We start from the raw sequence: 57,671 nt of genomic DNA, 5'->3' as shown, positions 1-57,671 counted from the left end.
GTGGTGGGCAAGGACACCGGCCTTGGCGCCGCCTGCCCGGCACTGCAGCTGACCTTCTGGCCGGACAAAGCCTCGCTTGCAAAAGCGGTGATCGCCAAAGCCAAAGCGAATCGTCAGCAGCGCTTCTTTTTCCACGGGCAGTTTAATACCGGCCTGTGGCTGGCATTGCTGAACGGCGGGATCAAGCCCGCGCAGTTTTACTGGCATATCTGGGGCGCGGATCTGTATGAAGTCTCCCGGGGCTGGAAATTCCGTCTCTTCTACCCGCTGCGGCGCATGGCGCAGGGCCGGGTGGGTTGTATTTTTGCCACCCGCGGCGATCTGAACTACTTCGCGAAACAGCATCCGAACGTGCGCGGCGAGCTGCTCTATTTCCCGACCCGCATGGACCCGGCGCTGAACGGTTTAGCCAGTGACGTGAAACGCGAGGGCAAGCTGACGATTCTGGTGGGCAACTCCGGGGATCGCAGCAACGAGCACGTTGCGGCTCTGAAGGCGGTACATCAGCAATTTGGCGATACGGTCAACGTGATCGTGCCGATGGGCTATCCTGCTAATAATGCGGCGTACATCGATGAAGTCCGTCAGAGCGGGCTGGCGCTGTTCAGCCCTGACAACCTGCAGATCCTCAGCGATAAGCTGGCCTTTGACGACTACCTGGCGCTGCTGCGCCAGTGCGATCTGGGCTATTTCATCTTTGCGCGCCAGCAGGGGATTGGCACGCTGTGTCTGCTGATCCAGGCGGGCGTACCCTGCGTGCTTAATCGCGAAAACCCGTTCTGGCAGGATATGGCTGAGCAGCACATTCCGGTGCTGTTCACCACGGATGACCTGAGCGAAGAAGTGGTGCGTGAAGCTCAGCGACAGCTGGCGCAGGTGGATAAAAACGCCATCGACTTCTTCAGCCCGAACTACCTCACGCCGTGGCATCAGGCGCTGCGGATCGCCTCAGGAGAGAATGCATGAGCCAGTTGCAATTTAGCGGCCTGCTGGTCATCTGGCTTCTGAGCACCTTGTTTATCGCCACCCTGACGTGGTTCGAGTTCCGCCGGGTGCGCTTCAACTTTAACGTCTTCTTCTCGCTGCTGTTTCTGTTGACCTTTTACTTCGGCTTCCCGCTGACCAGCATTCTGGTCTTCCGCTTCGATGTGGCCGTTGTCCCGCCGGAGATCCTGATGCAGGCGCTGCTGTCGGCCACCTGCTTCTATGGGGTCTATTACGTCGCCTATAAGACGCGGCTAAAACCGGCCAGCAGCAACGTATCGCGACGACCACTGTTCACGATGAATCGGGTCGAGACGCACCTGACCTGGATGATGCTGATGGGGATTGCGCTTGTCACCGTCGGTATCTTCTTCATGCACAACGGCTTTTTGCTGTTTAAGCTGCACTCTTACAGCCAGATCTTCTCCAGCGAAGTCTCCGGCGTGGCGCTCAAGCGCTTCTTCTATTTCTTCATTCCGGCGATGCTGGTGGTCTATTTTCTGCGTCAGGATGCCCGGGCGTGGCTGTTCTTCCTGGTCAGCACCGTGGCGTTTGGCCTGCTGACCTACATGATTGTCGGCGGCACGCGCGCGAACATCATTATCGCCTTCGCCATCTTCCTGTTTATCGGCATCATTCGCGGCTGGATCTCGCTGTGGATGCTGGCTGCGGCGGGCGTGATGGGGATCGTGGGGATGTTCTGGCTGGCGCTGAAGCGGTATGGCATGGACGTCAGCGGCGACGAGGCGTTTTACACCTTCCTCTACCTCACCCGCGACACCTTCTCGCCGTGGGAAAACCTGGCCCTGCTGCTGCAGAACTACGACAAAATCGATTTCCAGGGGCTGGCGCCCATTGTCCGCGATTTTTATGTCTTTATCCCCACCTGGCTGTGGCCGGACAGGCCCGGCGTGGTGCTGAACACCGCGAACTACTTTACCTGGGAAGTGCTGAACAACCACTCCGGGCTGGCGATTTCACCGACGCTGATCGGCTCGCTGGTGGTAATGGGCGGCGGCTGGTTTATCCTGCCGGGCGCCATTGCCGTGGGGCTGATTATCAAGTGGTTCGACTGGCTCTATACCCTGGGCAATCAGGAGACCAACCGCTACAAGGCAGCAATTTTGCATAGTTTCTGTTTCGGTGCCATTTTCAATATGATCGTGCTGGCGCGAGAAGGACTGGATTCGTTCGTCTCCCGCGTGGTCTTTTTCATGGTGGTTTTTGGCGCCTGTCTGCTGCTGGCGAAGCTGCTGTACTGGCTGCTCGACAGCGCCGGGTTAGTGCATAAGCGCGAACCGGCTGGCGGCAGGGCGCTTTCGCGAGTCTGAGTAAGGATAATAATGACTGACAATACCTCTGCACCGCAGTATGACCTGCGGGGGCTGAAGCTGATCGGCTGGCGTGATATGCAGCATGCGCTGGACTATCTGTGCGCCGGGGATGGGATCAAAACCGGCACGCTGGTGGCCATCAATGCAGAAAAAATGCTTACCATTGAGGATAACGCCCAGGTGCGGGATCTCATCGAAGCGGCCGAGTTTAAATACGCTGACGGGATCAGCGTGGTTCGCTCCGTGCGTAAGAAATACCCGTCTGCCAATATCTCCCGCGTGGCAGGTGCCGATCTCTGGGAAGCGCTGATGGCGCGGGCGGGGGCAGACGGTACGCCGGTGTTTCTCGTTGGCGGCAAGCCTGAGGTGCTGGCGCAAACCGAGCAGAAGCTGCGTGCGCAGTGGCAGGTGAATATTGTTGGTAGCCAGGACGGTTATTTCAGCGCGGACGATCAGCAGGCGCTGTTTGCCCGCATTCGTGACAGCGGAGCGAAGATTATCACCGTCGCCATGGGGTCTCCGCGCCAGGAGATCCTGATGCGCGACTGCCGCCTGGTCTACCCGGACGCGCTCTATATGGGCGTGGGCGGCACCTATGATGTCTTTACCGGCCATGTGAAGCGTGCGCCAAAAGTGTGGCAGAACCTGGGGCTGGAGTGGCTGTATCGTTTGTTATCCCAGCCCAGCCGCATCACCCGCCAGCTACGTCTGCTGCGTTATCTCGGCTGGCACTACTCAGGACGGCTTTAATATCTTATTAGCAGCGCGATATGCTGTTCGCGCTGCAACTCACCTGCAAACATGCTGCTTTTATGTGCAATACATTCATTTTTTTAACGCATCGTTTGCCATTTCACAAAATTTAAGAAACCATTCCCCCCCGTCACTACCGTACCAGGCTGTTTTTGCATCAACCGTTAACATAAACGGTCCATTACGCACAGCCTGTGATAGCGCATCTGTACCTATAACAATAACCGGCTAAGGCCGGGAGAGTCGCAAGCACAACCGAGGATTTATGGCAGAGAAAAAACTGGAGCTTCAGCGTGGGCTGGAAGCTCGTCATATTGAACTTATCGCCCTTGGCGGGACGATTGGCGTGGGCCTGTTTATGGGCTCCGCCAGTACCCTGAAATGGGCCGGACCGTCGGTCCTGCTGGCGTATATCATCGCCGGGCTGTTCGTCTTCTTTATCATGCGCTCCATGGGCGAGATGTTGTTCCTTGAACCGGTCGCCGGTTCGTTTGCCGTCTATGCGCACCGCTACATGAGCCCGTTTTTTGGCTATCTCACGGCGTGGTCGTACTGGTTTATGTGGATGGCGGTGGGGATATCGGAGATCACCGCCATTGGGGTCTACGTGCAGTTCTGGTTCCCGGAGATGGCGCAATGGATACCCGCGCTGATCGCCGTGGGGCTGGTGGCGCTGGCGAACCTGGCCGCCGTGCGTCTGTACGGTGAGATCGAGTTCTGGTTCGCGATGATCAAAGTCACCACCATTATCGTGATGATTGTCATCGGCGTGGGGGTGATTTTCTTCGGTTTGGGTAACGGCGGCCAGGCGATTGGCTTTAGTAATCTGACTGAACACGGCGGCTTCTTTGCCGGCGGCTGGAAAGGCTTCCTGACCGCGCTCTGTATCGTGGTGGCGTCCTATCAGGGCGTTGAGCTGATTGGGATTACCGCCGGTGAAGCGAAAAATCCGCAGGTGACCCTGCGCAGCGCGGTAGGCAAGGTGCTGTGGCGTATCCTGATCTTCTACGTGGGCGCGATTTTCGTCATCGTTACTATCTTCCCGTGGAATGAGATTGGCAGTAACGGTAGCCCGTTCGTGCTGACCTTTGCCAAAATCGGCATTACCGCGGCGGCGGCGATTATCAACTTTGTGGTGCTGACGGCGGCGCTGTCCGGCTGTAACAGCGGCATGTACAGCTGCGGACGTATGCTCTACGCCCTGGCGAAAAATCGCCAGCTTCCGGCGGCGGTGGGCAAAGTCTCCGCGCGGGCGTGCCGGTGGCGGGTGTAGCCATCTCTATTGTCATCCTGCTGGTGGGGTCATGCCTGAACTACATCATCCCGAACCCGCAGCGTGTCTTTGTTTACGTGTACAGCGCCAGCGTTCTGCCGGGCATGGTACCGTGGTTTGTGATCCTGATAAGCCAGCTGCGTTTTCGCCAGGCACACAAAAAAGCGATTGCCAGCCATCCGTTCCGCTCCATTCTGTTCCCGTGGGCGAACTACTTAACGATGGCGTTCCTGATCTGCGTGCTGATCGGCATGTACTTCAACCAAGACACCCGCATGTCGCTGTATGTCGGGATGATCTTCCTGGCGGCCGTGAGTGCGGGATATAAGCTTTTTGGCCTGGGTCGCCACATAGATCGGACAAAAACGCAGTAATATGCGGCAAAATGCGCAAAGTCTAAGCAAACGCGCATTTATTTTTAAAAAAGCACTAGACAGCAGACCGAGACCTCCGTAATATCCAGCCCCGCAACGGCGCTAAGCGCCCGTAGCTCAGCTGGATAGAGCGCTGCCCTCCGGAGGCAGAGGTCTCAGGTTCGAATCCTGTCGGGCGCACCATTTACCCGGTGCTCGAGCTGCGGTGGTCTGTGAAGTAGGCAGAACCGCGTGAAAGAATACAGTGGTGGCTATAGCTCAGTTGGTAGAGCCCTGGATTGTGATTCCAGTTGTCGTGGGTTCGAATCCCATTAGCCACCCCATTATTTAAAGAGTTGTGAATTGCGAAGGTGGCGGAATTGGTAGACGCGCTAGCTTCAGGTGTTAGTGTCCTTAGGATGTGGGGGTTCGAGTCCCCCCCCTCGCACCACGACTTTTAATGAATTGAACTAAAAATTCAAAAAAGCAGTATTTCGGCGAGTAGCGCAGCTTGGTAGCGCAACTGGTTTGGGACCAGTGGGTCGGAGGTTCGAATCCTCTCTCGCCGACCAATTTTGAACCCCGCTTCGGCGGGGTTTTTTGTTTTCTGTCATTCCTGCCACTGTTGTTTATTGCCGACAGCGATATGCTGGCCTGTCGTGAATAAGTGACACTTAACCATTTGAAATATATAAATATATTAATTTTGCGTTATGGGCGTCTCTCCCAGGAGACAGTTTCCCCCATTTGTCGAAGCATTCTGCTGCCTGTTTACCGCCTTACAGGGATAATTTCCTTTTATCTTAAAAAGTTGGGATACATACAACTTCGGGATGCAACTTTGGCACGTTGCGTGCAATAATATACGTGTAGATGCTCATTCCATCTCTTATGTTCGCCTTAGCGCCTCATAAACTCCGGAATGACGCAGAGCCATTTACGGTGCTTATCGTCCACTGACAGATGTCGCTTCGGCCTCATCAAACACCATGGGCACAACGTTGAGTGAAGCACCACAAGTTGTCAAACAGACCTGTTTAACGCCTGCTTTTAGCAGGCGTTTTTTTATGCCTTATCTGCGGTATCGCATCATGATCCCCACCACAATCAGCAAGGCACCGCCTGAAACGCCGTACAGCGCTTCTACCGGTCCCAGCGCGTCAGCCGCCACGGCGGTAACGCAGGTAAAGAGGGCAGCGCTGATGGTTTGCCATCGCCATGCCTTACCGCTGGCAGCAGAGACTTGCGCTGCCTGAAAGCTACTTAATACGCTGTAGGTTCCGGCCGCAAAGACGATATTAGAGGCCAGATGGGCGATAAATACGACCCCCAGCGCCTGCATCCCGGGCAACAGCGGGATCGCGCCATAAGAGAGTAAAAACAGCCCCAGGCAGGCCAGCAGACGGCGGTTTTGTCCGGCGTAGCGGGCCAGACTTTCTCTTTTGAGCAGCAGCGGGCCGCACAGTTGCCCCATGCTGCGGGCAAACAGCAGAGGCAGAGCCAGACCGGTGGCATCATCCGGTTCAATGTGCTGCGCCAGGGCAGGCAACAGCGCCATGGCAGGCGATCCCACTGCGGCGAGTGCCGGGAGCAATAACAGGCTGCGCTTTTGCTGCGAAACCAGCGTCTGCCAGCGTACCGCCACCGGTTTTTCTGCTTCGGCTGCGTGCTCGGGTGCCAGAGAGGGTAACGCCTTGCCCGTGAGTACTAACATCAGCAGCGAGCCGGCAAAGGTGAGCGCGTCGATCCCCACCAAAGCCAGCGCAGGCAGATGGTGAAACAGCACGATGCCCAGCCCCGTCCCGACCAATACCTGAGAAGCAAAAATCATATTCTCCAGACAGGTGGCCGCAGGCAGTTCGGCTTCTGACAGGCCGCGTCTGAACAGCAGGGTCAGGGCTGGCCAGGTCATGCCCATCAGAAAGGCCTCGGTAGACTGTACCGCCAGCAGCGCCGTAACGCTGTGATACTGAATACCCAGCAGAGGGAACAGCAGGGCGAGCAGACCCAGCCCCTCCGTCAGCAGCAGCAGGTGGACAGGGGAATAGCGCATACAGAGCTTTTCCCCGACGAGGCTGCCGAGAAACCCCGGCAGGGTGGCAAACAGGTATGCCATTGTCAGTAAGGATGCGGGTGCCTGCCAGTCAAGCAGCAGGCCAAAGACCATCACCTGGGTTAAGCCATTGCCCAGCGAGGTGAAGAGAAAAGCGCAGGCCAGCAGGCGCAGCCAGCGATGGCAGCGCAGCGCGTGAAAAAGCGCATACAGAAGCGTGTTCATGAAACGATCCTTTCAAAAACGATATAGTCCACACCGTAAAAGGCGTGTGCAGAAAATTGTTTAATGAAAGGAGTTCGTTACATTGGCGGAGTCGGTCTCTGAAGATGATGCAAAGAATGTAGCAAATAAAAAAGGAGGCCGTCAGGCCTCCTGTTAAATTATTGTTGCGGAGGATTATTCTGTAGCGTCAGCAGCAGGCCATCGCGTCGCATCGCGGCGGCCTCTTCCGGCAGATGCAGCTTATCCAGCGTATCCGCCAGCCAGGCGTAATCGAAGGCATCCGGGCGCTGTTTTAACGCGGCGCGGAAGGCGAGGCTGGCCTCTTTCCACTCGCCATGTCTTGCCAGCGACTGGCCCAGAGTACTCCACAGCAGGGGCGATCGCCCACGGCTTTGATCTGCTGGCGAAGCATTTTTTCGATCTGCTCCGGATTATTGGTTTTCAGACGCGGGATCACCATCACCAGACGATCATCATACTGACGCTTCAGGCCATCAACAATGATGCTCTGGGCGGTATCATGATCGTCACACTCTATCAGGTGCTCCGCCATGGCAACCTGCAGTGGCACCTGCTGACGGGTTTTGCGGCTCTGATTTTTCCACCACTCTTTCAGGCCATCGCTGCCCTGATCGGCACGCGCCTGGTCCATGAGACCAATCCAGGCCTGACGTTGCAGGCTGTCGCGCTGCTCTTCGTCTCCCACGTCGGCTTTCGCCATTGACGGGATGATGTCCAGCAGCGAGCCCCAGGCGCCGGTGCGGATGTAGGCCTGCTCTGCCAGACGCAGCACTTCCGGATGGCGCGGGGTGATCTCCAGCAGGCGATCAACGCCGTGACGGGCGGCATGATTCTCATTGCGCGCCAGCTGCAGGCGCACGCGGGTGATCTCAACCGGAATCGGGTCGTTTTCAGCAAGCTCAGCGGCGCGCTCCAGATGCTGATTGGCGCGCACTTCATCGCCGCGCTGCTGTGCAGCCTCTGCAGCCAGGAGATAGTTCACCACCGGTTGTTCAGCGTGATCGGCGTTCTTCGACATCAGCTTCTCAACCTGCTGATAGTCACCTTCAGCCAGCTTCAGCAGCGCCTGTTCGGTCTGCTTGCGGGCACGGCGGCGCTTGCGACCGACAAACCAGCTGCGGGTATGCGCGCCGGTACGGAAGATGCGGCGCAGGATCCATTCGATCGCCAGAAACGCCACCATCGCCAGGATCAGAATGATCACCAGGCCCGTGACGCTGGTTTCGATATTGTAGTTATCGGTCTGGATCAGCACGTAACCCTGATGACCTGCCAGGATAGGGCCGAGAACGATCCCTGCGATCAGCAGTGCGAAGAGTAACAGGACTTTTAACATAATTACTCTCCTTGCGGCGCGCTGTCAGGGGCCGGAGCCGGGGCAGGAGTCTGCGCCGCCGCTTCGCCCGGCTGTGCCAGCAGGTTACGCACGCGCGTCTGCATCAGCTTCTCCAGAATCGGCTGGCTCTCCAGCTTATCCGGTACGTTCATGGTGATGTTCTGCTGGCTCAGCTTATCCACGTCTTCGAGGAAGGCCGTGGTAGTGGCATCGTCGGTATCGTAGTAAGCGCGTACCCAGGTGGAGACGTTATCCAGCGCCTGTTTGTAGGTCTCTTCCTGATGACGCGGCACGGCCTGTGCGGCTACCAGCAGACGTGAACGCAGGTTCTCGCGCAGGTAGACGTCCTGATTCGGGGCTAACAGCGGCACGGCGGTCTCATCGCGGCGGCGGACGGTGATAAAGCTGTCCATAAAGTTCTGCCAGCTTTTTTGCAGGTTGATACGCCACTCGCTCAGCGAGCTGGAGAGTTCGCTGCTGTCGGAATCCATTGGGGAGTCGTCGTCATTATTGTCTGCCAGACGCAGGTTATCGATCTGGTTCGACAGCTGGTTCACTTTCAGGATGATGCCGTCGTAATCCACCTGCGAAACGGTCGACAGGCTGGCGATATCCGCAGTGAGCGCGCGGCGGGCGGTAATCAGGCTCGGGTCGTTCATATCGCCCAGGCTGGCATCGGCGCTTTTCAGCAGCGCGGCAGCGGTGGTGACATCCTGATCGCTCCACAGCTTGCGTCCGGCCAGTTTAACCAGGAAATCAGCCTGCGCCAGCAGCCAGGTTTTGGCGTCGGTACCCGAAATAGCCGCCACTTTCTGCTGCATCTCATCCAGCTGTTTGACCAGCTCGTCCTGTTTGTGAGTGGCTGCAGCCAGCTGGTCGGCCTGCTGTTTGATGACGCCGTCCAGCTCGTTTTTCTGCGACTGCTGCGCCTGTTGTAAGGCGGTGATTTGCGTCACCAGTTCATCGTTCGTCGCAACCTGATTGGTCGCCTGTTTTTTCACCAGACCATACAGGCCCACGCCTGCGGCCAGCGCAATGGCGATGGCAATCGCGCTCAACGCCAGACTGGTTTTATTGCTGCCATGCTTTTTCTCTGTCGTTTCTGGCTGTGGCGTGGTGTCCACAGTCTCCCTGGTCTCTTCAACCACGGCGGAGGATTTTTCTTGTTCCGTCATTATGGCTTCCCATTATGAGAGTTATTGTAATGCGCGCAGCAGCGCATCGTTGTCGGCGTTATCAGCGATCCGAATATCTTGCCAGCCCAGTTCCCGGGCGAGGTTCGCCAGACGCTCACTGACGACCAGAAGCCGACAGCGGAGTAACCAGTTTTCACGATACCATTGTGGGATGAGTGTCCAGAGCTGTTGCAGCATCTCCCCGCTGGTTACCACCAGGGTGGTGATGCCGCGAGCCTGCCAGCGCATCGCCTCTTCCGCACCGTCATAGTGTTTATGGCTACGTTGATAACATTCACAAAATGTCACTTCTGCTCCACGCTCACGCAGCGTGTCGCCCAGCAATTCTCGCCCACCGTTGCCGCGCAAAATCAGCGCGCGCTTCCCCACAACAGTTTGTAATTCAGGTAATTGTAGCAACACTTCGCTGGTTTCCCGATCCAACGGATAGCGAATGTGCTGGCCGCTTTCGGTATGCAGCGCCAGGGCAGTGGTTCTGCCGATGGCGAAATAGCGCGGCGCATCAGGCCAGCGCTGGCCGTCCTGCTGCAGCCGGGCGTGGGCAAACTCCACGGCATGTTGTGACAGGGCAAACAGCAGATCGCCAGCCTGCAGCGCGCCAAGATGACCGGTGAGCTGGGGCAGCTCCCGGCCCGGAGAAAACTCAATCAGCGGAAAGCTCCACGCCACCTGCCCCAGTGCGCGCAGTCGGCTCACTAACTGATCTCCAGCGGGAGAAGGGCGGGTGACGAGAATACTCATGCCGGGGGTTCTCCATTATAGACGTCCGCGAGAATTTCACGGGCGCCGTTATTCAGCAGCTCTTCCGCCAGTGAAATCCCCAGCTGTTCTGCATCCTGTGGTTTACCGCGACGTTCGCCGCGCACCATCTGCGAACCGTCCGGCGCGCCAACCAGCGCGCGCAGCCACAGTTCGCCATCGGTTAATTCAGCATAGCTGCCAATCGGCACCTGACATCCCCCTTCAAGGCGGGTGTTCATGGCACGCTCCGCCTGAACGCGGATTGCGGTCTCGTCGTGATTGAGCGGTGCCAGCAGCGCATGGGTACGGGCGTCGTCGAGTCGGCACTCTATGCCCACCGCGCCCTGACCGACGGCCGGCAGCGACTGTTCCGGGGAGAGCGCCGCCTTAATACGCGACTCCAGGCCCAGGCGTTTCAGACCGGCAACCGCCAGAATAATGGCATCATATTCACCGTTATCCAGCTTGCCGAGACGGGTGCCGACGTTACCGCGCAGGGAGCGGATGATCAGGTCCGGGCGGTACTCGGCCAGCTGGCACTGGCGGCGTAAACTTGATGTGCCAACAATGCTCCCCTGAGGCAGGGCATCCAGCGAGTCGTAGTGACTGGAGACAAAGGCATCGCGCGGATCCTCACGCTCGCAAATGGTGACCAGCCCCAGCCCTTCAGGGAAATCAACCGGGACGTCCTTCATAGAGTGGACCGCGATATCAGCACGACCGTCAAGCAGTGCCAGCTCAAGCTCTTTCACGAACAGGCCTTTACCGCCCACTTTCGCCAGAGGCGTATCAAGAATGACATCACCGCGCGTCACCATGGGCACCAGCTCTACACGCAAATCGGCATGACAGGCCTCGAGGCGCTGCTTAACATAATGTGCCTGCCAGAGCGCAAGGGGGCTTTGGCGTGTGGCAATTCTTAAAACATTGTCTAACATGCTTGTTACCGTCTTAATCGTCTGTTGACCATCCTAACATTGTTGTCTCAGCACTGTCAGGTTTACGGACGTTGAGGGGGACAGGACAAGGCTGCGATAGAAGTTGCCTGCTGCCGTATTCAGGAATTTACACGTACAGAACGGTGCTACACTTGTATGTAGCGCATCTTTCTTTACGGTCAAACGGCAAGGTGTTAAATTGATCACGTTTTAGACCATTTTTTCGTCTCCATGACCATAAAGATAAGGGCGAAAAAAGGCGACGGCTACTTTCGAAATACTGTGAACGCCTAATCCTCAGTCTGACTGGCGATTAGAGCCTTCTGAACATCAGGCGATACGTCTTGTACCTCTATATTGAGACTCTGAAACAGCGACTGGATGCCATCAATCAACTGCGCGTCGATCGTGCGCTTGCTGCCATGGGACCTGCTTTTCAACAGGTTTACAGTCTACTGCCGACATTGCTGCACTATCACCATCCGCTGATGCCGGGTTACCTTGACGGTAACGTTCCCAAGGGCATCTGCCTTTTCACGCCTGATGAAACCCAACAGCACTATCTGAAAGAGCTGGAACTCTATCGTGGCATGCCGGCACAAGAGTCCCCGAAAGGCGAACTGCCGATCACCGGCGTCTACACCATGGGCAGCACCTCTTCGGTGGGGCAAAGCTGTTCGTCGGATCTCGATATCTGGGTTTGCCATCAATCCTGGCTCGATAACGAAGAGCGCCAGCTGCTGCAGCGTAAATGCAGCCTGCTTGAGAGCTGGGCGGCATCGCTCGGTGTGGAAGTCAGCTTCTTCCTGATTGATGAAAACCGTTTCCGCCATAATGAAAGCGGCAGTCTGGGTGGTGAAGACTGCGGCTCGACTCAGCACATCCTGTTGCTGGATGAGTTTTACCGTACCGCCGTGCGCCTGGCCGGGAAGCGTATACTGTGGAGCATGGTGCCGTGCGACGAAGAAGAGCACTACGACGACTACGTCATGAAGCTCTACGCCCAGGGTGTCCTGACGCCAAACGAATGGCTGGATCTGGGCGGCCTGAGCTCGCTGTCTGCGGAAGAGTACTTCGGTGCCAGCCTGTGGCAGCTGTATAAAAGTATTGATTCCCCGTATAAAGCAGTGCTGAAAACCCTGCTGCTCGAAGCCTATTCCTGGGAATACCCGACGCCGCGCCTGCTGGCGAAAGACATCAAACAGCGTCTGCATGATGGCGAGATCGTCTCTTACGGTCTTGATGCCTACTGCATGATGCTCGAGCGCGTCACCGAATACCTGAAAGCCATCGACGATCCCACCCGTCTGGATCTGGTCCGTCGATGTTTCTATCTCAAAGTGTGTGAGAAGCTCAGCCGTGAACGCGCCTGCGTTGGCTGGCGTCGTGAAGTGGTCAGTCAGTTAGTCAAAGAGTGGGGATGGGACGAAGAGCGTCTGTCGATGCTTGATAACCGCGCCAACTGGAAGATTGATCAGGTGCGTGAAGCGCACAACGAGCTGCTCGATGCGATGATGCAGAGCTACCGTAACCTGATCCGCTTTGCCCGTCGTAACAACCTCAGCGTTTCCGCCAGCCCGCAGGACATCGGGGTGTTGACCCGTAAGCTGTACGCCGCGTTTGAAGCGCTGCCGGGTAAAGTGACGCTGGTGAACCCGCAGATTTCGCCTGATCTGTCTGAACCGAACCTGACCTTTATCTATGTGCCGCCGGGCCGCGCGAACCGCACCGGGTGGTATCTCTACAACCGTGCGCCAAGCATGGATTCGATCATCAGCCATCAGCCGCTGGAATATAACCGCTACCTGAACAAGCTGGTGGCCTGGGCCTGGTTTAACGGCCTGTTGACCTCCCGCACGCGCCTGTTTATCAAAGGCAACGAGATTGTCGATTTAGCCAAATTGCAGGAAATGGTCGCCGACGTATCTCACCACTTCCCGCTGCGTCTGCCTGCGCCGACGCCAAAAGCGCTCTACAGTCCGTGCGAAATCCGCCATCTGGCGATTATCGTCAACCTGGAATATGACCCGACGGCGGCCTTCCGCAATCAGGTGGTCCATTTCGATTTCCGTAAGCTGGATGTGTTCAGCTTTGGCGAGCAGCAAAACTGCCTGGTGGGCAGCGTCGATCTGCTGTACCGCAACTCGTGGAACGAAGTGCGTACCCTGCACTTTAACGGCGAGCAGGCGATGATCGAAGCGCTGAAAACGATCCTCGGCAAGATGCATCAGGATGCCGCACCGCCGGACAGCGTTGAGGTGTTCTGCTACAGCCAGCATCTGCGCGGCCTGATCCGTACCCGCGTGCAGCAGCTGGTTTCCGAATGCATCGATCTGCGCCTCTCCAGCACCCGTCAGGAAACCGGGCGCTTCAAAGCGCTGCGCGTCTCCGGCCAGACCTGGGGCCTGTTCTTTGAACGCCTGAACGTCTCGGTGCAGAAGCTGGAAAACGCCATCGAGTTCTACGGCGCTATTTCGCACAACAAGCTGCACGGTCTGTCGGTGCAGGTTGAGACCAACCACGTCAAACTGCCGCAGGTAGTGGACGGTTTTGCCAGCGAAGGGATTATTCAGTTCTTCTTTGAAGAGTCGGGGGATGACGCCGGGTTCAACATCTACATCCTCGATGAAACCAACCGCGCCGAAGTGTATCACCACTGTGAAGGCAGCAAAGAGGAGCTGGTGCGCGACGTCAGCCGCTTCTACTCTTCTTCACACGATCGCTTCACCTACGGCTCAAGTTTCATCAACTTCAACCTGCCGCAGTTCTATCAGATTGTGAAGGTGGATGGCCGTGCGCAGGTGATCCCGTTCCGCACCCAGGCGATTACGCCAGTCGTGCCTGACAGACAGGACGCCAGCACCCCGCTGTTGCAGCAGTATTTCTCCTGACGACCATTGCCCGGATGTACGGTTCGGGCCATTGTAGGCCCGGTAAGCGCAGCGCCACCGGGCAAAACAGCCCTAGCGGAAGCTAACCTCTTCCCCTGACTGCGCGGTCGCTGCCTGCTCCAGCAGATCCCAGAACGTCTCACCGCTACGATCGCAAACCCACTCGTCGCCCTTCAGGTCGAAATGGTAGCCGCCCTGTTTGGTGGCGAGCCAGACCTGGTGAAGCGGTTCCTGGCGGTTAATAATGATTTTGCTGCCGTTTTCAAAGCTGATGGTCAGCACACCGCCGTTGATTTCACAATCGATGTCGCTATCGCCGTCCCAGTCATCAAGGCGTTCTTCGATGGTTTGCCACAGGTTATCGGCAAGGCGATGGAATTCACTGTCATTCATGGTTCTGTTCCTGTTTTTCGTGATGGCGGCAGTATAACGCTAAATAATTCCGGTTGCAGGTTAGCGGCTAACTCTTGCTTTTGTGCCTTCTCCTGCGATGATAGAACACATAAAGCACGAACTTACAGGCAACCAATAATGAAAAACGTTTTTCGAACGCTTGCCGTTCTCCTCACGCTGTTTAGCCTGACCGGTTGTGGTCTTAAAGGGCCGCTCTATTTCCCGCCAGCAGATAAAACCGCACCGCCGCCGACTAAAAAAGTGGAAAGTCCTGTTGAGTCCACCATGCCGGGTCGTAACGATCGTGGCGATAACAACGGTCCAAGCCAGGTCAATTACTGACAAGCGCTCCGATCCGCGCAATGGAGTAAATAATGCAGTTCTCTAAGATGCATGGCCTTGGCAATGACTTTATGGTTGTCGACGCGGTAACGCAGAATGTCTTCTTTTCTCCGGAGCTGATCCGCCGTCTGGCCGATCGGCACCTTGGCGTCGGCTTTGATCAGCTGCTGGTGGTTGAGCCGCCTTACGATCCGGATCTCGATTTCCACTACCGGATATTCAATGCCGACGGCAGCGAAGTGTCCCAGTGTGGCAACGGCGCGCGCTGTTTTGCCCGTTTTGTCCGCCTGAAGGGGCTCACCAATAAGCGTGATATCCGCGTCAGCACCGCCAACGGACGGATGGTACTGAGCGTCACCGACGACGAACTGGTGCGGGTCAACATGGGCGAGCCGAACTTCGAGCCGTCCCAGGTGCCGTTCCGCGCCAACAAAGCGGAAAAGACCTATATCATGCGCGCCGCGGAACAGACAGTCTTGTGCGGCGTGGTCTCCATGGGCAATCCGCACTGCGTGATTCAGGTTGATGACGTGGCGACGGCGCCCGTCGAGACGCTCGGACCGGTGCTGGAAAGCCACGAACGTTTCCCGGAACGCGCCAATATTGGATTTATGCAGGTTCTCACTCGCGAACACATCCGCCTGCGCGTTTTTGAACGTGGGGCAGGCGAAACGCAGGCGTGCGGCAGCGGTGCCTGTGCGGCCGTCGCGGTGGGGATTACGCAGGGGTTACTGGCGCAGGAGGTTCGCGTGGATTTGCCAGGCGGGCGTCTTGATATCGCCTGGAAAGGCCCGGGCCAGCCGCTGTATATGACGGGTCCGGCGACACAAGTTTACGACGGGTTTATCCATCTATGAAACAACCAGGAGAAGAACTGCAGGAGACGCTGACGGAGATGGACGACCGGGCGGTTGTTGATTATCTGCTGCGCCATCCTGACTTTTTCATTCGCAATGCACGTGTCGTGGAAGAGATGCGCGTCCCGCACCCGGTTCGCGGGACAGTCTCGCTGGTTGAGTGGCATATGGCGCGCGCGCGCAACCATATCAACCATCTTGAAGAGAACATCTCGCTGCTGATGGAGCAGGCCAGCAGTAATGAAGGCCTGTTCTATCGCCTGCTGCACCTGCAGTCCCGGCTGGCCTCGGCCAGCAGCCTCGACGAATTTCTTCTCCGCCTGCATCGCTGGGCGCGTGACATGGGGCTGGCAGGGGCAACCCTGCGCCTGTTCCCGGATCGCTGGCGCATTGGCGCCCCGTCCAGTTTTACCCATCTGGCCCTATCGCGTCAGGCGTTTGAACCCCTGCGCATTCAGCGTATGGGGCAGGAGAACCACTACCTTGGGCAGCTGAATGGCCCTGAGCTGCTGGTGGTGCTGCCGGAGGCCAAAGCGATCGGATCGGTCGCCATGTCCCTGATGGGGCGCGACGGCGAGCTTGGCGTGATGCTGTTTACCAGCCGCGATCCGCATCATTACCAGCAGGGACAAGGCACACAGCTGCTGCAGGAGATCGCGCAGATGCTGCCTGAGCTGCTGGAGCGCTGGATTGAGCGCGTATGACGGACGCTCTGCTGTCACCGGCCGTCACGCGTTTTCTGCGCTATCTGGGCGTTGAGCGCCAGCTCAGCCCGATCACCCTGTTGAACTATCAGCGTCAGCTTGATGCCATCATGCAGTTAGCCGATGAGATCGGCCTGACGAGCTGGCAACAATGTGATGCCGCCACGGTGCGGACCTTTGCCGTGCGCAGTCGCCGTAAAGGGCTTGGCCCGGCCAGCCTTGCGCTGCGTCTGTCGGCACTGCGCAGCTTCTTCGACTGGCTGGTCAGCCAGGGCGAACTCAACGCCAACCCGGCGAAAGGGATTGCCGCGCCGAAAGCGCCGCGCCATCTGCCCAAAAATATCGACGTTGATGACGTTAACCGCCTGCTGGATATCGATCTTAACGATCCGCTGGCGGTGCGCGACCGCGCCATGCTGGAGGTGATGTACGGTGCCGGTCTGCGTCTTTCCGAGCTGGTGAACCTCGATATTAAACATCTCGATCTGGAGTCCGGCGAAGTGTGGGTGATGGGCAAAGGCAGCAAAGAGCGCCGCCTGCCCATTGGCCGTAACGCCGTGGTATGGATTGAACACTGGCTCGATTTGCGCGGCCTGTTTGGCACCGAGGAAGAGGCGCTGTTCCTCTCGAAGCTGGGCAAGCGCATCTCGGCGCGTAACGTGCAAAAGCGGTTTGCCGAGTGGGGGATCAAGCAGGGGCTGAACAGCCATGTTCATCCGCATAAACTGCGCCATTCGTTCGCCACGCACATGCTGGAGTCCAGCGGCGACCTGCGTGGCGTCCAGGAGCTGTTGGGCCACGCTAATCTCTCCACCACCCAAATCTATACCCATCTCGATTTTCAACACCTTGCCTCGGTGTACGACGCGGCGCATCCACGCGCCAAACGGGGGAAATAATGCGTTTTTATCGTCCATTAGGCCAAATCTCTGCCCTGACATTCGACCTTGATGACACCCTTTACGACAACCGTCAGGTGATCCTGCGTACCGAGCAGGAAGCGCTGACGTTTGTACAAAACTATCACCCGGCCTTAAAAACGCTGGAAAACAAAGAGTTCCACCGCCTGCGCCAGGCGTTACGCCAGACCGAGCCGGAAATCTATCACGACGTGACCGAATGGCGTCGCCGTGCCGTGGAGCTGGCGATGCTGAACGCGGGGCTGACCGCGGCCGAGGCTGCGCTGGGTGCTGAGGCCTCGATGGCGCACTTTGCCCAGTGGCGCAGCCGCATCGACGTCCCGCAGGAGACGCACGACACGCTGGCTGCGCTTGCCAAAAAGTGGCCGCTGGTAGCCATCACCAATGGTAACGCCCAGCCGGAGCTGTTCGGCCTTGGCGATTACTTCCAGTTTGTGCTGCGCGCAGGCCCGCACGGGCGCTCCAAGCCGTTCAACGATATGTACCATCTGGCGGCGGAGAAACTTAGCCTGCCGCTGGGGCAAATTCTTCACGTGGGCGATGACCTGACGACCGACGTCGCAGGGGCGATCCGCTGCGGGATGCAGGCCTGCTGGATCAAGCCGGAAAATGCCGATCTGATGCAGACCGCCGACAGCCGCCTGTTGCCGCACATCGAAATTTCACGGTTGGCATCCCTCACCACGCTGATATAATCACCAGCAGTTCTGTATAAATTAACAGTGTATCCGGCGGCTAAATGCCGCCGGATTACCTCTTTGCGGCGGTGCCCAATGGACGTTTCTTACCTGCTCGACAGCCTTAATGACAAACAGCGTGACGCGGTTGCCGCGACGCGCACCAATATGCTGGTGCTGGCAGGGGCGGGCAGTGGTAAGACACGCGTGCTGGTTCACCGTATCGCCTGGCTGCAGAGCGTGGAAAACTGCTCGCCGTACTCCATTATGGCGGTGACGTTCACCAACAAGGCGGCGGCTGAGATGCGCCACCGTATCGCCCAGCTGATGGGCACCAGCCAGGGCGGCATGTGGGTCGGCACCTTCCACGGGCTGGCGCACCGCCTGCTGCGTGCGCACCATATGGACGCCAACCTGCCGCAGGATTTTCAGATCCTCGACAGCGAAGACCAGCTGCGTCTGCTCAAGCGCCTGATCAAGGCGATGAACCTCGACGAGAAGCAGTGGCCGCCGCGTCAGGCGATGTGGTACATCAACAGCCAGAAAGACGAAGGGCTGCGTCCGCATCACATCCAGAGCTTTGGCAACCCGATTGAGCAGACCTGGCAGAAGGTCTATCAGGCCTATCAGGAAGCCTGCGATCGCGCCGGGCTGGTGGATTTTGCCGAGCTGCTGCTGCGCGCCCACGAGCTGTGGCTGAACAAGCCGCATATCCTGCAGCACTATCGCGAACGCTTTACCAACATCCTGGTCGACGAATTCCAGGATACCAACAACATTCAGTACGCCTGGATCCGCCTGCTGGCGGGCGACTCCAGCAAAGTGATGATCGTCGGCGACGATGACCAGTCGATCTACGGCTGGCGCGGCGCGCAGGTCGAGAACATCCAGCGTTTCCTGAAAGATTTCCCGGGCGCAGAGACCATTCGCCTGGAACAGAACTACCGCTCTACCAGCAACATTCTGAGCGCGGCCAACGCCCTGATTGAAAACAATAACGGGCGTCTGGGCAAAAAGCTGTGGACCGACGGCGTCGACGGTGAGCCGATCTCTCTCTACTGCGCGTTTAACGAACTGGACGAAGCCCGCTTCGTGGTTAACCGGATCAAAACCTGGCAGGACAACGGCGGCGCGCTTGAGCAGTGCGCCATTCTCTATCGCAGCAACGCCCAGTCGCGTGTGCTGGAAGAGGCGTTGCTCCAGGTGGGGATGCCGTACCGCATCTATGGCGGCATGCGCTTCTTCGAACGCCAGGAGATTAAAGACGCGCTCTCGTATCTGCGCCTGATTGCCAACCGCAACGACGACGCGGCGTTTGAGCGCGTGGTCAACACGCCAACCCGCGGCATCGGCGATCGCACCCTCGACGTGGTGCGCCAGACCTCCCGCGACAGGCAGCTGACCCTGTGGCAGGCGTGTCGCGAGCTGTTGCAGGAGCGGGCGCTCGCCGGGCGTGCCGCCAGCGCGCTGCAGCGCTTCCTGGAGCTTATCGACGCGCTGGCTCAGGAAACCGCCGATATGCCGCTGCACGTTCAGACCGACCGGGTGATCAAAGATTCCGGCCTGCGCATGATGTACGAGCAGGAGAAGGGCGAGAAGGGCCAGACGCGTATCGAGAACTTAGAGGAACTGGTGACGGCGACGCGCCAGTTCAGCTACAACGAAGAAGACGAAGACCTGATGCCGCTGCAGGCGTTCCTGTCCCATGCCGCGCTGGAAGCGGGCGAAGGGCAGGCCGACACCTGGCAGGATGCGGTTCAGCTGATGACCCTGCACTCCGCCAAAGGTCTGGAGTTCCCGCAGGTGTTTATCGTCGGTATGGAAGAGGGGATGTTCCCAAGCCAGATGTCGCTGGATGAAGGCGGGCGTCTGGAAGAGGAGCGTCGTCTGGCCTACGTGGGCGTGACCCGCGCGATGCAAAAGCTGACCCTGACCTACGCCGAAACCCGCCGTCTGTACGGTAAAGAGGTGTATCACCGTCCGTCGCGCTTCGTTGGCGAACTGCCGGAGGAGTGCGTGGAAGAGGTGCGCCTGCGCGCCAGCATCAGCCGTCCGGTGAGCCATCAGCGTCTGGGTACGCCGGTGTCGGAAAGCGACAGCGGATTCAAGCTCGGCCAGCGCGTGCGTCATGCCAAATTTGGCGAAGGCACCATTGTGAATCTGGAAGGCAGCGGCGAGCACAGTCGCCTGCAGGTGGCGTTCCAGGGCCAGGGGATCAAATGGCTGGTTGCGGCTTACGCCAGGCTTGAAGCGGTTTAAGATTCAGAAAAATATCACTATTTTGTAATAATCTGCCAGGCTTATACGTTGAAGGGCATTTAATGTTCTTCAGCGTTTCGTTGCGAGTTGACGCCGCCGTTACTGCTGGCGTAACATGCGCGCACGATTACGCTAAGAGGACATTCGCCTTGGACACACCCAGTAAATACTGGCTCAATTCCCTGTCATCCAGGAACAACTCCTAAGGCTATCTCCTCTTGCTGATGGCCTTAGTGGTTGTCAGCGACCTGCATTATTCCCGTCGCGCTGAGTCAGGCTGTTTAATGGTCTGAAACCCAATATGTTTCTGTGTGCCCACCGAACTGTCCGATATTTTTTGCATTGGGAGTCCCGGTCATGCTGAGCGCATTTCAACTGGAAAAAAACCGACTGATTCGGCTTGAAGCTGAAGAGTCACAACCCCTCATTGATGCCGTATGGGTGGATCTGGTCGAGCCGGATGATGACGAACGCCTGCGCGTGCAATCTGAGCTCGGACAAAGCCTGGCAACCCGCCCGGAACTGGAAGACATCGAAGCATCCGCCCGTTTCTTCGAAGACGAAGACGGCCTGCACATTCACTCCTTTTTCTTCTTTGAAGACGCCGAAGATCACGCCGGTAACTCCACCGTCGCATTTACCATCCGCGATGGCCGCCTGTTTACCCTGCGCGAGCGTGAGCTGCCTGCGTTCCGTCTCTACCGTATGCGCGCCCGTAACCAGGCGATGGTGGACGGCAACGCCTACGAGCTGCTGCTCGACCTGTTTGAAACCAAAATCGAACAGCTGGCGGATGAGATTGAAAACATCTACAGCGATCTGGAAGAGCTGAGCCGGGTGATCATGGAAGGACACCAGGGCGATGAGTACGACGAAGCGCTGTCAACGCTGGCAGAGCTGGAAGATATCGGCTGGAAAGTGCGTCTGTGCCTGATGGATACCCAGCGCGCGCTGAACTTCCTGGTGCGCAAGGCGCGTCTGCCGGGCGGTCAGCTGGAGCAGGCGCGCGAGATCCTGCGTGATATCGAATCCCTGCTGCCGCACAACGAATCCCTGTTCCAGAAGGTGAACTTCCTGATGCAGGCGGCGATGGGCTTTATCAACATCGAGCAGAACCGCATCATCAAGATCTTCTCGGTGGTTTCGGTGGTGTTTCTGCCGCCTACGCTGGTGGCGTCGAGCTACGGGATGAACTTCGAGTTTATGCCGGAGCTGAAATGGAGCTTTGGTTACCCTGGCGCAATTGTCTTTATGGTGCTCGCGGGACTGGCGCCGTATCTCTACTTCAAGCGCCGTAACTGGTTATGACGGTTATGCCGGGTGGCGGCTACGCCTTACCCGGCCTACGCCAAATGTAGGCCGGATAAGCGAAGCGCATCCGGCAAAAATCAAAGCCCTTTGCGCGTCCTGCGCTGGGTATAGATCGCATCCGCCACAAACACCGCCAGCGCGACCCAGATAAACCCAAAGGTCACCATCTTATCCGCCCCCGGTACTTCACCGTAGAACAGCACCGCCAGCAGGAACATCAGCGTCGGGCCGATGTACTGGAAGAAGCCCAGCGTTGACAGGCGCAGACGCGTCGCGGCCCCGGTAAAGCACAGCAGCGGGATGGTGGTGACCACACCGGCCGCCATCAGCATCAGGTTCAGCGTCCACGGGTTACTGCCTATATGGCTGGTGCTGCTGTCGGCGATGCCGAACAGGTAAATCGCAGCGACCGGCAGCAGCCACAGGGTCTCAAACAGCATCCCGGTTTGTGCTTCCACGGCGATTTTCTTACGCACCAGGCCATAGAAGGCAAAACTGAACGCCAGCCCCAGGGCGATGATCGGCAGCGAGCCGAAGGTCCAGAGCTGAACCAGTACGCCGCAGAGGGCGAGGATCACCGCCAGCCACTGCATCCGGCGGAAGCGCTCGCCGAGGAACAGCATCCCCAGCACGATATTCACCAGCGGGTTAATGAAGTAGCCGAGGCTCGCCTCCAGCATGTGCTGGTTGTTCACCGCCCAGATGAACAGCAGCCAGTTGCCGCCAATCAGCACGGCGGACAGCGCCAGCAGGAAGATCTTTTTCGGCGTTTGCAGGAGCGTTTTAACCCCAGACCACTGACGGCTCACGCTCATCAGCGCCACCATGAAGAAAAACGACCAGATCACGCGGTGGGTAAGAATTTCGTCGGCAGGGACGTAGTGAATCAGCTTGAAGTACGCGGGCGCGATACCCCAAATAAAATAAGCGGCAAGAGCGAGTAAAACGCCCTGCCGCGTCTGTTTAGCATCCATCAGGAAAACCCGTTACAAAAAAGTAACGCAATTTTACCCGATTTTACCTTCTCAACCCACCATATAAGTGGCAGTTGCGCTGGCGATATAGACCTGCTCTTCGTTATGCAGCTCCACGCGGGCGACGGCGACTTTGTTGCCCGCGCGCAGCAGGCTGCTGCTGGCGGTAAAGCGATTGCCGCGGCCAGGGCGCAGATAGTCTACGCGCAGGTCGATGGTGCCCATCCGCGACAGGCGCTGGCGCAGCTCATCTTCATTGATGGTGTCGTGGCGGGTCAGGGTGCTGCCGACGCAGACCAGGCCGGCGGCGACGTCGAGGGCAGAGGCGATCACGCCACCGTGGAGAATGCTTTGCGCCCAGTTGCCGACCATCATCGGCTGGTTGTTAAAACTGAGCCGGGCGAAATCTTTCTCGTAGCGCTCCAGCTCCAGCCCCAGCGCGCGGTTGAACGGCATATGGTAGACGAAAATCTCGCCGACAAGCTTCAGCGCTTCTTCGGCAGTAAGCGTGGCAGACATAGCACGTCACATCCTTATTGTTAAAAGAATGTTGATTTTATTCCTCAGCAATATGAATTGCCAGATTCGGAGCGCAGGTGAAGCCACTAATAATTAAATATGTTAAAAGGGATCCAAATAATTCTTCATTAAAACGCTTTTGCAGGAGAGCATCACCGATGCGGACATATCTGGCCGGGCTAACGGCGGCGGCTGCGCTGCCCTTTACGGCATTTGCACAGGAAGCGACAACGCAGGAGGTGCCTGCCGTGCGGGGCAGCATCATCGCTAACCTGCTGGAGGAGCACGATAATCCTTTCACGCTCTATCCTTACGACAGCAATTATCTGATCTATACCGCCACCAGCGACCTCAACAAAGAGGCGATCAAAACCTACGACTGGGCCGACGATTCGCATAAAGATGAGGTGAAATTCCAGCTGAGTCTCGCCTTCCCGCTGTGGCGCGGCATTCTGGGGCCGAATTCCATTCTGGGTGGCTCCTACACGCAGAAATCCTGGTGGCAGTTATCCAACAGCGATGAATCCTCGCCGTTTCGTGAAACCAACTACGAGCCCCAGCTGTTCCTCGGCTTTGCCACCGATTACTCGCTGGCGGGCTGGACGTTGCGGGACGTGGAGTTTGGCTATAACCATCAATCCAACGGCCGTTCCGACCCCACCTCACGCAGCTGGAACCGTCTCTATACCCGCCTGATGGCGCAGAACGGTAACTGGTTGGTGGAGGTGAAGCCCTGGTACGTGGTGGGCAATACCGACGATAACCCGGATATCACCAAATACATGGGCTACTACCAGCTGCGGGTAGGGTATCAGCTGGGCGAGGCGGTGCTGAGCGTGAAGGGGCAGTACAACTGGAACACCGGCTATGGCGGCGCCGAAATGGGCGTCAGCTACCCGCTGACCAAACATGTTCGCCTGTATACGCAGGTCTACAGCGGCTATGGCGAATCTCTGATCGACTACAACTTCAGCCAGACCCGTGTCGGTGTGGGCGTGATGCTGAACGATCTTTTCTAGCCTCCTCGAATGTTTTTGTCTTAAACGTTGAAGTTTCTCTCGCAGGCGCTGAAAATAGCGCCTGTTTTTATTTCGGGCAAATGGGGTTGATGTGGTGCAGGCGGAAGTCGTTAATCAGGAGTCGCTGGCTAAACAGGTTTTGCATGAAACCTTTGGCTATCACCAGTTCCGCCCGGGCCAGGAAACCATCATCAACACCGCCCTTAAGGGCCGTGACTGCCTGGTGGTCATGCCGACCGGTGGCGGCAAATCGCTGTGCTATCAGGTTCCCGCGCTGGTTCTGAATGGCCTGACGGTGGTGGTTTCACCGCTGATCTCGCTGATGAAAGACCAGGTCGACCAGTTGCTGGCAAACGGCGTGGCGGCGGCCTGTCTAAACTCCACCCAGACCCGCGAGCAGCAGCAGGAGGTGATGGCCGGGTGCCGTACCGGGCAGGTTCGCCTGCTGTATATCGCCCCGGAACGCCTGATGCTGGATAACTTCCTTGACCATCTGGCCCACTGGAACCCGGTGCTGCTGGCGGTGGACGAAGCGCACTGTATCTCCCAGTGGGGGCACGATTTCCGCCCGGAATATGCCGCGCTCGGCCAGCTGCGTCAGCGTTTCCCCGAGCTGCCGTTTATGGCGCTCACCGCTACCGCCGACGACACCACCCGGCTGGATATCGTGCGCCTGCTGGGGCTCAACGATCCGCTGATTCAGGTCAGCAGCTTCGACCGTCCGAATATCCGCTATATGCTGATGGAGAAGTTCAAGCCGCTCGATCAGCTGCTGCGCTATGTCCAGGAGCAGCGCGGTAAGTCCGGCATCATCTACTGTAACAGCCGGGCGAAGGTCGAAGACACCGCCGCCCGTCTGCAAAGCCGCGGGTTCAGCGCCGCCGCCTATCATGCGGGGCTGGAAAACCACATTCGTGCCGACGTGCAGGAGAAATTCCAGCGCGACGACCTGCAGATCGTGGTGGCCACCGTCGCCTTCGGGATGGGCATCAACAAGCCGAACGTGCGCTTTGTGGTGCATTTCGACATCCCGCGCAATATCGAATCCTACTATCAGGAGACCGGCCGCGCCGGGCGTGACGGCCTGCCTGCCGAGGCGATGCTGTTCTACGATCCGGCGGATATGGCCTGGCTACGCCGCTGCCTGGAGGAGAAGCCCCAGGGGGCGCTGCAGGATATCGAACGCCACAAGCTCAACGCGATGGGCGCGTTTGCCGAAGCGCAAACCTGCCGTCGTCTGGTGCTGCTGAACTACTTTGGCGAGGGCCGACAGGAGTCCTGCGGCAACTGCGATATCTGCCTCGATCCGCCGAAGCAGTATGACGGCCTGATGGACGCGCGTAAGGCGCTCTCCACCATTGGTCGCGTCAACCAGCGCTTCGGGATGGGTTACGTGGTGGAAGTGCTGCGCGGGGCTAATAACCAGCGTATCCGCGAGATGGGGCATGACAAGCTGCCGGTCTACGGCATTGGCCGCGAGCAGAGCCACGAGCACTGGGTCAGCGTGATCCGCCAGCTTATCCACCTCGGCTTTGCCACCCAGAATATTGCCCAGCATTCGGCGCTGCAGCTCACCGAAGCCGCCCGTCCGGTGCTGCGCGGTGAGGTCGAATTACAGCTCGCCGTGCCGCGCGTGGTGGCGCTGAAACCGCGGGTGATGCAGAAATCCTACGGCGGCAACTACGACCGTAAGCTGTTCGCCAAGCTGCGTAAGCTGCGCAAAGCCATCGCCGACGAAGAAAATATCCCGCCGTATGTGGTGTTCAATGATGCCACCCTGATTGAGATGGCCGAGCAGATGCCGCTCAGCGCCAGCGAAATGCTCAGCGTCAACGGCGTCGGAACGCGCAAACTGGAGCGCTTTGGCAAAGAGTTTATGGCGCTTATTCGCTCCCACGCCGATGGTGATGATGAGGAGTAGTCAGCCCGGCAAAAAAGTGCCAGGATGATTGCTCCCTGAACTATTCCCCCGCGAGTTAATTATGTTAACCCTGTTTCTGACCGTGGCGCTGGTGCATATTGTGGCGCTGATGAGCCCTGGCCCCGACTTTTTCTTCGTTTCACAAACGGCGGTGAGCCGTTCGCGCAAAGAGGCGATGATGGGCGTGCTGGGCATTACCCTTGGCGTAATGGTCTGGGCTGCCCTGGCACTGCTGGGCCTGAACCTGATCCTCGCTAAGATGGCCTGGCTGCATAACATCATTATGGTCGGCGGCGGTCTGTATCTGTGCTGGATGGGTTACCAGATGCTGCGTGGGGCGTTTAAGAAAGACGATCACGAAGCGCCAGAGCCAAAAATGGAGCTGGCGGCTGGCGGACGCAGCTTCGTGAAAGGGCTGCTGACCAACCTCGCCAATCCAAAAGCGATTATCTATTTCGGGTCGGTATTTTCACTGTTCGTGGGCGAAGACGTCGGCGCCGGTGCGCGCTGGGGCATTTTCCTGCTGATCGTAGTGGAGACCTTCGCCTGGTTCACCGTGGTGGCAAGCCTGTTTGCGCTGCCGTCGATGCGTCGCGGCTATCAGCGTCTGGCGAAGTGGATTGACGGCGTTGCCGGCGCGCTGTTCGCCGGCTTCGGTATTCACCTAATCCTGTCGCGCTAAGCGTGCCTTGCTGATGCCAGCAGCGCGCCTACCAGCATAAACAGCGAACCAAACACTTTATTCAGGGCCTTCATCTGGCGAGGCCCTTTAATCCATACCGCAATCCGCGTCGCCAGCGTCGCATAGCCAATCATCACAATGATATCCACCACGATGGTCGTTACGCCGAGCACCACGTACTGCATGATCTGCGGCTGGTGCGGCACGATGAACTGCGGAAACAGGGCGGCCAGAAAGACGATGCTCTTCGGGTTGGTCAGATTCACAAACACCGCCCGTTTAAACAGCTTGCCCCGGCTTTGCGTGTGGGCGAGCGTGTTCAGATCGAGGGCGCCCGCGGCGCGCCACTGCTGAATACCCAGCCAGATAAGATAGGCGGCCCCGGCCCATTTCAGCACTTCGAAGGCCAGCACCGAACGGGAGAACAGCGTGCCGAGCCCCACGCCCACCAGCACGATGTGAATGCCCAGCCCGGTCTGCAACCCGGCAATCGATGCCGCTGCGCCGCGATAGCCGTGGTTTATGGCGGTGGTCATGGTATTGATCGCCCCGGAGCCCGGCGAAAGGCTGAGGATAATGGATGTCAGCAGGTAAGCGAACCACCACTCGAAGGACATTTGAAACTCCCGAATCGTCTATTTTTATGCCACAATACGCTAATGTTACGTCATTATGCGGCCTGTCCCGAAAAAACGATATTCCTTGGCTTACAGGGGCGTAAACCCGATGTTTCAGCAGAATAAAGACTGGGAAACGCGAGAAAAGGCATTTGCTGCTTTCTCCATGGGGCCATTGACCGATTTCTGGCGTCAGCGTGAGGAAGATGCGTTTACGGGCGTCGGGGATATTCCGGTACGCTTCGTTCGTTTCCGTGATGAAAAAAATGACCGGGTGATTGTAGTCTGCCCCGGGCGTATCGAAAGTTACGTCAAATATGCCGAGCTGGCGTACGATCTGTTCCATCTGGGTTTTGATGTGTTAATTATCGACCATCGCGGACAGGGGCTTTCCGGTCGGATGTTGCCGGATACCCATCGTGGTCACGTGGATAACTTCAGTGATTACGTCGACGATCTGGCCGCATTCTGGCAACAGGAAGTGCAGCCCGGCCCGTGGCGCAAGCGCTATATTCTTGCACACTCCATGGGCGGTGCTATTTCTACGCTCTTTTTGCAGCGCTACGATCACCAGTGCGATGCCATTGCGCTTACCGCGCCGATGTATGGCATTGTGATACGTTTTCCGGACTGGATGGTGCGCCATCTTCTCGACTGGGCTGAGGGCCATCAGCGCATTCGTGAAAGCTACGCCATCGGAACAGGGCGCTGGCGGGCTTTGCCTTTTGCCATCAACGTCTTAACCCACAGCCAGCAACGTTATCGCCGTAACCTGCGTTTCTATGCCGATGAACCGCGCTTGCGCGTTGGCGGCCCCACCTGGCACTGGGTTCGCGAAGGCATACTGGCAGGGGAACAGGCGCTGGCAGGTGCCGGTCAGGACGACACGCCAACGCTCATTCTTCAGGCTGAAGAGGAGCGGGTGGTGGATAACCGCATGCACGACCGCTTTTGTGAACTGCGAGCCGCAGCCGGACACCCTTGTGAAGGGGGTAAACCGCTGGTCATAAACGGCGCGTACCATGAGATCCTTTTCGAAAAGGACGCCATGCGCTCAGTCGCACTCCACGCCATCGTCGACTTTTTCGGCAGGCATAACTGATATTCACCAGAGGTTAAATTTTTCTATGTACCAGGTTGTCGCGTCTGATTTAGATGGCACGCTGCTCTCTCCCGACCACACTTTATCGCCTTACGCGAAAGAGACCTTAAAACTCCTGACCGCCCGTGGCGTGAACTTTGTCTTCGCTACCGGCCGCCACCACGTCGATGTGGGGCAGATCCGCGATAATCTGGAGATCAAATCTTACATGATCACCTCCAACGGTGCCCGCGTGCACGATCTGGACGGGAATCTGATCTTCACCCATAACCTCGATCGCGACATTGCCACCGATCTGTTCGGTATCATGCATAACAGCCCCGACATCATCACTAACGTGTATCGCGATGATGAGTGGTTTATGAACCGTCACCGCCCGGACGAGATGCGTTTCTTCAAAGAGGCGGTCTTTAACTATTCGCTGTATGAACCGGGCCTGCTGGATCCGGAAGGCATCAGCAAAGTGTTCTTCACCTCCGACAACCACGAAGCGCTGCTTCCACTGGAGCAGGCGATTAATGCCCGCTGGGGCGACCGGGTTAACGTCAGCTTCTCCACGCTGACCTGTCTGGAAGTAATGGCGGGCGGCGTCTCCAAGGGGCATGCCCTGGAAGCGGTGGCTAAACGTCTGGGCTTTGATCTGCGGGACTGCATCGCCTTTGGCGACGGCATGAACGACGCCGAGATGCTGTCGATGGCGGGTAAGGGCTGCATCATGGAAAACGCTCACCAGCGTCTGAAAGATCTCCATCCGGAGCTGGAAGTGATCGGCACCAACGCTGACAACGCGGTGCCAAAATACCTGCGTAAGCTGTTTCTTGAATAATCTTCACCTGGTTGTTTAACGCTCAGTTGTCAACCGAAGAGTTCGCTACAATGCCTGTCCATCTTTTCAAGAGACAAGCATTGTGGCGCTACTCATTATCACCACTATCCTGTGGGCCTTCTCTTTTAGCCTGATCGGCGAATACCTTGCCGGCCATGTCGACAGCTACTTCTCGGTGCTGATGCGCGTGGGGCTGGCGGCGCTGGTGTTCCTGCCGTTCCTGCGTACGCGCGGGCAAACGTTGAAAACTATTCTGCTCTACATGCTGGTGGGTGCGATGCAGCTCGGCATCATGTACCTGTTCAGCTTCCGGGCTTACGTCTACCTGTCGGTATCGGAATTCCTGCTGTTCACCGTTCTCACCCCGCTCTATATCACCTTGATTTACGATCTGCTCAGCAAACGCCGCCTGCGCTGGGGCTATCTGCTGAGCGCAGCGCTGGCGGTGGTGGGCGCGGCGATCATTCGCTACGACAAAGTAAGCGACCATTTCTGGACCGGGCTGATGTTCGTCCAGCTCGCCAATATCAGCTTTGCCATCGGCATGGTGGGCTACAAACGTCTGATGGAAACCCGTCCGATGCCGCAGCATAACGCCTTTGCCTGGTTCTATATGGGAGCGGCAATCGTTGCGGTTGCGGCGTGGTTCATGCTGGGGAATCCACAGAAGCTGCCGACCACCACGCTGCAGTGGAGCGTGCTGGTGTGGCTGGGCGTAGTGGCATCGGGGCTGGGTTACTTCATGTGGAACTATGGCGCCACGCAGGTGGACGCCGGGACGCTCGGGATCATGAACAACGTTCACGTCCCTGCGGGCCTGCTGGTGAACCTCGCCATCTGGCAGGAACAGCCGCACTGGCCAAGTTTCATTATTGGGGGGACGGTGATCCTGGCTTCACTGTGGGTACATCGCCGTTGGGTCGCTCCGCGCTCCGGACAAATGGCAGATGATCGCAAGCGTGATTCCGCGCTGAGCGAATAAAGGCTTCGGTAATCGGTTGTCGCTGCTCGCCGTCGCGCACGGCGGCGTACAGCCGGCTCCACAATCCCTCGCCCAGGGTTTTGGTCACCACCAGACCCTGGCGTTCAAAGCTCTCCACCACCCAGTGCGGCAGCGCCGCGATGCCCATTCTGGCCGCCACCATCTGAATCAGCAGCAGGGTGTTATCCACGCTTTTCAGCTGCGGGCTGATGCCGGCCGGCTGCAGGAAGTGACGCCAGATATCCAGACGACTGCGCTGAACCGGGTAGATCAGCAGCGTTTCGGTCGCCAGATCTTCCGGCGTAATACGCGTTCTGGAGGCCAGCGGGTGATCCGGGGCCAGCACCAGGCGCACTTCAAAATCAAACATTGGCGAATAGTGCAGGCCACTGCGCGGCAGAATATCCGAGGTCATGACCAGATCCAGCTCGCCCTGCTGGAGGGAGGGCTGTGGATCAAAGGTCACCCCGGATTTAAAGTCCATCTCCACCTGCGGCCAACGCTGGCGGAAGTTCTCAAGCGCGGGGGTCAGCCACTGGATACAGCTGTGACACTCGATGGCGATGCGCAGTCGGGTCTGCTGCGGCTCATGGCAGGCCTGCAACGCGCTGGCGATCTGCGGCAACACCTGATTCGCCAGCTGCAGCAGGATCTCACCCTGCGGCGTAAAGCGTAGTGGCTGACTCTTACGCACAAACAGACGAAAGCCAAGGCGCTGTTCCAGATCGCTGAACTGGTGGGAAAGGGCGGACTGGGTCTGATGCAGCGTGGCCGCCGCCGCCGCAAGAGAACCGCAGTTCCGCAACGCCTGGAGCGTTTTCAGGTGTTTAATCTCGATCATGAATGTCCTTCACTTCGCCATGAGCAATTTGCGCTTGAGGAATATACAGTACCTTCACATTATGGAAGTGTAAACATCTGGACGGCTAAATCCTAAAAATTCACAGGGGACATATCATGACAATCATTAATCACACCCTCGGTTTCCCGCGCGTCGGTCTTCGTCGCGAGCTGAAAAAAGCGCAAGAGAGCTACTGGGCGGGCAACGCCACCCGTGACGAGCTGCTGGCCGTCGGCCGCGAGCTGCGCGCCCGTCACTGGGATCAGCAAAAACAGGCAGGCGTTGATCTGCTGCCGGTGGGCGATTTCGCCTGGTACGACCATGTTCTGACTACCAGCCTGCTGCTTGGCAACGTGCCGGCTCGTCATCAGAACAAAGATGGATCGGTCGATCTCGACACCCTGTTCCGCATTGGCCGTGGCCGCGCCCCCACCGGTGAACCGGCAGCCGCAGCGGAAATGACCAAATGGTTCAACACCAACTACCACTACATGGTGCCGGAATTTGTGAAGGGTCAGCAGTTCAGACTGACCTGGACCCAACTGCTGGACGAAGTGGACGAAGCGCTGGCCCTGGGCCACAAGGTAAAACCTGTTCTGCTGGGGCCGGTCACTTATCTCTGGCTGGGCAAGGTGAAGGGCGAGCAGTTTGACCGCCTGAGCCTGCTGAATGACATCCTCCCGGTGTACCAGCAGGTGCTGGGCGAGCTGGCAAAACGCGGCGTGGAGTGGGTACAGATCGACGAGCCGGCGCTGGTGCTGGAGCTACCGCAGGCGTGGCTGGATGCCTTCAAACCGGCTTACGACGCTCTCGCGGGTCAGGTGAAGCTGCTGCTCACCACCTATTTTGAAGGCGTCACGCCGAACCTCGATACCATCACCGCGCTGCCGGTGCAGGGCCTGCACGTTGACCTGGTGCAGGGTAAAGATGATGTTGCGGAACTGAATGCCCGCCTGCCGTCCGACTGGCTGCTCTCTGCGGGTCTGGTAAATGGTCGTAACGTCTGGCGTGCCGATCTGACTGAGAAATATGCCCAGATTAAAGACATCGCAGGCGTTCGTGACCTGTGGGTAGCCTCATCTTGCTCTCTGCTGCACAGCCCGATCGACCTGAGCGTCGAAACCCGGCTGGACGAAGAAGTGAAAAGCTGGTTTGCCTTCGCCCTGCAAAAGTGTGAAGAGCTGGCCCTGCTGCGCGATGCGCTGAACAGCGGCGACACCATGGCGATTACCGCGTGGAGCGCGCCAATCCAGGCCCGTCGCCACTCGACCCGCGTGCACAATGCGGCGGTGGCGAAGCGTCTGGCCGCCATCACCGCTCAGGACAGCCAGCGCCAGAGCGCCTATGAAGTGCGTGCTGAAGCCCAGCGCGCGCGCTTTAAGCTCCCGGCATGGCCGACCACCACTATCGGCTCCTTCCCGCAGACCACCGAGATCCGCGGCCTGCGTCTGGACTTCAAAAAGGGCAATCTGGATGCGGGCAACTACCGCACCGGCATCGCTGAACACATCAAACAGGCGATTGTGGAGCAGGAGCGCCTGGGTCTGGACGTGCTGGTTCACGGCGAAGCCGAGCGTAACGACATGGTGGAGTACTTCGGTGAACACCTGGACGGTTTCGTCTTTACCCAGAACGGCTGGGTGCAGAGCTACGGCTCCCGCTGCGTGAAGCCGCCGGTGGTGATCGGCGACGTCAGCCGTCCGGAAGCGATCACCGTGGAGTGGGCAAAGTATGCCCAGTCTCTGACCGACAAGCCGGTGAAGGGCATGCTGACCGGTCCGGTGACCATCCTCTGCTGGTCCTTCCCGCGTGAAGACGTGACCCGTGAAACCATCGCCAAGCAAATCGCCCTGGCGCTGCGCGATGAAGTGGCGGATCTGGAAGCGGCGGGCATCGGCATTATCCAGATTGACGAACCGGCGCTGCGCGAAGGTCTGCCGCTGCGTCGCAGCGACTGGGATGCCTACCTGGCATGGGGCGTAGAGGCCTTCCGCATTAACGCCGCGGTGGCCAAGGATGATACCCAGATCCACACCCACATGTGTTACTGCGAGTTCAACGACATTATGGATTCCATCGCCGCGCTGGATGCCGATGTGATCACCATCGAAACCTCACGGTCCGATATGGAGCTGCTGGAGTCGTTTGAAGAGTTCGACTACCCGAACGAAATCGGGCCGGGCGTATACGACATTCACTCCCCGAACGTGCCCAGCGTAGAGTGGATCGAAGCCCTGCTGCAGAAAGCGGCCCAGCGTATTCCGGCCGGGCGCCTGTGGGTGAACCCGGACTGCGGCCTCAAAACCCGCGGCTGGCCAGAAACCCGCGCCGCGCTGGCGAACATGGTTAAAGCAGCGCAGAATTTGCGCCAGGGTTAATCCCGGCGGCACGATTGCCGGGCGGCGCATTCGCTTGCCCGGCCTACAATTCGCTGCAGTTGTAGGCCCGGTAAGGCGTAGCCGCCACCGGGCATTTTACGCCTGCCCGTCCATCAGGCGGCTGATATGAATACTTAACCACGTCAGCTCATCTTTCGGCAGGGTGAGCTGATATTTATCCTGCACGTAATCGCGGATCGCCCATGCCACGGTCATCGCGTCCGGGCGGTGGCGCATCAGCTCCTGATAAAAATCTTCGGTCTCGCTGAGGGCGATTTTCCCGGCCAGTACCCGCTCCGCAAAGTAACGCAGATGGGTGATAAAGCGCATGTAGTTAACCGACCGGGTATCGACGGCTTTGCCCAGTTTATAGCGCACGATATCGGCGATGCGGTTGACCAGTTCAACCTGCTGATGAGCGGTGCTGTCGTCGTCCTGGCTGCTGGCGTTGATCAGATGAAAGGCGATGTTTACCGCCTCGTCTTCAGGTAACGCAACGTCAAACTTCTCATTGACCTGCGCGCGCGCCTGCAACCCCACGCTGTACTCCTGCGGATAGTAGCGCTTCACTTCCCAGCTCAGCTTATTCAGGATTGTCTGCCCGCTCCGGCTGCGCTCCACCGCAAAATGCAGATGCTCCGCCAGGGTAAACAGCAAGACGGAATTGAGCTTATCTCCGCACAGGCTGCGCGCGAGGGTAAGAATGTCATGGCTAATGTCGAAGAAGGCCGCAGGAATGGTGTCCGTCAGGGATAAAAAATGGCGGGATTTAAGATCGCTCAGCGGCAGGAATACTTTCTCCACCTGCGTCAGGTCGATATTGGTACCGGGTTTCGCCCCAAAGCCGATCCCCTTGCCGAACAAAATCATCTCCCGCTGATCGCTGTCGACCAGCAGCATACTGTTATTAAGCGACTTTTTTATCGTTATCACGGTTATTCCTGCGGCATGGCCGGTTAGCTCATGTCTGCGCCATTGCTGGCGATCACTTTTTTGTACCACCAGAAGGAGTCTTTTTTCAGGCGTTTTAGCGTGCCGTTGCCTTCATCATCCTGATCGACATAGATAAAACCGTAGCGCTTAGACATCTGCGAGGTGCCCGCACTGATAATGTCTATGCATCCCCAGGTGGTGAATCCCATCACATCCACCCCTTCATTAATAGCTGCCAAAGTTTGCTCGAAGTGGGCGCGGAAATAGTCGATACGGTAGCTGTCGTGGATCTCGCCGTTTTCGACCACATCCTTCGCGCCCAGACCGTTCTCAACGATAAACAGCGGCTTCTGGTAACGGTCGTATAGCTCCAGCAGGGAGATTTTCAGCCCGACAGGATCGATCTGCCAGCCCCATTCGGACGCGGGCAGGTAGGGGTTTTTCACCCCGAGAACGGTATTGCCCGGGATGCGCTCAACGTCCGGCTGGGTCGATTCGGTCATCGACATGTAGTAACTAAAGGAGACGAAGTCGACGGTATGATCCTTTAAAATACGCCGATCGTCGGCCTGCATCTGGATCTGAATGTCACGACGCGCAAGATCGCGCAGGATCAACGGCGGATATTCGCCAAATACCTGAACGTCGGCGTAGAAGTAGTTCTCCAGATTCTTTTTCAGCGTCGCTTCCACATCTTCGGGACGACAACTGTGGGGATAGGTCGTGAGCTTGGTCAGCATGCACCCGACCTGGCTACCCGGGATTTTGGCATGGCAGTAGCGTGTCACCAGCGCAGAGGCGACAAACTGGTGATGCAGCCCCTGGTAGATATCCTGCTGCGCTTTGCCGGGGGCGCTTTTCTCTTCGCGGATGCCCGCGGTGGTAAACGGGTGGCGGTGGATACTGTCGATCTCATTGAACGTCAGCCAGTAGCGCACCAGCTCTTTGTAGCGGTCAAAACAGACGTTGCTGAAGCGCACGAAAGCATCCACCACGTTGCGGTGCACCCAACCGTTATATTTTTCGCTCAGGGCCAGCGGCATCTCGTAGTGAGAAAGCGTCACCAGCGGCTCAATATTATGGCGACGCAATTCGCGGAACATGTCTTCATAAAACTGCAGTCCCGCCTCATTGGGCGCGCTGTCTTCGCCGGTGGGGAAGATACGTGACCAGGCGATGGACACGCGCAGCACCTTATAGCCCATCTCGGCAAACAGGGCGATATCGTCCTTATAGTGGTGATAAAAATCGATGCCGCGGCGCTTCGGATAGCGCGCGTCGTTTTTACCTTCAAACGCGTCGCGGATATTCTCGTCCGTCAGCGCCATATGGCCACTGTAATCCTTCACGGACAGGTTGGGCTTCCAGGTGATGGCGTCAGCGACGGAGGGCCCTTTGCCATCCACATTCCATGCCCCTTCGGCCTGATTGGCGGCTATCGCGCCGCCCCATAAAAAACCTTGCGGAAACGGGAGGGATTTTTCCATTACACGGACTCCTTAAGCGTCATGATGATATGCGGGTCTGGATTCTTATCGTCGGTATTACCTGGTGTCAGCGAAAAGCGTTCGCCGTTAGTGACCACCATCATCACCACCGGATCGAGCCCGGCGGCCGTGATGGTATCAAGAGAAAATTCAATGAGCGTGTCGCCGCTCTTTACGTGCTGGCCTTCCACCACCCGTGGGGAAAAGCCTTCGCCTTGCAGCCTGATGGTGTCGATACCGATGTGGAAAATCAGCTCGACGCCCGCATCGGTGAGCAGGCTCAGCGCATGGCCGCTTTCAAATACGTTCACGATGGTTCCATTCGCCGGGGCACGCAGTACCCCCTGAGAAGGGATAATGGCGATCCCATCGCCCATGATTTTGCGGGAGAAAACGTCGTCGTTTACCTTCTCAAGCGGGATGATTTGCCCCTCGACCGGACGGGTGAAACTCAGCGCGTCGCTTTTTTCAGACGCTTTATCGCGCCAGAGCAGCAGAGCGCTGATAAACGCCACGGCAAAAGATAACCCTGCCCCGGCAAAGGCCCAGACGATATTCATGGCGTTATCCGGCGAGACAAACATCGAGATGCTGGCAAGCCCAGGGCCGACGAGCGCAAAGGCCTCAATCGCCATCCAGCCGATAAATGCCCCGCCCACAACGCTGCCGAGGATCACGCTGTAGAGCGCTTTTTTATTCAGCAAAGTGACGCCATAGAGTGCCGGTTCGGTAATGCCGAACAGCGCGGAGATCCCGGCGGAGAAGGCGGTGGATTTCAGCACCTTATCTTTGCTTTTGAGCGCAATCGCCAGACAGGCCCCGGACTCGGCAATGTTGTGCGCCAGAGAGGCCGGCAGATAGAGCATCTCGCGCCCGAACTGGCTCATGGAGGCCACGGCGTACGGCAGCATCGGCTTGTGCATCCCGGCGGCGACCATAAAGGGCAGGGCGGCGGCCAGCAGCCCGGTTGCCACAAAGCCAAGTTTGCCGTACAGCCACAAAATCACCGTTGCCAGGCCGGCTCCCAACTCGTAACCCAGCGGTCCCAGGATCAGCAGCGTGACCGGGACCGTCACCAGAAGAGAGAGCATCGGCGAGAGGAAAATGCGCAGCGCGCCGGGGGAATAGCGGTTAAATAGCTTCTCCGTCTGGGCGTAAAAGAGTACGCACAGAATGGCGGGGAAGACCTGCGATGCATAGGCCACGTTGCGCAGATCAAACGACATGAACGCCGTGCCGTCTGCCAGCTGTTTGGTCATTGCCGGCAGCACCATGACGGAGACCGCCGAGACGGCAACCAGTACGTTCACTTTCAGCTTCATCGCCGTGGTGATCGCCACCAGAATGGGCAGGAAGTAGAGTGGCGCAGAGCCGATGTTATCCAGCACCTTGTAGGTTGAACTGTCGCGGCTGAGCCAGCCCATGACGTCCAGCAACAGCAGCAGCGACTTCAGCACGCCGCCACCGGCAATGGCAGGCACCAGCGGCTGAAAAACGCTGATGACGAAATCGACAATCTGCGCGCCACGCGAGGTTTTAGCCGCCGCGTGTTGGCCTGCGGACTGAGGCGACCCCACCAGCGAGCGCACCGCTTCAAAAACCTGCACCACGTCATGACCAATAATCACCTGACACTGCACGTTCACCCGCACGCCCAGGACGCCGTCGACCTTTGCCAGTGCCGTCTCATTGACCTTGTTATTGTCATACAGGCTCAGCCGCAAGCGGGTAGAGCAGTGTTCGATATGTTCGATATTTTCAGCACCGCCGACCTGAGCGATGATTTCCAGCGCTGTTTGCAAGTGGTTCATGTTCTGGCCCCTGTCTCCAGAGCAAAAAAAAGACCTGAACCCCCTCTGCGCTCGAAAACGGAGAGGGGGTTCAGGTCTTGCCTACGGATCGTAGTTACACGCCTGTGGTTTTTATATCGTCCGGATTGTGATTAAAAGTCAAACGGTCACGTCTCTTTGCGTATTGAAATGTGAGCCGCTTAACTTTTTTTACCGCCGTACTGGCGGAACCACGCCAGCATTCGCTGCCAGCCATCTTTCGCTGACTCTTCGTGATAGCTCGGTCGGTAATCGGCATTAAACGCGTGTCCCGCGCCCGGATAGACCACAATCTCCGCCGTTGCGTTTGCCGCCCGCAGGGCATGACGCATCGTCTCGACGGTATCCAGCGGAATGCCGGTGTCTTCGGCACCATAGAGCCCAAGCACGGGGGCGTTTAAATCGGTGGCAATATCAACCGGATGCTTCGGTGAATTCAGGGTCTTCTCGCCGACCAGCTTGCCATACCACGCCACGGCCGCTTTCAGCTGCGGGTTGTGCGCGGCATACAGCCAATTGATGCGCCCGCCCCAGCAGAAGCCGGTCGCCAGCAGGCGATGGGGATCGCCGCCATTGCGCGCTGCCCAGTTGGCGACGTGATCGAGATCCGCCAGCACCTGTGCGTCCGGCACTTTGCTCACCAGGTTGCTGAACAGGGTGGGGATGTCGCTGTACTCGTTCGGATCGCCCTGGCGGAAATAGAGCTCCGGTGCGACCGCCAGATACCCTTCCAGCGCCAGACGACGGCAGAGGTCGCGAATATGTTCATGCACGCCGAAAATTTCCTGAATCACAATGACGATCGGCAGCGGCCCTTCCGCATCTTTTGGCCGGGCATGATAAGCGGGCATATTGTCGCCCTGGGTCGGAATGGAGGTCTCTCCGGCGGAAATCGCATCGCCGGCGGTGGTGACTACGGTTGACGTTTGTAGGTCAGCAGCAGGTGCAAATCCAGTTTTTCCAGTCATGGCATTCTCCGTACCAATTAGCGCAAAGTTAAATATAGTCCGCAGGTTATCAATCCACAGTGCCCGAAACAGGCTATCTTTTGTGCAAGCGTGATCGATATAACTTGTTAATGTGATGTTAGTCACCTTTTTATGGTAATTAACTGCAATCAATTTCATTCCCGGTGATGTCTGTCACGAAAATAAGCTGTTTGCTTCGGTAAAGTACCGCTTTGCTTCTGCTGACAAACTGACCCACAGAGGAGTTTTCTATGTCTAAGTCTGATGTTTTTCATCTCGGCCTCACTAAAAACGATTTACAAGGGGCTACGCTCGCTATCGTCCCTGGCGATCCAGAGCGTGTGGAAAAGATCGCCGCGCTGATGGATAAGCCGGTTAAGCTGGCATCTCATCGTGAATTTACCACCTGGCGCGCAGAGCTGGACGGAAAACCGGTAATCGTCTGTTCAACCGGTATTGGTGGCCCGTCTACCTCTATCGCCGTTGAAGAGCTGGCGCAGCTGGGCATCCGTACTTTCCTGCGTATCGGTACCACCGGCGCAATCCAGCCGCATATCAACGTTGGCGACGTGCTGGTCACCACGGCGTCCGTTCGTCTGGATGGCGCAAGCCTGCACTTTGCGCCGATGGAGTTCCCGGCAGTGGCCGACTTCGAGTGCACCACCGCGCTGGTGGAAGCGGCGAAATCCGTTGGCGCAACCACCCACGTGGGTGTAACCGCCTCGTCTGACACCTTCTACCCAGGCCAGGAGCGCTACGACACCTTCTCCGGTCGCGTGGTTAGCCGCTTCAAAGGCTCAATGGAAGAGTGGCAGTCCATGGGCGTGATGAACTATGAAATGGAATCCGCCACGCTGCTGACCATGTGCGCAAGCCAGGGTCTGCGTGCCGGTATGGTTGCAGGTGTCATTGTTAACCGGACTCAGCAAGAGATCCCGAACGCCGAGACCATGAAGCAGACCGAAAGCCACGCGGTGAAAATCGTGGTGGAAGCGGCCCGCCGCCTGCTGTAATTCTCCCCTTTTCTACGCTAAAGGCCGACCCGTTCGGCCTTTTTCTTTGCGTAACGCCTCGCAGAAAACTCTTTTCAAACTGGACGTTTATACAGCACAATTCTATTTTGTGCGGGTCATACCTTGATGCAGGGGGCGTCGTGGATATCTCTGTCCTTTTTTATGCCGTTATTGCGCTGGTTAGCGTCGGCGTGGGCTGGCTGTTCGCCAGCTACCAGCATGCGCAGCAAAAAGCCGATCAGCTGGCCGAACGTGAAGAGATGGTGGCCGATCTCAGCGCATTGCGACAGAACATTGCCCAAAGCGGGCACTGGCGCGACGAGTGCGAGCTGCTCAATAACGAACTGCGCAATCTGCGGGATATCAACACCTCGCTGGAAGCCGACCTGCGCGAAGTCACCACCCGCCTGGAATCGACCCAACTGCATGCGGAAGACAAAATCCGCCAGATGATCAACAGCGAACAGCGTCTGAGCGAGCAGTTCGAAAACCTGGCGAACCGCATCTTTGAGCAGAGCAATCGCCGTGTCGATGAACAAAACCGCCAGAGCCTGAACGGCCTGCTGACGCCTCTGCGTGAACAGCTGGACGGTTTTCGTCGTCAGGTGCAGGACAGCTTTGGCCAGGAGGCGCGGGAGCGGCATACCCTGGCCCATGAGATCCGCAACCTCCAGCAGCTGAATGCCCAAATGGCGCAGGAGGCAATCAACCTCACCAAAGCGCTGAAAGGCGACAATAAAACTCAGGGTAACTGGGGGGAAGTTGTCCTGACCCGCGTGCTGGAAGCCTCCGGCCTGCGCGAAGGGCATGAATACCAGACCCAGGTCAGCATTGAAACGGAGAATCGCGCGCGAATGCAGCCCGACGTTATTGTCCGTCTGCCGCAGGAAAAAGACGTGGTCATCGACGCCAAAATGACGCTGGTGGCCTATGAGCGCTACTTCAACGCCGAGGACGACTACACCCGCGAGGCGGCGCTGCAGGAGCATATTGCCTCGGTGCGTAACCATATCCGTCTGCTGGGGCGCAAAGATTATCAGCAGCTTCCCGGCCTGCGTTCGCTGGACTACGTGCTGATGTTTATCCCGGTTGAGCCGGCCTTCTTACTGGCGCTGGACCGTCAGCCGGAGCTGATCTCCGAGGCGCTGAAAAACAACATTATGCTGGTGAGCCCGACCACGCTGCTGGTGGCGCTGCGCACCATCGCTAACCTCTGGCGCTACGAGCACCAGAGCCGCAATGCCCAGCAGATTGCCGATCGCGCCAGCCGCCTGTACGACAAAATGCGCCTGTTCGTCGATGATATGTCTTCGGTCGGGCAGAGCCTGGATCGCGCCCAGGAGAACTATCGCCAGGCGATGAAAAAGCTGGCGTCCGGGCGCGGAAACCTGCTGGCACAGGCCGAATCCTTCCGCAGCCTTGGCGTGGAAGTTAAACGCGAGATTAATCCGGAATTGGTCGAGCAGGCCACCGCGCAGGATGAAGAGTACCGGCTGCGCAATGACGGGGCTGTTCAAAAGACAAACAACACCTTAGCGGATGCTCACGCACCGGCAGACCCCCTGGAGCGTTATTCCCGGGGAGGTTGAATCGTAGGGCAAATGCGCCCAATCTGTTACACTTCTCGTACATTTGACTGATAAGCAGGCTCTGAGATGGTTGAAGATTCACAAGACACAACGCACTTTGGCTTTCAGACTGTCGCTAAAGCGCAGAAAGCTGACATGGTGGCCCACGTATTCCATTCCGTGGCGGCGAAGTACGATGTAATGAATGACCTGATGTCATTTGGCATTCATCGCTTGTGGAAACGCTTCACTATTGACTGTAGCGGCGTACGTCGTGGGCAAACCGTGCTGGATCTGGCGGGCGGTACCGGCGACCTGACGGCGAAATTCTCGCGTCTGGTGGGTGAAACCGGCCGCGTTGTGCTGGCTGACATCAACGACTCCATGCTGAAAATGGGTCGTGAAAAACTGCGCAATATCGGCGTGGTCGGCAACGTTGAATATGTCCAGGCTAACGCTGAGGCGCTGCCTTTCCCGGATAACACCTTTGACTGCATCACCATCTCGTTCGGTCTGCGTAACGTCACCGATAAAGAGAAAGCGCTGCGTTCCATGTACCGTGTCCTGAAACCGGGTGGACGTCTGCTGGTGCTGGAGTTCTCCAAACCGATTATTGAGCCGCTGAGCAAAGCGTACGACGCCTATTCGTTCCACATTCTGCCGCGCATTGGCGAAGTGGTGGCTAACGACGCCGACAGCTATCGCTACCTGGCCGAATCTATCCGTATGCACCCCAACCAGGACACCCTGAAAGCCATGATGCAGGACGCAGGCTTCGACAATGTTAATTACTTCAACATGACGGCGGGCGTTGTGGCGCTGCATCGCGGTTACAAGTTCTGAGTGGAGGTGGCGAATGCCGTTTAAACCCTTGATCACAGCGGGCGTTGAGAACGTACTCAATACTTTTCTGTATCGCTCACCTGCGCTGAAAACGGCGCGTCAGCGGCTGAACGGCAAGGTGCTGCGGGTGGTGGTAAAAGAGTTTTCGACCCCTCTGGTGCTGGTTTTCAGCGAGTGCCAACTCGACGTGCTGGGCGAGTGGGAAGGCGAGGCGGACTGCTCCGTTATCACCCATATGAGCACGCTGCCTAAACTGCGCGATCGCCAGCAGCTCACTGCTCTGATCCGCAGCGGTGAGCTGGAGGTCGAAGGCGACATTCAGGTGGTGCAGAACTTCGTTGCGCTGGCCGATCTGGCGGAATTCGATCCGGCCGAGCTGCTGGCCCCCTGGACGGGCGATATTGCCGCAGAGGGGATCGGTAAAGTGCTGCGCGGCGGCGCCTCTTTTCTGAAGAAAGGTTTTCAGCGTCAACAGCGCTATGCTGCGGAAGTGCTTACCGAAGAGTGGCGTATGGCGCCCGGGCCGCTGGAAGCGGCATGGTTTGCAGAAGAAACCGCCGCGGTTGAGCGTTCGGTTGACGCACTGACAAAACGGCTTGAAAAGCTGGAGGGCAAATGACGCCAGGTGAAATTCGGCGCCTCTATTTTATCATCCGCACCTTTTTGAGCTACGGGCTCGATGAGTTGATCCCTCGAATGCGCATCACATTGCCGCTGCGCCTCTGGCGGCAAACGCTTTTCTGGATGCCAAATCGTCATAAAGACAAGCTGCTTGGTGAACGGCTGCGTCTGGCGCTGCAGGAGCTGGGTCCGGTGTGGATCAAGTTCGGCCAGATGCTCTCGACCCGCCGCGATCTCTTCCCACCCCTGATTGCCGATCAGCTGGCCCTGCTGCAGGACAAAGTCGCCCCGTTCGACGGTCGGCTGGCAAAGCAGCAGATCGAAAAAGCGATGGGCGATATCCCGGTAGAGAGCTGGTTTGATGATTTTGACATTCAACCCCTGGCCTCGGCCTCCATTGCCCAGGTGCATACCGCACGGCTGAAAGAGAATGGCAAAGAGGTGGTCATCAAGGTGATCCGCCCGGATATTCTGCCAATCATCAGAGCCGACATGAAGCTCATCTACCGTCTCGCCCGCTGGGTGCCGCGCCTGCTGCCGGATGGCCGTCGCCTGCGCCCGTTGGAAGTGGTGCGCGAATATGAAAAGACGCTGATTGATGAGCTGAACTTGCTGCGTGAATCGGCAAACGCCATTCAACTGCGCCGTAACTTTGAAAACAGCCCGATGCTGTACGTGCCGGAAGTCTATTCCGACTACTGCAGTCAGGACATGATGGTGATGGAGCGCATCTACGGGATCCCGGTCTCTGATGTCGCGACCCTGGAAAAGCAGGGCACCAACATGAAGCTGCTGGCGGAGCGTGGCGTGCAGGTCTTCTTCACCCAGGTGTTCCGCGACAGCTTCTTCCATGCCGACATGCACCCGGGCAACATCTTCGTCAGCTACGAACATCCTGAAGATCCGCAATACATTGGCATCGACTGCGGTATCGTCGGCTCGCTGAACAAAGAAGATAAGCGCTACCTGGCAGAGAACTTTATCGCCTTCTTTAACCGCGATTACCGCAAAGTGGCCGAACTGCACGTCGATTCCGGCTGGGTTCCGCCGGATACCAACGTCGAAGAGTTTGAGTTCGCCATTCGTACGGTGTGCGAGCCGATCTTCGAGAAGCCGCTGGCTGAGATCTCATTTGGCCATGTGCTGCTGAACCTGTTCAACACCGCCCGCCGCTTTAATATGGAAGTGCAGCCGCAATTAGTTTTACTTCAGAAAACATTACTTTACGTTGAAGGGGTGGGGAGACAGCTCTATCCTCAGTTAGACTTATGGAAAACGGCAAAACCTTTCCTTGAGTCATGGATCAAAGATCAGGTGGGTCTGCCTGCCCTGTTCCGCTCCCTGAAAGAGAAAGCGCCGTTCTGGATTGAAAAAATGCCCGAATTGCCGGAACTGGTGTATGACAGTTTGCGTCAGAGCAAGAACCTGGAACACAGCGTGGATAAAATTGCTCGCGAACTGCAAACCAACCATGTGCGTCAGGGCCAGTCCCGGTATCTGTTTGGCATTGGCGCCACGCTGCTGTTAAGCGGCACGCTGTTGCTGATAAACCGCCCTGACTGGGAGTTAATGCCCGCCTGGCTGATGGCCGGCGGCGTGGTGGTCTGGCTGGCGGGATGGCGTAAAACGCGCTGAATTGCATCGCTATCGCAGGGCCGCATAACGTATAATGCGGCCTGATTAATTTATCATCTACAACTGAGGAAGATGTATGGGTGGTATCAGTATCTGGCAATTAGTGATCATTGCCGTCATCGTCGTGCTGCTGTTCGGTACCAAAAAGCTTGGCTCTATCGGTTCCGATCTGGGCGCGTCCATTAAAGGCTTCAAGAAAGCGATCAAAGATGATGACGAGAAGCAGGATAAATCCAGCCAGGATGCGGATTTCACTGCTAAATCCATCGCCGATAAACAAGACGATGTCAAAAAGGAAAATGCTAAACGCCACGATAACGAGCAGGTGTAATACGTGTTTGATATCGGTTTTAGCGAACTGCTGCTGGTATTCGTGATTGGCCTCATCGTTCTGGGGCCTCAGCGTCTGCCGGTGGCAGTCAAAACAATTGCAGGCTGGGTGCGCGCGCTACGATCGCTGGCGACAACGGTTCAGAACGAGCTGGCGCAGGAGCTTAAGCTGCAGGAGTTTCAGGATAGCCTGAAAAAAGTAGAGAAGGCGAGCATGGATAACCTGACGCCGGAACTCAAAGCCTCTATGGACGAACTGCGCGAAGCGGCGGAATCCATGAAGCGCTCCTACAGCGTCAACGATCCGGAAAAATCGAGTGATGAAGCCAATACCATTCGCAATCCGCTGGTCAAAGATAACGAAGCGCAGCACGAAGGCGTGACGCCTGCCACTGCTGAACACCAGGCCAGTGCGCCCGAACAGACGCCTTCAGAGCCGGTGATCAAAAAACAAGAACCGACGCCAGCGCCTGCAGAGAAGAAACCTGCACCCGCCGCTGAGCCGTCCTCCTCGTCGAGTGATAAATCGTAAACATGGCAGTAGATGAAACTCAACCGCTGATTACGCACCTGATCGAGCTGCGTAAGCGCCTGATGAACTGCATTATTGCGGTTTGCCTCATTTTTTTAGGCCTGGTCTATTTCGCCAACGACATCTATCAGGTGGTCTCTGCGCCGCTGATTAAGCAGATGCCGCTCGGCGCGACCATGATTGCGACCGACGTCGCCTCGCCGTTCTTCACGCCGATCAAGCTGACCTTCTGGGTATCGCTGATTGCCTCTGCGCCAGTGATCCTCTATCAGGTCTGGGCCTTTATCGCCCCGGCGCTGTATAAGCATGAACGCCGTCTGGTGATCCCGCTGCTGGTCTCCAGCTCGCTGCTGTTCTATATCGGCATGGCCTTTGCCTACTTCGTGGTCTTCCCGCTGGCGTTTGGCTTCCTGGCAAATACCGCGCCGGTAGGGGTGCAGGTTTCAACCGATATCGCCAGCTATCTGAGCTTCGTCATGGCGCTGTTTATGGCCTTTGGTGTGGCGTTTGAGGTGCCGGTTGCCATCGTGCTGCTCTGCTGGGTAGGGGTCACCACCCCGGAAGATTTACGTAAAAAACGCCCGTACATTCTGGTGGGCGCCTTTGTGGTTGGCATGCTGTTAACGCCGCCGGATGTTTTCTCGCAAACCCTGCTGGCGATCCCGATGTATTGCCTGTTTGAGGTGGGTGTCTTCTTCTCGCGCTTCTATACCGGCAAGCGACGTGAAGATCACGAGGAAGAGTCAGAAGAGTAATATCAACCGCCCGCCAGGGCGGTTGTCATATGGGAGCGAGCATGTTTGATATCGGTCTGAACCTGACCAGCCCGCAGTTTGCCCAGGATCGCGATGAGGTCGTCGCCCGGGCCTTCGCCGCAGGCGTAAACGGATTACTGCTGACGGGCACCAACCTGCATGAAAGTGAGCAGGCGCACCAGCTGGCGCAGCGTTACGACCGTTGCTGGTCAACGGCGGGCGTCCATCCTCATGACAGCAGTCAATGGACGGCCGAAAGCGCAGACAGGCTGCGGGCATTAGCCGCCTCGCCGGAAGTGGTGGCTATCGGCGAGTGTGGCCTCGACTTTAATCGCAACTTCTCGACTCCCGCCGAGCAGGAACACGCCTTCAGCGCCCAGCTTGCGCTGGCAGCGGAGCTGGGGATGCCGGTGTTTATGCACTGTCGCGACGCCCATGAGCGTTTTCTGGCGCTGCTGGAGCCATGGCTGGATAAGCTGCCCGGTGCGGTGCTGCACTGTTTTACCGGCACGCGGCAGGAGGCGGCAGATTGTCTGGCGCGCGGTCTGTATCTGGGGATAACCGGATGGGTCTGCGATGAACGACGCGGGCTGGAGTTACGCGAGCTGCTGCCGGTCATTCCTGCCGATCGTCTGCTGATTGAGACCGATGCGCCATACCTGCTACCGCGCGATCTCAGCCCCAAACCGGCATCACGCCGCAACGAACCGGCGTATTTAGGGCATATCCTTGAGCGGGTTGCGCACTGGCGCACAGAGGATGCGCAGTGGCTGGCGGCGCAGACGGATGACAACGTGCGTCGTCTGTTTGGCGTTGAATTTTAAACTTTGCGGAAGCTGGTGTTTTTCACGCTCTGCTTCACTTCTTTATTCAGTAAGTTCAGCAGCAGCATGGAGCGGGCTTCACCGTCCGGCTCAGCGAAAATCGCCACCAGCCCTTCGAACGCTCCTTCGGTGATCACAACATCATCGCCGGAGAAGGGCGTATCAGGATCGGTAATGTCTTCTGGCTGTTTATAGACCGAGAGCTGGTGGATGACGGAAGAGGGCACCGTAGCCGGATGCACGCCAAAGCGCACGAAGTGGCTGACACCGCGCGTCGCATTGATGGTGGTGGTGTGGATCACTTCGGGGTCGAATTCAACAAACAGATAGTTCGGGAACAGCGGCTCGCTGACCGTTGTGCGTCTACCGCGGACCATTTTTTCAAGCGTGATCATGGGCGTCAGGCAGTTCACCGCCTGGCGTTCCAGATGTTCCTGAGCACGCTGAAGTTGCCCGCGCTTGCAATACAGTAAATACCAGGCCTGCATAATGACTCTTTTCCGCTTGTTATGCCGGCAAGCATATCAAAACCCTGGCGGGATCGCTAAGCTGATTATAATGGCAGTACGCAGAAGAAGGCATGAATCTTCACGCTAATTTAACAAAAATACAGCATCACGCAGTCTTACGCCGTATAATGAAACGCTTACAGAGAGAGCTTGACTAACTGCATGAAATACAACGATCTACGCGATTTCCTGGAACTGCTGGAAAAGCAGGGCGAACTCAAACGTATTACCCTTCCTGTCGATCCTTATCTGGAGATGACAGAGATTGCCGACCGCACCCTCCGTGCCGGTGGGCCCGCGCTCCTGTTTGAAAACCCGAAAGGCTACACCATGCCGGTGCTCTGTAACCTGTTTGGTACACCAAAGCGTGTGGCGATGGGCATGGGCCAGGAGGATGTCAGCGCGTTGCGTGAAGTGGGTAAGCTGCTGGCTTTTCTGAAAGAGCCTGAGCCGCCAAAAGGTTTTCGCGATCTCTTTGATAAGCTGCCGCAGTTTAAGCAGGTGCTGAACATGCCGACCAAACGTCTGCGCGGCGCACCCTGCCAGCAGAAAATTGTGGAAGGCGACGCGGTCGATCTGACGCGTATTCCGATCATGCAGTGCTGGCCCGAAGACGCCGCCCCGCTGATCACCTGGGGTCTGACCGTGACGCGCGGTCCGCATAAAGAGCGCCAGAATCTCGGGATCTACCGTCAGCAGCTGATCGGCAAGAACAAACTTATCATGCGCTGGCTGTCGCATCGCGGCGGCGCGCTTGATTTCCAGGAGTGGTGTGCGGCGCATCCGGGCGAACGCTTTCCGGTATCCGTGGCGCTGGGTGCCGATCCGGCCACCATTCTCGGCGCGGTGACGCCGGTGCCGGACACGCTGTCCGAATACGCCTTTGCCGGGTTACTGCGCGGCACCAAAACCGAAGTGGTGAAGTGCATTTCTAACGATCTGGAAGTGCCCGCCAGCGCCGAAATTGTCCTCGAAGGCTACATCGAGGCGGGTGAGATGGCTCCGGAAGGGCCGTATGGCGACCACACCGGCTATTACAATGAAATTGACAACTTCCCGGTATTTACCGTGACGCACATTACCCAGCGGGAAGATGCAATTTACCACTCCACCTACACCGGACGTCCGCCGGATGAACCTGCCGTACTCGGCGTGGCGCTTAACGAAGTGTTTGTGCCTATTCTGCAAAAGCAGTTTCCGGAAATTGTTGATTTTTATCTGCCGCCGGAAGGATGCTCTTATCGCCTGGCGGTGGTGACCATTAAGAAGCAGTACGCGGGTCACGCAAAACGGGTGATGATGGGCGTATGGTCTTTCCTGCGCCAGTTTATGTATACCAAGTTTGTGATCGTTTGCGATGATGACGTCAATGCCCGTGACTGGAATGACGTTATCTGGGCCATCACCACCCGTATGGACCCGGCACGCGATACCGTGTTAGTTGAAAACACGCCGATTGATTACCTGGATTTTGCCTCGCCGGTTTCCGGTCTTGGCTCAAAAATGGGACTGGATGCCACCAATAAATGGCCCGGCGAAACCCAACGTGAATGGGGTCGACCGATCAAAAAGGATCCTGAGGTGACTGCGCGAATTGACGCGATCTGGGATGAACTGGCCATAATGAATAACGGTACGCAGGATTCCGACCGTTAAGCCTTATAGACTTACCGACTGACAGAGAGAGCGAATGACAACCTTAAGCTGTAAAGTGACCTCGGTAGACGCTATCACCGACACTGTATATCGCGTCCGTTTAGTACCTGAATCGGCGTTCTCCTTCCGCGCTGGCCAGTATCTGATGGTGGTGATGGATGAGCGGGATAAGCGTCCTTTCTCAATGGCCTCCACGCCGGACGAGCAAGAGTTTATCGAGCTGCACATTGGGGCGTCAGAGCTCAACCTGTATGCGATGGCGGTGATGGATCGCATTCTGAAAGAGAACGAGATCGAGATTGATATCCCTCACGGGGAAGCCTGGCTGCGCGATGATGAAGAGCGTCCGCTGATCCTGATTGCCGGCGGCACCGGTTTCTCCTACGCACGCTCCATCCTGCTGACGGCGCTGGCGCGTAACCCGGACCGCGATATCACCATCTACTGGGGTGGCCGTGAGTCGAAGCACCTTTACGATCTCTCCGAGCTGGAAGCGCTGAGCGTGACCCATCCTAACCTGCGCGTTGAGCCAGTGGTGGAGCAGCCTGAAGAGGGCTGGCGCGGTCGCAGCGGCACCGTGTTAACGGCGGTACTGCAGGATCATGGCACTCTGGTAAACCACGATATCTATATTGCCGGTCGTTTCGAGATGGCGAAAATTGCCCGCGACCTGTTCTGCAACGAGCGTGGCGCGCGTGAAGATCGTCTGTTTGGCGACGCGTTTGCGTTTATCTGAGACGAAAAAAACCCGCCCCTGACAGGCGGGAAAACGGCAACTAAACCTTTCCCCGTCATCATTCACGCTGCCTCTTTGTTGGCTGCCTTTGCTCACCCCGGTCACATAGTTAACTATGTTCCCGGGGATTCGCGCAGTTGCCGCCGCGATGCAACGCGAATGATTTAGGGGAATATTCTTCGATTACACCCTCTCAAATACCGTCGCGATCCCCTGACCCAACCCGATACACATGGTCGCCAGACCAAACTGGGCATCTTTGCGTTCCATCAGGTTGATAAGCGTGGTGCTGATACGCGCCCCGGAACAGCCCAGCGGATGACCCAGAGCGATGGCACCGCCGTTGAGGTTAATCTTCTCGTCGATCTGATCCATCAGTCCCAGATCCTTAATGCACGGCAGGATCTGCGCGGCGAAGGCTTCGTTCATCTCGAAAACGTCGATATCGCTGGTGGTAAGCCCGGCTTTTTTCAGCGCCAGCTTCGACGCCGGTACCGGGCCGTAACCCATAATTGACGGATCGCAGCCGACCACCGCCATCGAGCGGATGCGCGCCCGCGGCGTCAGTCCCAGTTCGCGGGCGCGGCTTTCGCTCATCACCAGCATGGCGGCAGCACCGTCGGATAGGGCGGAAGAGCTGCCCGCCGTCACTGTACCGGTCACCGGATCAAAGGCCGGTTTCAGCGTCGAGAGCGCTTCGACGGTGGTTTCCGGGCGGATCACTTCGTCGAAGTAGAACTGCTTGAGCACGCCATCGGCGTCGTGACCGCCGGTTGGCAAAATTTCATTTTTGAAGGCGCCGGACTGCGTCGCGGCCCAGGCGCGGGCGTGCGAGCGGGCGGCAAAGCTGTCCTGCATTTCGCGACTGATACCGTGCAGGCGGGAGAGCATCTCCGCCGTCAGCCCCATCATGCCCGCGGCTTTTGCCACGTTGCGGCTCATGCCGGGATGGAAATCGACGCCGTGGCTCATCGGCACGTGGCCCATGTGCTCCACGCCGCCAATCATGCACACCTGCGCGTCGCCGGTCATGATCATGCGTGCCGCATCGTGCAGGGCCTGCATCGACGAACCGCACAGGCGGTTGACGGTAACAGCCGGTACCGAGTGCGGAATTTCCGCCAGCAGCGCGGCGTTACGGGCGATGTTGAAGCCCTGTTCCAGGGTCTGCTGCACGCAGCCCCAGTAGATATCGTCCAGCGCGGTAGCCTCCAGCGCCGGGTTGCGCGCCAGCAGGCTACGCATTAAATGTGCGGAGAGATCTTCCGCGCGCACGTGACGAAATGCGCCGCCCTTCGAACGGCCCATCGGGGTGCGAATTGCATCGACAATGACAACCTGTTCCATTGTGACTCCTTAAGCCGTTTTCAGTGCGCCAACCGGACGGGCAGGCTCAACCGGGGGATAGTACGCTTCGTTGTGACGCGCTTTATTACGCAGACCTTCCGGAGCCTGATACAGCGGGCCGAGATGCTCGTACTGCTGCGTCATATCCAGATAGCGGGCGCTGCCGAGCGTATCCAGCCAGCGGAACGCGCCGCCGTGGAACGGAGGGAAGCCCAGGCCGTAGACCAGCGCCATATCGGCTTCCGCCGGGCTGGCGATAATGCCCTCTTCGAGACAGCGCACCACTTCGTTGACCATCGGGATCATCATGCGGGCAACGATCTCTTCGTCGCTGAAATCGCGCTTCGCGTTGCTGACGTCTGCCAGCAGGCTATCCACGGTGGCGTCTTCCTCTTTCTTCGGCTTGCCTTTGCTGTCTTCTTTATAACGCCAGAAACCGAGGCCGTTTTTCTGACCGTAGCGACTGGATTCGAAGAGCGCGTCGATAGCATCGCGATAATCTTTCTGCATCCGCTCCGGGAAACCTGCCGCCATCACCGCCTGGGCGTGATGGGCGGTATCAATGCCGACGACGTCCAGCAGATAGGCCGGGCCCATTGGCCAGCCAAACTGTTTTTCCATCACTTTATCGATCTTGCGGAAGTCAGCTCCGTCGCGCAGCAGCTGGCTGAAACCGGCAAAGTACGGGAACAGCACGCGGTTGACGAAGAAGCCCGGACAGTCGTTAACCACAATCGGGGTTTTGCCCATCTTGCTGGCCCACGCCACCACTTTGGCGATGGTTTCATCGGACGTCTTCTCTCCGCGAATCACTTCAACCAGCGGCATGCGGTGCACCGGGTTAAAGAAGTGCATCCCGCAGAAGTTTTCCGGGCGCTTCAGGACGCTGGCCAGTTCGCCGATGGGAATCGTCGAGGTGTTGGACGCCAGCACGGTATCCGGACGTACCTTGTCTTCTGTTTCCGCCAGCACCGCTTTTTTCACTTTCGGGTTTTCGACGACCGCTTCAACAACCACGTCCACGCGATCGAACCCGCTGTATTCCAGGGTCGGATGGATGGTGGAGATCACCCCGGAGAGCTTCAGGCCGTCAATCTTGCCGCGTTCCAGCTGTTTATTCAGCAGCTTGGCCGCTTCGGTCATGCCCAGGGTCAGCGATTTGTCGTTGATATCTTTCATGACTACAGGCACGCCTTTCCAGGCGGACTGATATGCGATGCCGCCGCCCATGATGCCTGCGCCCAGCACTGCGGCCTGTTTTGGCGTCTCGACATTTTTGGTGAGCTGCTTCGCTTTGCCCTTCACGAACTGGTCGTTGAGGAAAATACCCACCAGAGCACGCGCTTCGTTAGTGTGAGCCAGCGGGACGAAACTTTGATTTTCTAATTTCAGTGCTTCATCACGGCCCAGACGTGCGGCAGCTTCGATGGTTTTCACCGCCGTAACAGGCGCCGGATAGTGTTTACCCGCCGTCTGCATCACCATGCCTTTGGCGATGGTGAAGCTCATGGTGGCTTCAATCTTACTTAAGTGCAGTGGCTCCAGTTTCGGCTGGCGTTTCGCTTTCCAGTCGAGATCGCCGTTAATCGCCTGGCGCAGGATCGCCACTGCCCCTTCGCGCAGTTTTTCAGGCTTCACCACGCCATCAACCAGACCAAGCTTCAGCGCCTGATCGGCACCGACATCTTTACCGGCGGCGATGATCTCAAGGGCGCTGTCGGCACCCAGCAGGCGCGGCAGACGGACCGAGCCGCCAAAGCCCGGCATAATGCCCAGTTTGGTTTCCGGCAGGCCGATGCGCAGATCCGGCGTCGCCAGACGGTAATCGGTGGCCAGTACGCATTCGCAGCCGCCGCCCAGCGCATAGCCATTGACTGCGGAAATCGTCGGGACCGGAAGATCTTCCAGACGGTTAAAGACGCTGTTGGCGAAATGCAGCCACTGGCTCAGCTGCTCCTGAGGCACCAGGAACAGCGAGAGGAATTCGGTAATGTCCGCGCCGACGATAAATGCCGCTTTTTCGGAACGCAGCAGCAGACCTTTTAAATCGGTTTGTTTTTCAAGAACGTCCAGAGCATGGCCAAGGCTGGCCACGGTTGCGGTGTCCAGCTTATTCACTGAGCCGGGGGCGTCGAATACCAGTTCGGCAATGCCACCTTCCAGCCAGTCTACGTACAGGGTGTCGCCTTTGTAGAGCATGTCAGTCTCCTGAATCCAGCAATTGGATCTGGTCATACCAGATGAATCGGAGTGTGGGTTTTGTGTTAATGAAATGCAAATTAGTCATTAAATAATTGTAGGCCCGATCACGCTCGGTGAAGATCACGCAGCCTTTCTGAGGTGTGCTAAGATGCGGAGACTTGAGGTCAAAACGAAAGGAATAATGATGGACTCACTGGCCGCGCTCTACAAAAATCATATTGTTACCTTACAGGAACGTACCCGCGACGTACTGGCTCGCTTTAAGCTGGATGCCCTGCTTATCCACTCCGGCGAGCTGTTCAATGTCTTCCTCGACGATCATGCTTATCCTTTCAAGGTGAATCCGCAATTTAAAGCCTGGGTGCCGGTTACGCAGGTTCCCAACTGCTGGTTGCTGGTGGATGGCGTGAACAAGCCGAAACTGTGGTTCTACCTGCCGGTGGATTACTGGCACAACGTGGAACCGCTGCCGACCTCCTTCTGGACGGACGAAGTCGAGGTGATTGCCCTGCCGAAAGCTGACGGCATTGGCAGTCAGTTACCTGCAGCACGCGGCAACATCGCCTATATTGGCCCAGTGCCTGAACGCGCGCGCGGTCTGGAGATCGCTGCGGATAACATCAACCCGAAAGGCGTTATCGACTATCTGCATTACTACCGCTCTTATAAGACCGACTATGAACTGGCGTGCATGCGTGAAGCGCAAAAAACCGCGGTGAACGGCCATCGTGCGGCGCATGAAGCCTTCCTGTCCGGCATGAGCGAGTTTGATATTAACCAGGCCTACCTGACGGCCACCGGCCATCGTGATACCGACGTCCCTTACAGCAACATCGTGGCGCTGAACGAGCACGCGGCGGTACTGCACTACACGAAACTCGATCACCGCGCGCCGTCCGAAATGCGCAGCTTCCTGCTGGATGCCGGTGCGGAATATAACGGCTATGCCGCTGACCTCACCCGTACCTGGGCCGGGAACAGCGACACCGAGTTCGCTGCGCTTATCAAAGACGTGAACGACGAGCAGTTGGCCCTGATCGCTACCATGAAAGCGGGCGTAAGCTACGTGGATTACCATGTCCAGTTCCATCAACGCATTGCGAAGCTGCTGCGTAAGCACCAGATCGTCAGCGATATGAGCGAAGAGGCGATGGTGGAAAACGACCTGACCGGGCCATTTATGCCGCACGGCATCGGTCACCCGTTGGGTTTGCAGGTACACGACACCGCAGGCTTTATGCAGGATGACACCGGTACGCATCTGGCAGCGCCGTCCAAATATCCGTACCTGCGCTGTACGCGCGTCCTGCAGCCGCGCATGGTGCTGACCATCGAGCCGGGCATCTACTTTATTGAGTCGCTGCTGGCACCGTGGCGTGAAGGGCAGTTCAGCAAACACTTCAACTGGCAGAAGATTGAAGCGCTGAAGCCGTTTGGCGGGATCCGTATCGAAGATAACGTGGTGATCCACGAAAACGGTACTGAAAACATGACGCGAGACCTGAAGCTGGCGTAATGGAAAGCTGGCTCATACCGGCAGCGCCGGTCACCTTTACGGAAGAGATCAAGAAAAGCCGTTTTATCACGCTGTTGGCCCATACCGACGGCGTGGAGGCGGCAAAAGCCTTTGTTGAGTCGGTACGCGCGGAACATCCTGACGCCCGCCACCACTGTGTGGCGTGGGTGGCCGGGCCGCCTGACGACTCGCAAAAACTCGGCTTCTCGGATGATGGTGAACCGGCGGGCACGGCGGGCAAACCCATGCTCTCTCAGCTAATGGGCAGCGGCGTTGGCGAAATCACCGCCGTCGTGGTGCGATACTACGGCGGCGTACTGTTAGGAACGGGCGGGCTGGTCAAGGCCTATGGCGGTGGTGTCCAACAGGCGCTGAATCATCTGACTACCCTCCGCAAAACACCACTTACCGAATATACTTTATTGTGCGATTACGCCCAGTTATCTGGCATCGAAGCGTTGCTGAAGCAGTATCAAGGCCTGATCGTACACAGTGATTACCAGGCGATGGTGCAATTGCGGGTAGCGCTACCCCAGGCGTCGCTTCCGGCATTCTCAGCAAAACTGGCTGATTTTAGTCGTGGTTCGTTGCAATTACGGCCGATTGAAGAATAATCCCCACCTTACTTTTTGAATACCTAAGGAAGCGGCAGAGATGCATTTTCGTGCCATAACCCGAATCGTTGGATTGCTGGTCATACTTTTTTCCGGGACGATGATCCTCCCTGGACTGGTGGCGCTTATTTATCGGGATGGTGCGGGCCGCGCCTTTACGCAGACCTTTTTCGTCGCGCTGATGATTGGCTCCCTGCTGTGGTGGCCTAACCGTCGTCAGAAAGGGGAGCTGAAATCCCGCGAAGGCTTCCTTATCGTGGTGCTGTTCTGGACCGTACTGGGAAGCGTGGGTTCGCTGCCCTTTATCTTCTCTGAACAACCCAACCTGAGCATTACGGACGCGTTTTTTGAATCTTTCTCTGGCCTGACAACAACCGGGGCCACGACGCTGGTGGGGCTGGACTCGTTACCCCATGCCATCCTCTTCTACCGGCAGATGCTGCAGTGGTTCGGCGGTATGGGGATCATCGTATTGGCCGTGGCTATCCTGCCCATACTGGGCGTCGGGGGGATGCAGCTCTATCGTGCCGAGATGCCGGGGCCGCTGAAAGATAACAAAATGCGCCCGCGTATTGCCGAGACGGCCAAAACGTTATGGCTTATCTATGTATTGCTGACGGTGGCCTGCGCGCTGGCGCTGTGGTTCGCCGGGATGCCCGCCTTTGATGCTATCGGCCATAGCTTTGCCACCATCGCTATTGGCGGATTCTCTACCCATGACGCAAGCGTTGGCTACTTTGACAGCCCGACTATCAACACCATTATTGCGGTCTTCCTGCTGATCTCCGGCTGTAACTATGGCCTGCACTTCTCTTTATTAAGCGGCCGTAACCTGAAGGTGTACTGGCGCGACCCGGAATTCCGCATGTTTATCGGCGTGCAGCTGACGCTGGTGGCTATCTGTACCCTGGTGCTGTGGCTACACGATGTCTATAACTCGGCGCTCACCACTCTTAACCAGGCGTTCTTCCAGGTCGTGTCGATGGCGACCACGGCAGGGTTTACCACCGACAGTATTGCGCGCTGGCCGCTCTTCCTGCCTGTCCTGCTGCTCTGTTCGGCTTTCATCGGCGGCTGCGCCGGTTCGACGGGCGGTGGCCTGAAGGTGATCCGCATCCTGCTGCTGTTTAAACAGGGGAACCGCGAGCTGAAACGTCTGGTCCACCCGAATGCGGTTTACAGCATCAAGCTGGGTAACCGCGCGCTGCCGGAACGTATTCTGGAAGCGGTATGGGGCTTCTTCTCCGCCTACGCGCTGGTCTTTATTGTCAGCATGCTGGCGATTATCGCGACCGGCGTCGATGACTTCTCGGCGTTTGCCTCCGTTGTCGCCACACTGAACAACCTGGGGCCAGGTCTTGGCGTGGTTGCAGACAACTTTGCCAGCATGAATCCAGTCGCGAAGTGGATCCTGATTGCTAACATGCTGTTCGGACGTCTTGAGGTCTTTACGCTGTTGGTCCTCTTTACACCAACATTCTGGCGCGAATAAGGGAACCGTTTATGAAAACATTAATTCTATTTTCAACGCGCGACGGGCAGACGCGGGAGATTGCCGCCTTTCTGGCTTCGGAGTTAAAAGAGCAGGGTATCTATTCAGATGTCATCAATCTGAACCGCACCGAAGAGATTGCGTGGCAGGAGTATGACCGCGTGGTGATCGGCGCCTCAATTCGTTATGGCCATTTCCATCCGGCGGTGGATCGCTTTGTGAAAAACATACGGCAACGCTGAATAGCCTGCCGGGCGCTTTCTACTCGGTGAACCTGGTGGCGCGTAAAGCGGAAAAGCGTACGCCGCAGACCAATAGCTATACGCGCAAGTTTTTGCTGAGCTCCCCCTGGAAGCCAGTTGCCTGCGCTGTCTTTGCCGGTGCCCTGCGTTACCCACGCTATCGCTGGTACGATCGCTTTATGATCCGTCTTATTATGAAGATGACCGGCGGCGAAACGGATACCCGTAAAGAAGTGGTCTACACCGACTGGTCACAGGTCGCCAGTTTCGCCCGGGAAATTGCGCAATTAACCCGCATGTCGCGGCTTTAATAAACGTAAAGGACGAAAAGTAAGCGAACGGAAAACTTTTTAAGATTTATGCTTGTCACCGTCAGATAACTCCCTATAATGCGCCTCCACTGACACGGAACAACGGCAAACAAGCCGCCGGGTCAGCGGGGTTCGATAAGAACCTCACGGAGAAAAGCAAAAATAATTGCTTGACTCTGAGGCGGGGAAGCGTAATATGCACACCCCGCGCCGCAGCGAAAAAGCGAAGCGGCACTGCTCTTTAACAATTTATCAGACAATCTGTGTGGGCACTCAAAGTGACATG

General features: G+C 57.4%; 49 protein-coding genes, 4 tRNA genes and 3 pseudogenes (1 of these 56 running past the window's edge). 39 read left to right on the top strand and 17 right to left on the bottom strand.

The window, feature by feature from the left end; translation table 11 throughout:
• From K5I40_RS23220 to K5I40_RS23185, 8 genes and pseudogenes are all read left to right on the top strand, one after another.
• Positions 1 to 966, top strand: the 3' portion of a protein-coding gene (locus K5I40_RS23220) for a TDP-N-acetylfucosamine:lipid II N-acetylfucosaminyltransferase (protein WP_223075751.1). It extends 114 nt beyond the left edge of the window; only the last 966 of its 1,080 coding nucleotides appear in the window; its start codon lies beyond the left edge, outside the window; the stop codon is at positions 964 to 966.
• Positions 963 to 2,315 carry an ECA oligosaccharide polymerase gene (gene wzyE, locus K5I40_RS23215; RefSeq protein ID WP_223075752.1) on the top strand — a complete coding sequence of 451 codons (1,353 nt, stop codon included), beginning with the start codon at positions 963 to 965 and terminating at the stop codon, positions 2,313 to 2,315. The genes K5I40_RS23220 and wzyE overlap by 4 nt, the downstream gene beginning before the upstream one ends.
• A gap of 12 nt (positions 2,316 to 2,327) precedes the next feature.
• On the top strand, positions 2,328 to 3,068 hold the full coding sequence (wecG, locus tag K5I40_RS23210; protein WP_223075753.1) for a lipopolysaccharide N-acetylmannosaminouronosyltransferase: 741 nt from the start codon (positions 2,328 to 2,330) through the stop codon (positions 3,066 to 3,068).
• A 268-nt stretch (positions 3,069 to 3,336) separates the two neighbouring features.
• A pseudogene (locus K5I40_RS23205) lies at positions 3,337 to 4,718 on the top strand (amino acid permease).
• A 106-nt stretch (positions 4,719 to 4,824) separates the two neighbouring features.
• Positions 4,825 to 4,901, top strand: a tRNA-Arg gene (locus K5I40_RS23200).
• Positions 4,902 to 4,965: 64 nt separating this feature from the next.
• Positions 4,966 to 5,041, top strand: a tRNA-His gene (locus K5I40_RS23195).
• A 21-nt stretch (positions 5,042 to 5,062) separates the two neighbouring features.
• Positions 5,063 to 5,148: transfer RNA gene (locus K5I40_RS23190), tRNA-Leu, on the top strand.
• Between the two features lie 44 nt (positions 5,149 to 5,192).
• Positions 5,193 to 5,269, top strand: a tRNA-Pro gene (locus K5I40_RS23185).
• Positions 5,270 to 5,769: 500 nt separating this feature from the next.
• Here the strand turns inward: K5I40_RS23185 and K5I40_RS23180 are convergent.
• The 5 genes and pseudogenes from K5I40_RS23180 to hemC all read right to left on the bottom strand — a co-directional run bounded on the left by K5I40_RS23180 (position 5,770) and on the right by hemC (position 11,207).
• Positions 5,770 to 6,975, bottom strand: a complete 1,206-nt coding sequence (locus K5I40_RS23180) for an MFS transporter (protein ID WP_223075754.1) — start codon at positions 6,973 to 6,975, stop codon at positions 5,770 to 5,772.
• Between the two features lie 158 nt (positions 6,976 to 7,133).
• Positions 7,134 to 8,332 (bottom strand): annotated as a pseudogene (hemY, locus tag K5I40_RS23175) (protoheme IX biogenesis protein HemY).
• A 2-nt stretch (positions 8,333 to 8,334) separates the two neighbouring features.
• Complete coding sequence (hemX, locus tag K5I40_RS23170) at positions 8,335 to 9,507, bottom strand: uroporphyrinogen-III C-methyltransferase (RefSeq protein ID WP_223075755.1); 1,173 nt, start codon at positions 9,505 to 9,507, stop codon at positions 8,335 to 8,337.
• A 21-nt stretch (positions 9,508 to 9,528) separates the two neighbouring features.
• On the bottom strand, positions 9,529 to 10,269 hold the full coding sequence (gene hemD, locus K5I40_RS23165; RefSeq protein ID WP_039031218.1) for a uroporphyrinogen-III synthase: 741 nt from the start codon (positions 10,267 to 10,269) through the stop codon (positions 9,529 to 9,531).
• Positions 10,266 to 11,207 carry a hydroxymethylbilane synthase gene (gene hemC / locus K5I40_RS23160; RefSeq protein WP_039031217.1) on the bottom strand — a complete coding sequence of 314 codons (942 nt, stop codon included), beginning with the start codon at positions 11,205 to 11,207 and terminating at the stop codon, positions 10,266 to 10,268. The genes hemD and hemC overlap by 4 nt, the downstream gene beginning before the upstream one ends.
• Positions 11,208 to 11,551: 344 nt before the next feature.
• Between hemC and cyaA the strand changes: the two genes are divergently transcribed.
• On the top strand, positions 11,552 to 14,098 hold the full coding sequence (cyaA, locus tag K5I40_RS23155; protein ID WP_039031216.1) for a class I adenylate cyclase: 2,547 nt from the start codon (positions 11,552 to 11,554) through the stop codon (positions 14,096 to 14,098).
• 72 nt (positions 14,099 to 14,170) lie between these two features.
• Here the strand turns inward: cyaA and cyaY are convergent, their stop codons facing one another.
• Positions 14,171 to 14,491: an iron donor protein CyaY gene (cyaY, locus tag K5I40_RS23150; protein WP_039031215.1), complete on the bottom strand. Its 321-nt coding sequence runs from the start codon at positions 14,489 to 14,491 to the stop codon at positions 14,171 to 14,173.
• Positions 14,492 to 14,629: 138 nt separating this feature from the next.
• Between cyaY and K5I40_RS23145 the strand changes: the two genes are divergently transcribed.
• The 8 genes from K5I40_RS23145 (at position 14,630) to corA (ending at position 21,558) form a co-directional block, all read left to right on the top strand.
• The gene (locus K5I40_RS23145) at positions 14,630 to 14,833 is read left to right on the top strand and encodes an LPS translocon maturation chaperone LptM (protein ID WP_039031214.1); all 204 of its coding nucleotides are present in this window, start codon (positions 14,630 to 14,632) and stop codon (positions 14,831 to 14,833) included.
• A 32-nt stretch (positions 14,834 to 14,865) separates the two neighbouring features.
• On the top strand, positions 14,866 to 15,690 hold the full coding sequence (gene dapF, locus K5I40_RS23140; RefSeq protein WP_039031213.1) for a diaminopimelate epimerase: 825 nt from the start codon (positions 14,866 to 14,868) through the stop codon (positions 15,688 to 15,690).
• A complete protein-coding gene (locus tag K5I40_RS23135; protein ID WP_223075756.1) occupies positions 15,687 to 16,394 on the top strand; it encodes a DUF484 domain-containing protein in 708 nt (235 codons plus the stop codon). Before dapF ends, K5I40_RS23135 begins: the two co-directional genes overlap by 4 nt.
• Positions 16,391 to 17,293: a tyrosine recombinase XerC gene (gene xerC, locus K5I40_RS23130; protein ID WP_039031211.1), complete on the top strand. Its 903-nt coding sequence runs from the start codon at positions 16,391 to 16,393 to the stop codon at positions 17,291 to 17,293. The genes K5I40_RS23135 and xerC overlap by 4 nt, the downstream gene beginning before the upstream one ends.
• Complete coding sequence (gene yigB, locus K5I40_RS23125; protein ID WP_223075757.1) at positions 17,293 to 18,009, top strand: 5-amino-6-(5-phospho-D-ribitylamino)uracil phosphatase YigB; 717 nt, start codon at positions 17,293 to 17,295, stop codon at positions 18,007 to 18,009. The genes xerC and yigB overlap by 1 nt, the downstream gene beginning before the upstream one ends.
• Positions 18,010 to 18,087: 78 nt before the next feature.
• Entirely contained in the window at positions 18,088 to 20,250 is a 2,163-nt protein-coding gene (gene uvrD / locus K5I40_RS23120; RefSeq protein WP_039031209.1) for a DNA helicase II, read from the top strand.
• Between the two features lie 62 nt (positions 20,251 to 20,312).
• Positions 20,313 to 20,456 (top strand): YsgD/CorL family protein, encoded by a 144-nt coding sequence (ysgD, locus tag K5I40_RS24190; protein WP_353620505.1) that lies wholly within the window; start codon positions 20,313 to 20,315, stop codon positions 20,454 to 20,456.
• A gap of 151 nt (positions 20,457 to 20,607) precedes the next feature.
• Complete coding sequence (gene corA, locus K5I40_RS23115) at positions 20,608 to 21,558, top strand: magnesium/cobalt transporter CorA (RefSeq protein ID WP_039031208.1); 951 nt, start codon at positions 20,608 to 20,610, stop codon at positions 21,556 to 21,558.
• Between the two features lie 80 nt (positions 21,559 to 21,638).
• Here the strand turns inward: corA and rarD are convergent, their stop codons facing one another.
• Together rarD and yigI are read right to left on the bottom strand one after the other, a co-directional pair.
• Positions 21,639 to 22,535 (bottom strand): EamA family transporter RarD, encoded by an 897-nt coding sequence (rarD, locus tag K5I40_RS23110; protein ID WP_223075758.1) that lies wholly within the window; start codon positions 22,533 to 22,535, stop codon positions 21,639 to 21,641.
• A 51-nt stretch (positions 22,536 to 22,586) separates the two neighbouring features.
• Entirely contained in the window at positions 22,587 to 23,054 is a 468-nt protein-coding gene (yigI, locus tag K5I40_RS23105; protein ID WP_039031206.1) for an acyl-CoA thioesterase YigI, read from the bottom strand.
• 158 nt (positions 23,055 to 23,212) lie between these two features.
• On the opposite strand from yigI, the gene pldA reads away from it, so the two are divergent.
• The 3 genes from pldA (at position 23,213) to rhtC (ending at position 26,676) form a co-directional block, all read left to right on the top strand.
• Positions 23,213 to 24,073, top strand: a complete 861-nt coding sequence (gene pldA / locus K5I40_RS23100; RefSeq protein WP_039031205.1) for a phospholipase A — start codon at positions 23,213 to 23,215, stop codon at positions 24,071 to 24,073.
• Positions 24,074 to 24,164: 91 nt separating this feature from the next.
• The gene (gene recQ, locus K5I40_RS23095) at positions 24,165 to 25,994 is read left to right on the top strand and encodes an ATP-dependent DNA helicase RecQ (protein WP_138370969.1); all 1,830 of its coding nucleotides are present in this window, start codon (positions 24,165 to 24,167) and stop codon (positions 25,992 to 25,994) included.
• Positions 25,995 to 26,055: 61 nt separating this feature from the next.
• Entirely contained in the window at positions 26,056 to 26,676 is a 621-nt protein-coding gene (gene rhtC, locus K5I40_RS23090) for a threonine export protein RhtC (protein ID WP_139563809.1), read from the top strand.
• On the opposite strand, the gene rhtB is transcribed toward rhtC, so the two are convergent.
• The gene (rhtB, locus tag K5I40_RS23085; RefSeq protein ID WP_223075759.1) at positions 26,673 to 27,293 is read right to left on the bottom strand and encodes a homoserine/homoserine lactone efflux protein; all 621 of its coding nucleotides are present in this window, start codon (positions 27,291 to 27,293) and stop codon (positions 26,673 to 26,675) included. The two genes, rhtC and rhtB, sit on opposite strands and share 4 nt — an antisense overlap.
• 109 nt (positions 27,294 to 27,402) lie before the next feature.
• On the opposite strand from rhtB, the gene pldB reads away from it, so the two are divergent.
• The 3 genes from pldB to K5I40_RS23070 all read left to right on the top strand — a co-directional run bounded on the left by pldB (position 27,403) and on the right by K5I40_RS23070 (position 30,203).
• Complete coding sequence (gene pldB, locus K5I40_RS23080) at positions 27,403 to 28,395, top strand: lysophospholipase L2 (protein WP_139563807.1); 993 nt, start codon at positions 27,403 to 27,405, stop codon at positions 28,393 to 28,395.
• A 25-nt stretch (positions 28,396 to 28,420) separates the two neighbouring features.
• The gene (yigL, locus tag K5I40_RS23075; RefSeq protein ID WP_139563806.1) at positions 28,421 to 29,221 is read left to right on the top strand and encodes a sugar/pyridoxal phosphate phosphatase YigL; all 801 of its coding nucleotides are present in this window, start codon (positions 28,421 to 28,423) and stop codon (positions 29,219 to 29,221) included.
• Positions 29,222 to 29,303: 82 nt separating this feature from the next.
• Positions 29,304 to 30,203, top strand: a complete 900-nt coding sequence (locus K5I40_RS23070) for a carboxylate/amino acid/amine transporter (protein ID WP_039031199.1) — start codon at positions 29,304 to 29,306, stop codon at positions 30,201 to 30,203.
• Here the strand turns inward: K5I40_RS23070 and metR are convergent.
• Entirely contained in the window at positions 30,091 to 31,044 is a 954-nt protein-coding gene (metR, locus tag K5I40_RS23065) for an HTH-type transcriptional regulator MetR (protein WP_072036703.1), read from the bottom strand. The two genes, K5I40_RS23070 and metR, sit on opposite strands and share 113 nt — an antisense overlap.
• A 116-nt stretch (positions 31,045 to 31,160) precedes the next feature.
• Here metR and metE point away from each other — a divergent pair, with 116 nt between their 5' ends.
• Positions 31,161 to 33,422: a 5-methyltetrahydropteroyltriglutamate--homocysteine S-methyltransferase gene (gene metE, locus K5I40_RS23060; RefSeq protein ID WP_223075760.1), complete on the top strand. Its 2,262-nt coding sequence runs from the start codon at positions 31,161 to 31,163 to the stop codon at positions 33,420 to 33,422.
• A 96-nt stretch (positions 33,423 to 33,518) separates the two neighbouring features.
• On the opposite strand, the gene K5I40_RS23055 is transcribed toward metE, so the two are convergent.
• The 4 genes from K5I40_RS23055 to K5I40_RS23040 all read right to left on the bottom strand — a co-directional run bounded on the left by K5I40_RS23055 (position 33,519) and on the right by K5I40_RS23040 (position 38,639).
• A complete protein-coding gene (locus K5I40_RS23055; protein WP_223075761.1) occupies positions 33,519 to 34,355 on the bottom strand; it encodes a transcription antiterminator in 837 nt (278 codons plus the stop codon).
• A gap of 23 nt (positions 34,356 to 34,378) precedes the next feature.
• Positions 34,379 to 35,842: a glycoside hydrolase family 1 protein gene (locus K5I40_RS23050; protein WP_223075762.1), complete on the bottom strand. Its 1,464-nt coding sequence runs from the start codon at positions 35,840 to 35,842 to the stop codon at positions 34,379 to 34,381.
• Positions 35,842 to 37,653, bottom strand: a complete 1,812-nt coding sequence (locus K5I40_RS23045; RefSeq protein ID WP_223075763.1) for a beta-glucoside-specific PTS transporter subunit IIABC — start codon at positions 37,651 to 37,653, stop codon at positions 35,842 to 35,844. Before K5I40_RS23045 ends, K5I40_RS23050 begins: the two co-directional genes overlap by 1 nt.
• A 179-nt stretch (positions 37,654 to 37,832) precedes the next feature.
• Positions 37,833 to 38,639 (bottom strand): dienelactone hydrolase family protein, encoded by an 807-nt coding sequence (locus K5I40_RS23040; RefSeq protein WP_223075764.1) that lies wholly within the window; start codon positions 38,637 to 38,639, stop codon positions 37,833 to 37,835.
• A 251-nt stretch (positions 38,640 to 38,890) separates the two neighbouring features.
• Between K5I40_RS23040 and udp the strand changes: the two genes are divergently transcribed.
• The 9 genes from udp to tatD all read left to right on the top strand — a co-directional run bounded on the left by udp (position 38,891) and on the right by tatD (position 46,760).
• Positions 38,891 to 39,652, top strand: coding sequence for a uridine phosphorylase (udp, locus tag K5I40_RS23035; protein WP_039031192.1), 762 nt, complete (start codon positions 38,891 to 38,893; stop codon positions 39,650 to 39,652).
• Between the two features lie 140 nt (positions 39,653 to 39,792).
• Positions 39,793 to 41,241 (top strand): DNA recombination protein RmuC, encoded by a 1,449-nt coding sequence (gene rmuC, locus K5I40_RS23030; RefSeq protein ID WP_223075765.1) that lies wholly within the window; start codon positions 39,793 to 39,795, stop codon positions 41,239 to 41,241.
• Positions 41,242 to 41,307: 66 nt separating this feature from the next.
• Positions 41,308 to 42,063, top strand: coding sequence for a bifunctional demethylmenaquinone methyltransferase/2-methoxy-6-polyprenyl-1,4-benzoquinol methylase UbiE (gene ubiE, locus K5I40_RS23025; protein ID WP_039031190.1), 756 nt, complete (start codon positions 41,308 to 41,310; stop codon positions 42,061 to 42,063).
• A gap of 13 nt (positions 42,064 to 42,076) precedes the next feature.
• On the top strand, positions 42,077 to 42,682 hold the full coding sequence (gene ubiJ / locus K5I40_RS23020) for a ubiquinone biosynthesis protein UbiJ (RefSeq protein ID WP_223075766.1): 606 nt from the start codon (positions 42,077 to 42,079) through the stop codon (positions 42,680 to 42,682).
• Positions 42,679 to 44,319 (top strand): ubiquinone biosynthesis regulatory protein kinase UbiB, encoded by a 1,641-nt coding sequence (gene ubiB / locus K5I40_RS23015; protein WP_039031188.1) that lies wholly within the window; start codon positions 42,679 to 42,681, stop codon positions 44,317 to 44,319. The genes ubiJ and ubiB overlap by 4 nt, the downstream gene beginning before the upstream one ends.
• A gap of 76 nt (positions 44,320 to 44,395) precedes the next feature.
• Positions 44,396 to 44,650: a Sec-independent protein translocase subunit TatA gene (gene tatA / locus K5I40_RS23010; RefSeq protein WP_039031187.1), complete on the top strand. Its 255-nt coding sequence runs from the start codon at positions 44,396 to 44,398 to the stop codon at positions 44,648 to 44,650.
• A 3-nt stretch (positions 44,651 to 44,653) separates the two neighbouring features.
• Positions 44,654 to 45,181, top strand: a complete 528-nt coding sequence (gene tatB, locus K5I40_RS23005; protein WP_039031186.1) for a Sec-independent protein translocase protein TatB — start codon at positions 44,654 to 44,656, stop codon at positions 45,179 to 45,181.
• A 2-nt stretch (positions 45,182 to 45,183) separates the two neighbouring features.
• Positions 45,184 to 45,936, top strand: a complete 753-nt coding sequence (gene tatC / locus K5I40_RS23000) for a Sec-independent protein translocase subunit TatC (RefSeq protein ID WP_039031185.1) — start codon at positions 45,184 to 45,186, stop codon at positions 45,934 to 45,936.
• Between the two features lie 41 nt (positions 45,937 to 45,977).
• Positions 45,978 to 46,760, top strand: a complete 783-nt coding sequence (gene tatD, locus K5I40_RS22995; protein WP_223075767.1) for a 3'-5' ssDNA/RNA exonuclease TatD — start codon at positions 45,978 to 45,980, stop codon at positions 46,758 to 46,760.
• On the opposite strand, the gene rfaH is transcribed toward tatD, so the two are convergent.
• Positions 46,757 to 47,248 carry a transcription/translation regulatory transformer protein RfaH gene (gene rfaH, locus K5I40_RS22990; protein ID WP_039031183.1) on the bottom strand — a complete coding sequence of 164 codons (492 nt, stop codon included), beginning with the start codon at positions 47,246 to 47,248 and terminating at the stop codon, positions 46,757 to 46,759. The two genes, tatD and rfaH, sit on opposite strands and share 4 nt — an antisense overlap.
• 183 nt (positions 47,249 to 47,431) lie before the next feature.
• On the opposite strand from rfaH, the gene ubiD reads away from it, so the two are divergent.
• Entirely contained in the window at positions 47,432 to 48,925 is a 1,494-nt protein-coding gene (gene ubiD, locus K5I40_RS22985; protein ID WP_223075768.1) for a 4-hydroxy-3-polyprenylbenzoate decarboxylase, read from the top strand.
• Between the two features lie 34 nt (positions 48,926 to 48,959).
• Positions 48,960 to 49,661, top strand: coding sequence for an NAD(P)H-flavin reductase (gene fre, locus K5I40_RS22980; protein ID WP_039031181.1), 702 nt, complete (start codon positions 48,960 to 48,962; stop codon positions 49,659 to 49,661).
• A gap of 183 nt (positions 49,662 to 49,844) precedes the next feature.
• Here the strand turns inward: fre and fadA are convergent, their stop codons facing one another.
• Positions 49,845 to 51,008, bottom strand: coding sequence for an acetyl-CoA C-acyltransferase FadA (fadA, locus tag K5I40_RS22975; protein WP_138370958.1), 1,164 nt, complete (start codon positions 51,006 to 51,008; stop codon positions 49,845 to 49,847).
• A gap of 9 nt (positions 51,009 to 51,017) precedes the next feature.
• Positions 51,018 to 53,207 carry a fatty acid oxidation complex subunit alpha FadB gene (fadB, locus tag K5I40_RS22970; RefSeq protein ID WP_223075769.1) on the bottom strand — a complete coding sequence of 730 codons (2,190 nt, stop codon included), beginning with the start codon at positions 53,205 to 53,207 and terminating at the stop codon, positions 51,018 to 51,020.
• 187 nt (positions 53,208 to 53,394) lie between these two features.
• Here fadB and pepQ point away from each other — a divergent pair, with 187 nt between their 5' ends.
• The 4 genes and pseudogenes from pepQ to hemG all read left to right on the top strand — a co-directional run bounded on the left by pepQ (position 53,395) and on the right by hemG (position 57,385).
• Positions 53,395 to 54,726: a Xaa-Pro dipeptidase gene (gene pepQ, locus K5I40_RS22965; protein ID WP_223075771.1), complete on the top strand. Its 1,332-nt coding sequence runs from the start codon at positions 53,395 to 53,397 to the stop codon at positions 54,724 to 54,726.
• The gene (locus K5I40_RS22960) at positions 54,726 to 55,340 is read left to right on the top strand and encodes an IMPACT family protein (RefSeq protein ID WP_039031176.1); all 615 of its coding nucleotides are present in this window, start codon (positions 54,726 to 54,728) and stop codon (positions 55,338 to 55,340) included. Before pepQ ends, K5I40_RS22960 begins: the two co-directional genes overlap by 1 nt.
• A 40-nt stretch (positions 55,341 to 55,380) precedes the next feature.
• On the top strand, positions 55,381 to 56,832 hold the full coding sequence (trkH, locus tag K5I40_RS22955; RefSeq protein WP_138370955.1) for a Trk system potassium transporter TrkH: 1,452 nt from the start codon (positions 55,381 to 55,383) through the stop codon (positions 56,830 to 56,832).
• An 11-nt stretch (positions 56,833 to 56,843) separates the two neighbouring features.
• Positions 56,844 to 57,385, top strand: a pseudogene (gene hemG / locus K5I40_RS22950) (menaquinone-dependent protoporphyrinogen IX dehydrogenase).
• The last annotated feature ends 286 nt before the right edge of the window (positions 57,386 to 57,671 follow it).

The organism is Leclercia sp. LTM14, from assembly GCF_023736175.1.
In the GTDB taxonomy this organism is placed as follows: domain Bacteria; phylum Pseudomonadota; class Gammaproteobacteria; order Enterobacterales; family Enterobacteriaceae; genus Enterobacter; species Enterobacter barmai.
This window is presented reverse-complemented; position numbering and strand designations above follow the sequence as displayed.

Coding starts and splice junctions, on each gene's coding strand:
- K5I40_RS23040 (WP_223075764.1), bottom strand. CDS start 38,639: ATGACTGGAAAAACTGGATTTGCACCTGCTGCTGACCTACAAACGTCA.
- ubiJ (WP_223075766.1), top strand. CDS start 42,077: ATGCCGTTTAAACCCTTGATCACAGCGGGCGTTGAGAACGTACTCAAT.
- rhtC (WP_139563809.1), top strand. CDS start 26,056: ATGTTAACCCTGTTTCTGACCGTGGCGCTGGTGCATATTGTGGCGCTG.
- metR (WP_072036703.1), bottom strand. CDS start 31,044: ATGATCGAGATTAAACACCTGAAAACGCTCCAGGCGTTGCGGAACTGC.
- K5I40_RS23135 (WP_223075756.1), top strand. CDS start 15,687: ATGAAACAACCAGGAGAAGAACTGCAGGAGACGCTGACGGAGATGGAC.
- tatC (WP_039031185.1), top strand. CDS start 45,184: ATGGCAGTAGATGAAACTCAACCGCTGATTACGCACCTGATCGAGCTG.
- ubiE (WP_039031190.1), top strand. CDS start 41,308: ATGGTTGAAGATTCACAAGACACAACGCACTTTGGCTTTCAGACTGTC.
- uvrD (WP_039031209.1), top strand. CDS start 18,088: ATGGACGTTTCTTACCTGCTCGACAGCCTTAATGACAAACAGCGTGAC.
- cyaY (WP_039031215.1), bottom strand. CDS start 14,491: ATGAATGACAGTGAATTCCATCGCCTTGCCGATAACCTGTGGCAAACC.
- wecG (WP_223075753.1), top strand. CDS start 2,328: ATGACTGACAATACCTCTGCACCGCAGTATGACCTGCGGGGGCTGAAG.
- metE (WP_223075760.1), top strand. CDS start 31,161: ATGACAATCATTAATCACACCCTCGGTTTCCCGCGCGTCGGTCTTCGT.
- K5I40_RS23145 (WP_039031214.1), top strand. CDS start 14,630: ATGAAAAACGTTTTTCGAACGCTTGCCGTTCTCCTCACGCTGTTTAGC.
- dapF (WP_039031213.1), top strand. CDS start 14,866: ATGCAGTTCTCTAAGATGCATGGCCTTGGCAATGACTTTATGGTTGTC.
- rarD (WP_223075758.1), bottom strand. CDS start 22,535: ATGGATGCTAAACAGACGCGGCAGGGCGTTTTACTCGCTCTTGCCGCT.
- K5I40_RS22960 (WP_039031176.1), top strand. CDS start 54,726: ATGGAAAGCTGGCTCATACCGGCAGCGCCGGTCACCTTTACGGAAGAG.
- yigI (WP_039031206.1), bottom strand. CDS start 23,054: ATGTCTGCCACGCTTACTGCCGAAGAAGCGCTGAAGCTTGTCGGCGAG.
- K5I40_RS23050 (WP_223075762.1), bottom strand. CDS start 35,842: ATGGAAAAATCCCTCCCGTTTCCGCAAGGTTTTTTATGGGGCGGCGCG.
- hemX (WP_223075755.1), bottom strand. CDS start 9,507: ATGACGGAACAAGAAAAATCCTCCGCCGTGGTTGAAGAGACCAGGGAG.
- tatD (WP_223075767.1), top strand. CDS start 45,978: ATGTTTGATATCGGTCTGAACCTGACCAGCCCGCAGTTTGCCCAGGAT.
- K5I40_RS23045 (WP_223075763.1), bottom strand. CDS start 37,653: ATGAACCACTTGCAAACAGCGCTGGAAATCATCGCTCAGGTCGGCGGT.
- hemC (WP_039031217.1), bottom strand. CDS start 11,207: ATGTTAGACAATGTTTTAAGAATTGCCACACGCCAAAGCCCCCTTGCG.
- ysgD (WP_353620505.1), top strand. CDS start 20,313: ATGTTCTTCAGCGTTTCGTTGCGAGTTGACGCCGCCGTTACTGCTGGC.
- fadB (WP_223075769.1), bottom strand. CDS start 53,207: ATGCTCTACAAAGGCGACACCCTGTACGTAGACTGGCTGGAAGGTGGC.
- pldA (WP_039031205.1), top strand. CDS start 23,213: ATGCGGACATATCTGGCCGGGCTAACGGCGGCGGCTGCGCTGCCCTTT.
- hemD (WP_039031218.1), bottom strand. CDS start 10,269: ATGAGTATTCTCGTCACCCGCCCTTCTCCCGCTGGAGATCAGTTAGTG.
- K5I40_RS23180 (WP_223075754.1), bottom strand. CDS start 6,975: ATGAACACGCTTCTGTATGCGCTTTTTCACGCGCTGCGCTGCCATCGC.
- tatA (WP_039031187.1), top strand. CDS start 44,396: ATGGGTGGTATCAGTATCTGGCAATTAGTGATCATTGCCGTCATCGTC.
- wzyE (WP_223075752.1), top strand. CDS start 963: ATGAGCCAGTTGCAATTTAGCGGCCTGCTGGTCATCTGGCTTCTGAGC.
- yigB (WP_223075757.1), top strand. CDS start 17,293: ATGCGTTTTTATCGTCCATTAGGCCAAATCTCTGCCCTGACATTCGAC.
- pldB (WP_139563807.1), top strand. CDS start 27,403: ATGTTTCAGCAGAATAAAGACTGGGAAACGCGAGAAAAGGCATTTGCT.
- fadA (WP_138370958.1), bottom strand. CDS start 51,008: ATGGAACAGGTTGTCATTGTCGATGCAATTCGCACCCCGATGGGCCGT.
- trkH (WP_138370955.1), top strand. CDS start 55,381: ATGCATTTTCGTGCCATAACCCGAATCGTTGGATTGCTGGTCATACTT.
- udp (WP_039031192.1), top strand. CDS start 38,891: ATGTCTAAGTCTGATGTTTTTCATCTCGGCCTCACTAAAAACGATTTA.
- yigL (WP_139563806.1), top strand. CDS start 28,421: ATGTACCAGGTTGTCGCGTCTGATTTAGATGGCACGCTGCTCTCTCCC.
- ubiB (WP_039031188.1), top strand. CDS start 42,679: ATGACGCCAGGTGAAATTCGGCGCCTCTATTTTATCATCCGCACCTTT.
- rfaH (WP_039031183.1), bottom strand. CDS start 47,248: ATGCAGGCCTGGTATTTACTGTATTGCAAGCGCGGGCAACTTCAGCGT.
- fre (WP_039031181.1), top strand. CDS start 48,960: ATGACAACCTTAAGCTGTAAAGTGACCTCGGTAGACGCTATCACCGAC.
- ubiD (WP_223075768.1), top strand. CDS start 47,432: ATGAAATACAACGATCTACGCGATTTCCTGGAACTGCTGGAAAAGCAG.
- pepQ (WP_223075771.1), top strand. CDS start 53,395: ATGGACTCACTGGCCGCGCTCTACAAAAATCATATTGTTACCTTACAG.
- xerC (WP_039031211.1), top strand. CDS start 16,391: ATGACGGACGCTCTGCTGTCACCGGCCGTCACGCGTTTTCTGCGCTAT.
- corA (WP_039031208.1), top strand. CDS start 20,608: ATGCTGAGCGCATTTCAACTGGAAAAAAACCGACTGATTCGGCTTGAA.
- rhtB (WP_223075759.1), bottom strand. CDS start 27,293: ATGTCCTTCGAGTGGTGGTTCGCTTACCTGCTGACATCCATTATCCTC.